Source organism: Flavobacterium taihuense (genome assembly GCF_019351435.1).
Lineage (GTDB): Bacteria > Bacteroidota > Bacteroidia > Flavobacteriales > Flavobacteriaceae > Flavobacterium > Flavobacterium taihuense.
Window position 1 is genome coordinate 1 of record NZ_JAHWYN010000014.1, and the last position, 57671, is coordinate 57671.

52 protein-coding genes (1 of these 52 running past the window's edge) are annotated in these 57671 nt (G+C 34.5%); 19 read left to right on the top strand and 33 right to left on the bottom strand.

Going from position 1 to position 57671, the window contains the following annotated elements:
* Positions 1-199: 199 nt before the first annotated feature.
* The 10 genes from KZH69_RS14585 to pckA all read right to left on the bottom strand — a co-directional run bounded on the left by KZH69_RS14585 (position 200) and on the right by pckA (position 11547).
* Positions 200-1855, bottom strand: a complete 1656-nt coding sequence (locus KZH69_RS14585) for a M1 family metallopeptidase (protein WP_219318213.1) — start codon at positions 1853-1855, stop codon at positions 200-202.
* 247 nt (positions 1856-2102) lie between these two features.
* A complete protein-coding gene (hisIE, locus tag KZH69_RS14590) occupies positions 2103-2702 on the bottom strand; it encodes a bifunctional phosphoribosyl-AMP cyclohydrolase/phosphoribosyl-ATP diphosphatase HisIE (RefSeq protein ID WP_219318214.1) in 600 nt (199 codons plus the stop codon).
* Between the two features lie 35 nt (positions 2703-2737).
* A complete protein-coding gene (gene hisF, locus KZH69_RS14595; RefSeq protein ID WP_219318215.1) occupies positions 2738-3493 on the bottom strand; it encodes an imidazole glycerol phosphate synthase subunit HisF in 756 nt (251 codons plus the stop codon).
* Positions 3494-3569: 76 nt separating this feature from the next.
* Positions 3570-4292: a 1-(5-phosphoribosyl)-5-[(5-phosphoribosylamino)methylideneamino]imidazole-4-carboxamide isomerase gene (gene hisA, locus KZH69_RS14600; RefSeq protein ID WP_219318216.1), complete on the bottom strand. Its 723-nt coding sequence runs from the start codon at positions 4290-4292 to the stop codon at positions 3570-3572.
* A 7-nt stretch (positions 4293-4299) separates the two neighbouring features.
* The gene (gene hisH / locus KZH69_RS14605; RefSeq protein WP_219318217.1) at positions 4300-4887 is read right to left on the bottom strand and encodes an imidazole glycerol phosphate synthase subunit HisH; all 588 of its coding nucleotides are present in this window, start codon (positions 4885-4887) and stop codon (positions 4300-4302) included.
* Positions 4888-4955: 68 nt separating this feature from the next.
* A complete protein-coding gene (gene hisB / locus KZH69_RS14610) occupies positions 4956-6092 on the bottom strand; it encodes a bifunctional histidinol-phosphatase/imidazoleglycerol-phosphate dehydratase HisB (RefSeq protein ID WP_219318218.1) in 1137 nt (378 codons plus the stop codon).
* Between the two features lie 4 nt (positions 6093-6096).
* Positions 6097-7143 (bottom strand): histidinol-phosphate transaminase, encoded by a 1047-nt coding sequence (gene hisC / locus KZH69_RS14615; protein ID WP_219318219.1) that lies wholly within the window; start codon positions 7141-7143, stop codon positions 6097-6099.
* Between the two features lie 106 nt (positions 7144-7249).
* The gene (hisD, locus tag KZH69_RS14620) at positions 7250-8533 is read right to left on the bottom strand and encodes a histidinol dehydrogenase (protein ID WP_219318220.1); all 1284 of its coding nucleotides are present in this window, start codon (positions 8531-8533) and stop codon (positions 7250-7252) included.
* Positions 8534-8634: 101 nt separating this feature from the next.
* Positions 8635-9492, bottom strand: a complete 858-nt coding sequence (gene hisG / locus KZH69_RS14625) for an ATP phosphoribosyltransferase (RefSeq protein WP_219318221.1) — start codon at positions 9490-9492, stop codon at positions 8635-8637.
* A gap of 435 nt (positions 9493-9927) precedes the next feature.
* Entirely contained in the window at positions 9928-11547 is a 1620-nt protein-coding gene (gene pckA, locus KZH69_RS14630; RefSeq protein ID WP_219318222.1) for a phosphoenolpyruvate carboxykinase (ATP), read from the bottom strand.
* A 288-nt stretch (positions 11548-11835) separates the two neighbouring features.
* Here pckA and KZH69_RS14635 point away from each other — a divergent pair, with 288 nt between their 5' ends.
* Entirely contained in the window at positions 11836-13536 is a 1701-nt protein-coding gene (locus KZH69_RS14635; protein ID WP_219318223.1) for a putative transporter, read from the top strand.
* 79 nt (positions 13537-13615) lie between these two features.
* Here the strand turns inward: KZH69_RS14635 and KZH69_RS14640 are convergent, their stop codons facing one another.
* Positions 13616-15592 (bottom strand): alpha-ketoacid dehydrogenase subunit alpha/beta, encoded by a 1977-nt coding sequence (locus KZH69_RS14640; protein ID WP_219318224.1) that lies wholly within the window; start codon positions 15590-15592, stop codon positions 13616-13618.
* A gap of 171 nt (positions 15593-15763) precedes the next feature.
* Between KZH69_RS14640 and KZH69_RS14645 the strand changes: the two genes are divergently transcribed.
* The 4 genes from KZH69_RS14645 (at position 15764) to KZH69_RS14660 (ending at position 18721) form a co-directional block, all read left to right on the top strand.
* Positions 15764-16714 (top strand): isopenicillin N synthase family dioxygenase, encoded by a 951-nt coding sequence (locus KZH69_RS14645; protein ID WP_219318225.1) that lies wholly within the window; start codon positions 15764-15766, stop codon positions 16712-16714.
* 77 nt (positions 16715-16791) lie between these two features.
* Positions 16792-17121: a translation initiation factor gene (locus KZH69_RS14650; RefSeq protein ID WP_219318226.1), complete on the top strand. Its 330-nt coding sequence runs from the start codon at positions 16792-16794 to the stop codon at positions 17119-17121.
* A 132-nt stretch (positions 17122-17253) separates the two neighbouring features.
* Positions 17254-18126 carry a nucleoside phosphorylase gene (locus tag KZH69_RS14655; RefSeq protein ID WP_219318227.1) on the top strand — a complete coding sequence of 291 codons (873 nt, stop codon included), beginning with the start codon at positions 17254-17256 and terminating at the stop codon, positions 18124-18126.
* A gap of 28 nt (positions 18127-18154) precedes the next feature.
* A complete protein-coding gene (locus tag KZH69_RS14660; protein ID WP_255558123.1) occupies positions 18155-18721 on the top strand; it encodes a hypothetical protein in 567 nt (188 codons plus the stop codon).
* 41 nt (positions 18722-18762) lie between these two features.
* On the opposite strand, the gene KZH69_RS14665 is transcribed toward KZH69_RS14660, so the two are convergent.
* The 5 genes from KZH69_RS14665 to KZH69_RS14685 form a co-directional block, all read right to left on the bottom strand.
* Positions 18763-19728, bottom strand: coding sequence for a sodium-dependent bicarbonate transport family permease (locus KZH69_RS14665; RefSeq protein WP_219318228.1), 966 nt, complete (start codon positions 19726-19728; stop codon positions 18763-18765).
* Positions 19729-19784: 56 nt separating this feature from the next.
* On the bottom strand, positions 19785-20531 hold the full coding sequence (locus KZH69_RS14670) for a carbonic anhydrase family protein (protein WP_219318229.1): 747 nt from the start codon (positions 20529-20531) through the stop codon (positions 19785-19787).
* 479 nt (positions 20532-21010) lie between these two features.
* A complete protein-coding gene (locus KZH69_RS14675; RefSeq protein WP_219318230.1) occupies positions 21011-21964 on the bottom strand; it encodes an L-threonylcarbamoyladenylate synthase in 954 nt (317 codons plus the stop codon).
* A 10-nt stretch (positions 21965-21974) separates the two neighbouring features.
* A complete protein-coding gene (locus KZH69_RS14680; RefSeq protein ID WP_219318231.1) occupies positions 21975-22811 on the bottom strand; it encodes a DUF6671 family protein in 837 nt (278 codons plus the stop codon).
* 1 nt (position 22812) lies between these two features.
* On the bottom strand, positions 22813-23100 hold the full coding sequence (locus KZH69_RS14685) for a hypothetical protein (RefSeq protein WP_219318232.1): 288 nt from the start codon (positions 23098-23100) through the stop codon (positions 22813-22815).
* A gap of 384 nt (positions 23101-23484) precedes the next feature.
* Between KZH69_RS14685 and KZH69_RS14690 the strand changes: the two genes are divergently transcribed.
* The 3 genes from KZH69_RS14690 to KZH69_RS14700 all read left to right on the top strand — a co-directional run bounded on the left by KZH69_RS14690 (position 23485) and on the right by KZH69_RS14700 (position 26712).
* Positions 23485-24408 carry a LysR family transcriptional regulator gene (locus tag KZH69_RS14690; RefSeq protein WP_219318233.1) on the top strand — a complete coding sequence of 308 codons (924 nt, stop codon included), beginning with the start codon at positions 23485-23487 and terminating at the stop codon, positions 24406-24408.
* Between the two features lie 92 nt (positions 24409-24500).
* The gene (locus KZH69_RS14695; protein ID WP_219318234.1) at positions 24501-25625 is read left to right on the top strand and encodes an SDR family oxidoreductase; all 1125 of its coding nucleotides are present in this window, start codon (positions 24501-24503) and stop codon (positions 25623-25625) included.
* A gap of 154 nt (positions 25626-25779) precedes the next feature.
* Positions 25780-26712, top strand: a complete 933-nt coding sequence (locus tag KZH69_RS14700) for a transglutaminase-like domain-containing protein (RefSeq protein WP_219318235.1) — start codon at positions 25780-25782, stop codon at positions 26710-26712.
* Between the two features lie 187 nt (positions 26713-26899).
* Here the strand turns inward: KZH69_RS14700 and ung are convergent, their stop codons facing one another.
* A complete protein-coding gene (gene ung / locus KZH69_RS14705) occupies positions 26900-27571 on the bottom strand; it encodes a uracil-DNA glycosylase (RefSeq protein ID WP_219318236.1) in 672 nt (223 codons plus the stop codon).
* Between the two features lie 179 nt (positions 27572-27750).
* Here ung and KZH69_RS14710 point away from each other — a divergent pair, with 179 nt between their 5' ends.
* The 3 genes from KZH69_RS14710 (at position 27751) to KZH69_RS20550 (ending at position 30589) form a co-directional block, all read left to right on the top strand.
* Positions 27751-29916: an endonuclease MutS2 gene (locus KZH69_RS14710; RefSeq protein ID WP_219318237.1), complete on the top strand. Its 2166-nt coding sequence runs from the start codon at positions 27751-27753 to the stop codon at positions 29914-29916.
* Positions 29917-29970: 54 nt separating this feature from the next.
* Positions 29971-30387 (top strand): thiol-disulfide oxidoreductase DCC family protein, encoded by a 417-nt coding sequence (locus KZH69_RS14715; RefSeq protein WP_219318238.1) that lies wholly within the window; start codon positions 29971-29973, stop codon positions 30385-30387.
* A gap of 76 nt (positions 30388-30463) precedes the next feature.
* A complete protein-coding gene (locus KZH69_RS20550; RefSeq protein WP_255558129.1) occupies positions 30464-30589 on the top strand; it encodes a hypothetical protein in 126 nt (41 codons plus the stop codon).
* Between the two features lie 75 nt (positions 30590-30664).
* On the opposite strand, the gene ettA is transcribed toward KZH69_RS20550, so the two are convergent.
* The 4 genes from ettA to holA form a co-directional block, all read right to left on the bottom strand.
* Complete coding sequence (ettA, locus tag KZH69_RS14720) at positions 30665-32356, bottom strand: energy-dependent translational throttle protein EttA (protein WP_219318239.1); 1692 nt, start codon at positions 32354-32356, stop codon at positions 30665-30667.
* Between the two features lie 50 nt (positions 32357-32406).
* Entirely contained in the window at positions 32407-32589 is a 183-nt protein-coding gene (locus KZH69_RS14725) for a CAL67264 family membrane protein (protein WP_077378911.1), read from the bottom strand.
* Between the two features lie 71 nt (positions 32590-32660).
* Positions 32661-34679, bottom strand: coding sequence for a type I pullulanase (gene pulA / locus KZH69_RS14730; protein WP_219318240.1), 2019 nt, complete (start codon positions 34677-34679; stop codon positions 32661-32663).
* An 11-nt stretch (positions 34680-34690) separates the two neighbouring features.
* The gene (gene holA / locus KZH69_RS14735; protein WP_219318241.1) at positions 34691-35695 is read right to left on the bottom strand and encodes a DNA polymerase III subunit delta; all 1005 of its coding nucleotides are present in this window, start codon (positions 35693-35695) and stop codon (positions 34691-34693) included.
* Positions 35696-35782: 87 nt separating this feature from the next.
* Between holA and KZH69_RS14740 the strand changes: the two genes are divergently transcribed.
* From KZH69_RS14740 to KZH69_RS14750, 3 genes are all read left to right on the top strand, one after another.
* Complete coding sequence (locus KZH69_RS14740) at positions 35783-36238, top strand: type I restriction enzyme HsdR N-terminal domain-containing protein (protein ID WP_219318242.1); 456 nt, start codon at positions 35783-35785, stop codon at positions 36236-36238.
* A gap of 55 nt (positions 36239-36293) precedes the next feature.
* A complete protein-coding gene (locus tag KZH69_RS14745; protein WP_219318243.1) occupies positions 36294-37286 on the top strand; it encodes a glycosyltransferase family 2 protein in 993 nt (330 codons plus the stop codon).
* A 74-nt stretch (positions 37287-37360) separates the two neighbouring features.
* Positions 37361-38221: an OmpA/MotB family protein gene (locus tag KZH69_RS14750; RefSeq protein WP_219318244.1), complete on the top strand. Its 861-nt coding sequence runs from the start codon at positions 37361-37363 to the stop codon at positions 38219-38221.
* A gap of 96 nt (positions 38222-38317) precedes the next feature.
* On the opposite strand, the gene KZH69_RS14755 is transcribed toward KZH69_RS14750, so the two are convergent.
* From KZH69_RS14755 to KZH69_RS14780, 6 genes are all read right to left on the bottom strand, one after another.
* Positions 38318-38938, bottom strand: a complete 621-nt coding sequence (locus KZH69_RS14755; protein WP_219318245.1) for an L-threonylcarbamoyladenylate synthase — start codon at positions 38936-38938, stop codon at positions 38318-38320.
* A gap of 79 nt (positions 38939-39017) precedes the next feature.
* Entirely contained in the window at positions 39018-41348 is a 2331-nt protein-coding gene (locus KZH69_RS14760; protein ID WP_219318246.1) for an ATP-dependent helicase, read from the bottom strand.
* A gap of 420 nt (positions 41349-41768) precedes the next feature.
* Positions 41769-42902, bottom strand: a complete 1134-nt coding sequence (locus KZH69_RS14765) for an acyltransferase family protein (RefSeq protein ID WP_219318247.1) — start codon at positions 42900-42902, stop codon at positions 41769-41771.
* A 60-nt stretch (positions 42903-42962) separates the two neighbouring features.
* A complete protein-coding gene (locus KZH69_RS14770) occupies positions 42963-43781 on the bottom strand; it encodes a glycoside hydrolase family 16 protein (RefSeq protein ID WP_219318248.1) in 819 nt (272 codons plus the stop codon).
* 92 nt (positions 43782-43873) lie between these two features.
* Complete coding sequence (locus tag KZH69_RS14775; protein WP_219318249.1) at positions 43874-44041, bottom strand: hypothetical protein; 168 nt, start codon at positions 44039-44041, stop codon at positions 43874-43876.
* 384 nt (positions 44042-44425) lie between these two features.
* Positions 44426-44965: a lipid-binding SYLF domain-containing protein gene (locus KZH69_RS14780; RefSeq protein WP_219318250.1), complete on the bottom strand. Its 540-nt coding sequence runs from the start codon at positions 44963-44965 to the stop codon at positions 44426-44428.
* Positions 44966-45687: 722 nt separating this feature from the next.
* On the opposite strand from KZH69_RS14780, the gene KZH69_RS14785 reads away from it, so the two are divergent.
* Positions 45688-46170, top strand: a complete 483-nt coding sequence (locus KZH69_RS14785) for a hypothetical protein (RefSeq protein ID WP_219318251.1) — start codon at positions 45688-45690, stop codon at positions 46168-46170.
* Between the two features lie 277 nt (positions 46171-46447).
* Here KZH69_RS14785 and KZH69_RS14790 read toward each other — a convergent pair whose 3' ends face one another.
* Together KZH69_RS14790 and KZH69_RS14795 are read right to left on the bottom strand one after the other, a co-directional pair.
* A complete protein-coding gene (locus KZH69_RS14790) occupies positions 46448-48730 on the bottom strand; it encodes a T9SS type A sorting domain-containing protein (protein WP_219318252.1) in 2283 nt (760 codons plus the stop codon).
* Between the two features lie 423 nt (positions 48731-49153).
* Entirely contained in the window at positions 49154-49921 is a 768-nt protein-coding gene (locus tag KZH69_RS14795) for a sulfite exporter TauE/SafE family protein (RefSeq protein WP_219318253.1), read from the bottom strand.
* Between the two features lie 187 nt (positions 49922-50108).
* On the opposite strand from KZH69_RS14795, the gene KZH69_RS14800 reads away from it, so the two are divergent.
* Positions 50109-50630, top strand: a complete 522-nt coding sequence (locus KZH69_RS14800; RefSeq protein ID WP_219318254.1) for a DUF7935 family protein — start codon at positions 50109-50111, stop codon at positions 50628-50630.
* A gap of 100 nt (positions 50631-50730) precedes the next feature.
* Here the strand turns inward: KZH69_RS14800 and KZH69_RS14805 are convergent, their stop codons facing one another.
* Together KZH69_RS14805 and KZH69_RS14810 are read right to left on the bottom strand one after the other, a co-directional pair.
* Entirely contained in the window at positions 50731-51630 is a 900-nt protein-coding gene (locus tag KZH69_RS14805; protein ID WP_219318255.1) for a patatin-like phospholipase family protein, read from the bottom strand.
* A 92-nt stretch (positions 51631-51722) separates the two neighbouring features.
* Positions 51723-53786 (bottom strand): M1 family metallopeptidase, encoded by a 2064-nt coding sequence (locus tag KZH69_RS14810; protein WP_219318256.1) that lies wholly within the window; start codon positions 53784-53786, stop codon positions 51723-51725.
* A gap of 104 nt (positions 53787-53890) precedes the next feature.
* Between KZH69_RS14810 and KZH69_RS14815 the strand changes: the two genes are divergently transcribed.
* From KZH69_RS14815 to KZH69_RS14825, 3 genes are read left to right on the top strand one after another with little or no spacing between them, the layout of a single operon-like run.
* Complete coding sequence (locus KZH69_RS14815) at positions 53891-54628, top strand: Dph6-related ATP pyrophosphatase (RefSeq protein WP_219318257.1); 738 nt, start codon at positions 53891-53893, stop codon at positions 54626-54628.
* 24 nt (positions 54629-54652) lie between these two features.
* Positions 54653-55162, top strand: a complete 510-nt coding sequence (locus KZH69_RS14820) for a hypothetical protein (protein ID WP_219318258.1) — start codon at positions 54653-54655, stop codon at positions 55160-55162.
* A 3-nt stretch (positions 55163-55165) separates the two neighbouring features.
* The gene (locus tag KZH69_RS14825) at positions 55166-55855 is read left to right on the top strand and encodes an aspartyl/asparaginyl beta-hydroxylase domain-containing protein (protein ID WP_219318259.1); all 690 of its coding nucleotides are present in this window, start codon (positions 55166-55168) and stop codon (positions 55853-55855) included.
* Positions 55856-55862: 7 nt separating this feature from the next.
* Here the strand turns inward: KZH69_RS14825 and KZH69_RS14830 are convergent, their stop codons facing one another.
* Positions 55863-57575 (bottom strand): carbamoyltransferase family protein, encoded by a 1713-nt coding sequence (locus KZH69_RS14830; protein ID WP_219318260.1) that lies wholly within the window; start codon positions 57573-57575, stop codon positions 55863-55865.
* Positions 57576-57632: 57 nt separating this feature from the next.
* Positions 57633-57671, bottom strand: the end of a protein-coding gene (locus KZH69_RS14835; RefSeq protein ID WP_219318261.1) for an aminopeptidase P N-terminal domain-containing protein. It continues 1452 nt past the right edge of the window; the window shows 39 of its 1491 coding nt (coding positions 1453-1491); the start codon falls outside the window, past its right edge — the gene reads right to left on this strand; the stop codon is at positions 57633-57635.

Consider the following 57671-nt stretch of genomic DNA (forward strand, 5'->3'; position numbering starts at 1 on the left):
AATGGACGATGCCTATTCAAAATTGGGGAATTGTTTTAAACCAATTTACCCTTATATTTGATAAAAGGCTCCGATTATAAAACCGAAGCCTTGACTTTTCAACTTACACACTTTATGGGACAGTGTCTATTTTTTTAACCATATAAGTCATATAAGTTAATAGAATCTAACTTATATGACTTATATGTTTTAATTTTTTTTATTTTGCAACTTCTTTGCTCAAAACATAAAAATCTTTGTTTACTTCTACTTTTTCAATTTTTGAAGCAGTGGTAAATTCAGTCCATTCTGCTTTTGAATTCAAAATAACTTCAGTTCCGTTTAAGGATACTTTTACAGGCATATCAAAACCTGCAACAATATTCGTCCAACGGTATTTTAAAATGTTGTCCTGAAAAGTATATTCAAATGTTGGAATTCTAATGTCTCTCAAATATTGATTAAAGAATGGGTTTAAATCCATTCCTACTTGTTGACTCAAATAATCTTCAATTTGCTTTGTTGTAACGGTTTGATGGTAAAAAGTACTATTTAAGCCTCTTAAGATAGTTCTCCATTTTTCGTCATTATTTATTAACTGGCGCAATGTATTAAGCATATTGGCACCTTTGTAATACATATCTCCTGAGCCTTCGTTGTTTACATCATAATGTCCAATAATAGGCTTGTCGTTTTCAATATTTTTCCGAATACCTCTTACATATTCACCAGCAGCTTCTTTTCCATAATAATACTCAAGAAAAAGACTTTCTGAATAGCAAGTAAAGCTTTCGTGAATCCACATATCGGCGATGTCTTTGTACGTAATGTTGTTCGCAAACCATTCGTGTCCCGATTCATGGATGATGATAAAATCAAATTTTAATCCCCAACCTGTTCCGCTCAAATCGCGCCCTAAATATCCATTTTTAAAACCATTGCCATAAGTTACACAACTTTGGTGTTCCATTCCTAAGTAAGGAGCTTCCACTAGCTTGTAGCTATCTTCATAGAACGGATAAGGACCAAACCAATGTTCAAAAGCTTTCAACATCCTAGGAACATCTTTGAATTGTTCTTTAGCTTTTGCCAAATTATCTTTCAAAACATAGTAAGTACAATCCAAATTGCCTTTTTCTCCTTTGTATTTCTCTGAAAAAGTAACATAATCTCCAATATTGATATTTACCCCATAATTATTGATTGGATTTTTCACTACCCAAGTATAGGTTTTGGTACCGTCTTTTAGTGTTTTTACATTTTGCAAACGACCATTCGAAACATCGATTAATTTCCCAGGAACATTCACACTAATTTTCATTCCTTCTACTTCATCATACATATGATCCTTGTTTGGCCACCAAACACTGGCTCCCAATCCTTGGCAGGACGATGCTATAAAATTGTTTCCGTTTTTATCTTTTTTCCAAGTTAACCCGCCATCCCATGGTGGTCTAACGGCTACTTTTGGTTTACCATGATAAAAGATTTTTACTTCTTTTATGGCTCCTACATTTTGTTTTGAAACTAATGTTATAAAGAAAGCATTACCTTCTCTTTTGTATTTTAATGCTACACCATCTTGAGTAACTTTGCTAATTTCCATCGGATTTTGCAAATCAATTTGCATTATGCTATAAGTTTGTAACACTTTATATTGAATGGTATTAGATCCTGTAATTGTGCTATCTGAAGGATTTACTTTTACATCCAAATCATAGTGTTTTACATCCCACCATGCTCTTTCCTTGGTGATGCTACCTCTTAAAGAATCTTGTCTTGTGAAGACAACTTCAGATTTACCAAGAAGTGCTTGGGCTTGTATTCCATTAGTGATTAAAAATGCAATCAATAATAGTTTTAGATACTTTTTCATGTGTTGATAATTATTGTTTTTAGTAGGTCACACGTAATTCGCATATCGGCATTAGCGTTTGGTACCCCAATGATAGTAATGCTCATTTCATGTATTTGATAATTTTCTACCAAAACTACACACTTTTTTTATTTTTAGAACCAAAAAAAAGCCCAAAAGCAATTAATTTTGCAATCGGGCTTTAGCGTATCATAGTTATTTTAAAATTTAAAGTTTCAGTTCTTTGTTTGAAACTTCAAACTGATTTTTATTTCTGACGGCTTTTCAAAACTTCAATCACGTCATTCAATTGAAAACCTTTGGCTTGCAGTAATATTAAATAGTGAAATAGCAAATCGGCACTTTCGCTCAAGAATAAATCATCGTTGTCATCTTTGGCCTCAATCACCACTTCTACTGCTTCTTCTCCCACTTTTTGTGCAATTTTGTTGATTCCCAATTTGAATAAAGAAGCCACGTAACTTTTCTCGGAATCGGCATTTTCCCTTCTCGTTTTGATGGTGTTTTCCAGATTCGAAATAAAACCATATTCTTGCTTATTTTCGGTTGCCCAGCAAGTATCTGTACCTTTGTGACAAGTTGGTCCCACAGGTTGTACTTGAATCAACAATGTATCATTATCACAGTCATTTTTGATGTCAACCAAATTCAAAAAATTGCCACTCTCTTCCCCTTTTGTCCAAAGCCTTTGTTTGGAACGGCTGTAGAAAGTTACTTTTTTAGTATCTAAAGTTTTTTGGTAGGCCTCGGCATTCATATAACCAAGCATTAAAACATTTTTAGTTTCACTGTCTTGGATGATAGCAGGAATTAACCCGTGTGCGCTTTTTGAAAAATCTATGTCCATATTCAATTTTGGATTTTAGATTTAGGATTTTAGATTTATATCCTAACTTCTATATTGTTATTTTTAAGTTCTTTTTTCAATGCTTTGATTTCTATTTCTTTAAAATGAAATACGCTTGCCGCCAATGCTGCATCAGCTTTTCCATAAATAAAAGTATCTACAAAATGTTGCATATTTCCCGCTCCACCAGAAGCAATTATTGGAATATTGACTAATTCTGAAAGTTTAGCCAAAGCCTCATTTGCAAAACCATTTTTGGTTCCGTCGTGATTCATTGAGGTAAAAAGTATTTCTCCCGCTCCTCTATGTTCTACTTCTTGTGCCCAATCAAATAATCGAATTTCTGTAGGAACCTTTCCTCCTACCAAATGTACGATCCATTCTCCGTCGATTTGCTTGGCATCTATGGCTACCACTATACATTGGCTTCCGAATTTTTGTGCCAAATCATTAATCAACCTTGGATTTTTTACGGCAGAAGAATTGATAGAAACTTTATCTGCACCATTTTGCAATAAAACTTCAACGTCTTCTACTGTCGAGATTCCTCCACCTACCGTAAACGGAATATTGATCGTTGCCGCTACTTTTCGAACCAAATCAACCAAAGTTTTTCTGCGTTCTTCGGTTGCCGAGATATCCAGAAAAACCAATTCGTCAGCACCTTCATCTGAATAAATTTTGGCCAATTCGACAGGATCTCCTGCATCACGCAAATCTACGAAATTAACACCTTTAACAGTTCTTCCGTTTTTAATATCGAGACAGGGTATTATTCTTTTTGTTAGCATTTTTATTTTAGTTGTTGGTTGTTGGTTGTTGGTTATTGGTCAATGAAATAAACTATCAACCGACAACCGACAACTATCAACCTATTATATAATTTTCCAATTGTTTCAACGAAATTCGTCCTTCGTAAATGGCTTTCCCGATAATGGTGCCTTCACAACCTAATTCGGCTAATTTAGGCAATTCATCAAAAGTAGAAATTCCACCAGAGGCGATTAATTTTATTCCTTTGGCTTCCGTCAAAATCTTGGCATACAAATCAAAACTAGGTCCTTCTAACATTCCGTCTTTGGCAATATCGGTACAAATTACATACTCAATTCCTTTGTTTTGGTAATCCTGAATAAATGGTACCAAATCTTCATCAGAATCTTCCAACCAACCCGAAACTGCCACTTTTTCGTTATTGGCGTCAGCTCCTAAAATAATTTTATCTGAACCGTATTCAGCAATCCATTTCTCAAAAATTGCTCTGTTTTTTACTGCAATACTTCCACCAGTGATTTGGTTGGCGCCACTTTCAAAAGCTATTTTCAAATCAGAATCCGCTTTTAAACCACCACCAAAATCAATTTTCAGTTTGGTTTGTGTAGCAATTTGTTCCAATATTTTATAATTGACAATCTTACTTGATTTTGCACCATCTAAATCCACTAAATGTAAATATTCTATTCCGTGGGCTTCAAATGATTTAGCCACTTCCAACGGGTTTTCGTTGTATATGATTTTGGTGTTGTAATCGCCTTTGGATAAGCGAACACATTTTCCTTCTATAATATCTATTGCAGGGATTATTCGCATAATTTGTTTAAAGTTTAAGGTTTAAAAAGTTGTTTAAAATTTGCTCTCCAATATCACCGCTTTTCTCGGGGTGAAATTGTGTTCCGTAGAAATTATCATTCTCTAAAGCCGAAGAATACTCCAATTCATATTCAGTAGTTGCAATGGTTTCTTTGCAAATAGGGGCATAAAAACTATGGACCAAATACATATATTCATTCTCGGCAATTCCTTTGAACAAATCTGATTTAAGATTGTAAATATTGTTCCAACCCATTTGGGGCACTTTCACTTTTGGAGAAAATTTCACAACATCTACATCAAAAATTCCTAATCCTTCCGTATTTCCTTCCTCAGAAGAATTACACATCAATTGCATACCCAAACAAATTCCGAATACAGGTTGTTTCAGCGTTGGGATCAAGGAATCCAAACCGCTCTTTTTTAGCATTTTCATGGCATAACTCGCCTCACCTACGCCAGGAAAGATTACTTTGTCAGCAGACTTTATTTCTTCCGGATTATTGCTCAAAACGGCTTTGTATCCCAATCTTTCGATAGCGAACATAATGCTTTGAATATTTCCTGCTCCGTAATTTATGATTACTATTTTCATTTTATAAACTTTGGGCTTTGAGCTTTGAGCTTTGGGCTGATTGCCGATAGCTGAAGTCTTGAAGCATTTTACAACATCCCTTTCGTACTCGGTAAAATCATTTTTTCTGTATCGCGTTTTACGGCTACTTTTATCGCTTTCGCAAAAGCTTTAAAGATGGCTTCAATTTTGTGATGCTCGTTGGTTCCTTCCGCTTTGATGTTTATATTGGCTTTTGCCCCATCTGAGAAGGATTTGAAGAAATGATAAAACATCTCTGTTGGCATTTTACCTACCATTTCACGCTTAAATTCGGTTTCCCAAACCAGCCAGTTTCTGCCTCCAAAATCAATGGCTACTTGGGATAAACAGTCGTCCATCGGTAAACAAAAACCATAACGTTCGATTCCTAGTTTATTTCCTAATGCTTTGGCAAAAACTTCTCCAAGCGCGATGGCAGTGTCTTCAATTGTGTGGTGTTCATCAACTTCTAAATCTCCTTTTACCAAAATTTCCAAGTCCATTTGTCCGTGGCGTGCAATTTGGTCTAACATGTGGTCAAAAAAAGCAATACCGGTTTCGATTTTACTTTTTCCGGTTCCATCCAAGTTCAGGTTGATGTAGATATCGGTTTCATTGGTTTTTCTTGAAATGCTTGCAGAACGCGCTTCGAGTTTCAAAAACTCATAAATGGCTTTCCAATCAGTTGACTGCAATACGATTATCTCGTCTAGTTCTTCTTTTTTACTTGAAACTTCAGCTACTCCCAATTCTTCTTCCAATTTCATAAAAATAGCTTTGGCTCCCAAGTTTTTAGCCAATTCTACATCGGTCAAACGATCACCTAAAACAAATGAGTTGGCTAAATCATATTCTGGGTTGTCAATATATTTGGTTAACATTCCTGTTCTTGGCTTGCGGGTTGGAGCATTGTCTTCCGGAAAAGAACGATCCACGAAAATGTCGTCAAAAAGAACGCCTTCGTTTTCAAAAGCTCTCAAAATAAAGTTTTGCGTTGGCCAAAAAGTATCTTCCGGAAAACTGTCGGTTCCCAATCCGTCCTGATTGGTTACCATCACCAATTCGTAATCCATTTCTTTTGCAATTTTTGCCAAATACTGAAACGCTTTTGGATAAAATTCCAATTTTTCCAGGCTGTCTAGTTGATAGTTTTCAGGTTCTAAAACAATGGTTCCATCACGATCTATAAAAAGTACTTTCTTCATTTTCTTAAGCTATTAATGCCTCAATTAATTTTTTATTTTCTTCTTCTGTTCCAATAGTCAAACGCAAACAATTATCACATAAAGGCTGAGTTGTTCTGTTGCGGATTACGATTCCTTTAGCAATCAATTCATCATATCTTTTATTGGCATCATCTACTTTAATCAATATAAAATTGGCTTCCGTTGGATAAATTTTTTCAACGTATTTTACATCAAGTAATACTTTAAGTAATGCTGACCTTTGCTTTATAATTGCAGTGATTTCAGATTGTATGGCATCGGTATCATCCAATCTTTCCACAGCTCTTTTCTGAGTTAATTCGTTTACATTGTAAGGTGGTTTTATTTTGTTCAAAACCGCGATTATTTCTGCTGAAGCATAACAAATTCCCAAACGAATCCCTGCCAAACCATAGGCTTTTGAAAGAGTCTGAGTAATAATCAAATTAGGATATTGATCAATTTTCTTCAACCAACTCTCTTTTTCTGAAAAGTCAATATACGCTTCGTCTATCACGATCAAGCCATTGAAATGTTCCAACAAAGTCGTAACGCTTTCTTCCGAAAAAGAATTTCCTGTTGGGTTATTCGGCGAACACAAAAAAATCATTTTCGTATTATCATCAATTGCCTTGAAGATTTTTTCAATTTGAGGTTGAAAATCGGTCGAAAGTAATACTTCTCTATTTTCTACGGCATTGATATTGGCTAATACACCATACATTCCGTAAGTAGGTGGCAAAGTAATTACATTATTAACTTTTGGCTCACAAAACGCTCTAAAAATCAAATCCAGTACCTCATCACTACCGTTTCCTAATAACATTTGGTTCGGATTTACTTTGTGCTGCTTTGCAAGGATACTTTTTACCGAAGCTTGTTGCGGATCAGGATAACGGTTTACTCCATTAGCGTAAGGATTTTCATTGGCATCCAAAAAAACCATATCAACGGTGTCAAAATCCTCAAATTCATCTCTTGCAGACGAATATGGTTTTAAGACCTTAACGTTGTCACGAACTAAACTATCTAAATTAAAACTATTTATCATTTTTTTTATTTTTTTAGACGAAAGAAGTAAAGATGCTAGATTAAAGACTCGATCTTCAATTGCTCAATTTTATTCTTCTTATAGTCTTGCTTCTTGTCTCTATTCTCTATTCTAAACTCTTCAGTCGTAAAGTAACAGCATTTTTGTGCGCTTGTAATCCCTCGGCTTCAGCCATAATTTCAATCGCTGAACCAATGTTTTGAATTCCAATTGGGCTTATTTTCTGAAAAGTCATTGATTTGGTAAAACTATCCAGATTTACTCCGCTATAATTTTTCGCATATCCATTTGTTGGTAAGGTGTGATTGGTTCCTGAGGCATAATCACCCGCGCTTTCAGGAGTGTAATTTCCAATAAATACAGAGCCGGCATTGGTAATGTTATCAACGTAAAAAGCTTCGTCTTTGGTGCAAATAATAAAATGTTCAGGGCCGTATTCATTGATAAGTTCTAAAGCGATTGCATCATTTTCGACGAAAATCAATTTTGAATTCACAATGGCTTTTTCTGCAATGGCTTTTCGGGGAAGAACCTCCATTTGTGAATGAATTTCCAGTTCGACAGCGTCAATCAATGTTTTTGAAGTCGAAACTAAAATTACCTGGCTGTCAGTTCCGTGTTCGGCCTGGGACAATAAATCGGATGCTACGAAAGCAGGAACGGCAGTGTCATCAGCCACAATCAACAACTCGGATGGACCTGCTGGCATATCGATAGCGACTCCAAATTGAGTAGCCAATTGTTTGGCAACCGTTACGAATTGGTTTCCAGGTCCGAATATTTTATAGACTTTCGGAATTAATTCTGTTCCAAAAGTCATTCCTGCGATGGCCTGAATACCTCCCACTTTTAGAATTTTGGTGACACCACACAAATAAGCTGCATATAGAATCGCTGGATTGATATTTCCTTTTTTATCTGGAGGCGAACACAATACAATTTCGTTACACCCTGCAAGATTAGCGGGTACCGCTAGCATCAATACTGTTGAAAATAACGGGGCAGTTCCGCCTGGAATGTATAAACCAATTTTTTGAATTGGTCTTTTTTCCTGCCAGCAGTTTACCCCTTCAATAGTCTCAACGATAACCCGATTTGTTTTTTGGGCAGCGTGAAATTTTTCAATATTTGATTTTGCTAACTGAATAGCTTCTTTTAACTCTATAGAAATAGTTGCAATTGCAGTTGCAATTTCGGTTTGGGAAACTTCCAAATCTGGAACTGAAACACCATCAAAAAGAGACGTATATTTTGCAACAGCAAAATCTCCTTTTGACTGTACTTCCTTGAAAATTCCTTTTACAGTTGCTTCGATATCATCAACTGTTTTAGTTGGTCTTTCTAAAATAGCTGACCAAGTTTCTGGTTTTGGGTTGTATATTTTATTCATTTTTTTATGCTTTATGCTATAAGCTGTAAGCTTTAAGCGATTTAAATAACTTCTAGCCTTAGTAAGAAAGCTTGCGGCTTATTGTCTAAAGCTTATAGCTTCTAAAGTACCATTTTTTCGATTGGACAAACTAAAATTCCTTCGGCACCAACTTCTTTCAAGCGGTCGATTACTTCCCAAAAAGTGTCTTTGTCAATTACCGAGTGTACACTACTCCATCCCTCTTGCGCCAATGGCAAAACGGTTAAACTTCGCAATACAGGAAGGATCTTTCCAACGGCATCGATTTTGTCATTTGGAATATTCATCAAAATGTATTTTGATTTTCTAGCTCTTAAAACCGATTCAATTCTGAATTTTAAGGTGTCAATTATTTTTTGAGATTCAGGGCTTACTTTTGGGGAAACTGCTAATACCGCTTCACTTTTGAAAATAACCTCAACTTCTTTCAAATTATTCTTGAACAAAGTACTTCCGCTAGATACGATATCTACAATAGCATCAGCCAAACCTATATTTGGAGCAATTTCTACCGAACCTGATATTTGGTGAATGTCAACAGTAACGCCTTTAGAATTAAAAAAATTAAGAACTGTGTTGGGATAAGAAGTCGCAATACGCATACCATCTAAATCTTTAACTGATTTGTAGTCAAATGTTTTAGGAACGGCTACAGATACTTTACATTTTGAAAAGCCTAATTTTTGAATTACTTCAATGTTTTTACCTTTTTCAACTAATAAATTATCTCCAACAATAGCAATATCAACTACTCCATCGATTAAATACTGAGGAATATCCGAATTTCGTAGATATAAAACCTCTAAAGGAAAATTGGAAGCTTCTGCTTTTAATTGATCTATTCCATTATCGATTGAGATACCCGCGTCTTTTAGGATTTGGATGCTTTCTTCGTTTAAACGTCCTGATTTTTGAATTGCAATTTTAAGTGTACTCATTTTTAGTTTTTTAGTTTGTTGTTTAAATTAATGCCTGAGTACAAAGAATAGGTAATAAAAAACCCGTTTGATGTACTCAAACGGGTTTAGATTATTGTGATTTACACGCATATCATTAACACATCGCTTGAGAGCAATTATGAGAATGATGATGATGTAATTGAATTGATAACATAACTTTATAAAATTAGATAACTCTTTTTTTCTTTTGCAAATATAGAGGATAAATCAATTACAATCCAATTTTTATTTTAACGTTTCAATAATTATTTGTTAAATTATAAAAAACCAAAATGAATAGATTTATTAAATTAATATACGAAGAATTGATTTTCTAAAAGGTATTTGTTGAAAAAAAACAAAACACCCATTAATATTGCTTTTACGCATTACTAACAGGTGTTTAACCAACCCTAAATAATTATTAGTAACTTACTAATTTAAAACAGCTTCCAAAGAAGGTCCAGCAGCGACTAAACGTTTTCCTTCTTCAGTATCTGTATATTGCTCGAAATTTTTAATGTAACGCTCTGATAAATCTTTTGCTTTACTTTCCCATTCCGCTCCATCTTTATAAGTATCTCTTGGGTCAAGAATTCCTTCACTAACATTTGTTAAAGCAGTTGGGATAGTCAAATTCAAGAATGGAATTGTTTTTGTTTCTGCAGAATCAATTTCACTGTTGATGATCGCATCAATAATGGCTCTTGTGTTTTTAAGAGAAATTCTTTTTCCAGTTCCGTTCCAGCCAGTATTGACTAAGTATGCTTTAGCTCCGTGTTCTTTCATTTTTCCAATTAATGTTTTAGAATACATTGTTGGGTGTAACGTTAAGAAAGCTTCCCCGAATGCTGGAGAGAAAGAAGGTTCTGGAGAAGTAATTCCTCTTTCAGTTCCTGCTAATTTAGAAGTATATCCGCATAAGAAGTGGTATTGAGCTTGATCTTCATCTAAGATTGATACTGGAGGCAATACTCCAAATGCATCTGCTGATAGATAAATGATTTTGCTAGCATGTCCCGCTTTAGAAGGCAATACAATTTTGTTGATGTGATAAATTGGGTAAGAAACTCTAGAATTTTCAGTGATTGAGTGATCATAATAATCAATTTCTCCGTACTCATCAACGATAACATTTTCTAACAATGCATCTCTTTTAATAGCTCTCCAGATATCTGGTTCATTATCTTCAGATAAATCAATTACTTTAGCATAACAACCTCCTTCGTAGTTGAATACTCCATTGTTATCCCAACCGTGTTCATCATCACCAATTAAATATCTTTTTGGATCTGCAGAAAGAGTTGTTTTCCCTGTTCCAGAAAGTCCAAAGAATACTGCAACATCTCCTTTTTCACCTACGTTAGCAGAACAGTGCATTGAAGCCATTCCTTTTAATGGTAAATAGTAGTTCATCATGGAGAACATACCCTTTTTCATTTCACCACCGTACCAAGTTCCTCCAATAATTTGAATTTTTTCAGTAAGATTGAATACAACGAAATTTTCTGAGTTTAATCCTTGTTCTCTCCAATTTGGATTTATTGTTTTTGAACCGTTCATTACAATGAAATCAGGTTGTCCAAAGTTTTCCAATTCATAAACAGAAGGTCTGATAAACATATTCGTTACAAAGTGCGCTTGCCAAGCTACTTCCATTACGAAACGAACTTTAAGTCTTGTATCAGCATTTGTTCCGCAAAATGCATCCACTACATATAATTTTGGAGATGTAGAAAGTTGTTTTAAAACTAATCCTTTTAATTCATCATAAATTCCTTGAGTTGTTGGAAAATTTACTTTATCATCCCAATATATAGTATCTTTTGAAACTGAGTCTTTAACAATATATCTATCTTTGGGAGAACGTCCAGTAAAAACTCCTGTTTTTACTGCAACAGCACCTGTATCAGTTAATGCTCCTTTTTCGTATCCTTTTCTTTTATTAGAAACTTCAGCTTTGAATAATTCTTCGTAAGAAGGGTTATAAACAACTTCATGGTAACCTGTGATTCCTAAATTGTGTAATTCCTGAATAATTTTGATGTTTTTCATGATTTTCTATTTATTATAATTTGATGTGTTATTTTCTTTCTCAAAGGTACTTTAGCAAATAAGGAAAAAAACTGATTTTTATCATGTTTGCAAAAAAAATATACGCAAACGTTTGCGCTTTTATGGTGTTTTACAGGGGTTTACGAAGTTTTTTTTAAGTCTTTGAGTATTAAGTTAACAATTTGATTCTTAGAAAACAAAATAAAATAAAACTGATTTTTATCATATAAAAATACCAAATTATTCAATTCATTTACATTATTATTTACAACTAAATATTATAAAATTATGTTCGAATGGTTTAAAATATTGTTTACTCCGACCGAAACACCGGAGATGACGCAGTCATTAATTGTATTATTTATGACTATTAGTGTAGGCTTTTTCGCCGGTAAACTCAGAATAGGAAGTGTTTCCCTCGGTGTTTCTGCAGTTATGTTTGTTGGCCTTTTTTTAGGTCATTTAGGTTTTAGCATGGAAGCAGAATTAATTCAATTCGTACGGGAATTTGGATTAATCCTTTTTGTTTACGGTATTGGTATTCAAGTAGGACCAACTTTCTTTTCTTCTTTCAAAAAAGAGGGTTTGATTTTTAATGCTTTAGGCGTTGGAACTGTGTTTTTGGGTGGAATTATTGCTTATTGCATTCATTTATTAGCCAATGTAAAAATTGAAAATGCAGTTGGACTAATGTCGGGTTCAGTTACCAATACTCCCGGACTAGGAGCAGCAAAATCAACTCTTATTGAAATTCAAAAACAATTGAATCTTCCCGCCGATCATTTTTCGGATCCTGCTATTGCTTATGCAATTACATATCCTATAGGAGTTTTCGGGATTATACTTATTATAATTTTAGCCAAAAGCTTTTTAAAAATTGATTTAAAAAAAGAAGTGGTATTACTTAAAGAGAAAAACAAAGACTCTGAAAATAAAATTATTCGCCAAAAATGCAGAATTACTCAACCTGAAGTTATTGGAAAAACTATTCGTCAAATATTCAAAGAATTCCACGTAGAAGACGTGATTATTTCGAGACAAAAACAAAGCGGAACCAAGGTAGTTTTTTCGCCTTCATTAGATTCTACAATAAAAGAAAAAGACGTTTTAATGGTTGTGGCCAAACAAAAAGACATCAATAAGTTTATTGACATTGTTGGGAAAGTATCAACAGATTTATTTATTGAATCTGAAGATGATGTTACAACCAAAATTCTTAGTGTAACTAAGAAAACCGCTACTCATAAAACTTTGGCACAATTGGATTTGTATAATCAATTTGGTTTGAAAGTAACCCGTGTAGTTCGTTCTGGATTAGAAATTTTGGCACAGCCTACGTTGGAACTTTATTATGGTGATACTTTGTTGGTAGTCGGTAGTAAAGAAGCCATTCAAGAAGCAGAACATATTATAGGAAATTCTAAAAAAATACTTTTAGAACCTGATTTTCTTTCTCTTTTCGGAGGTTTGATTTTTGGGGTTATCATCGGTTCTATTCCAATTATGATTCCATCTTTGCCAGTTCCCCTAAAATTAGGATTGGCCGCAGGGCCGCTTTTGGCCGCTTTATTCATCAGTCGATATGGTGGTGTTGGGGTAATCCATTCGTACATCAATAACGGAGCGATACATTTCATGAAGGATTTCGGGATTTGTTTGTTCTTTGCTGCCGTAGGGATTAAAGCGGGTCATGGATTTTATGATAATTTTATAGCAAATGACGGGTGGATGTGGATATACTATGGCTGTTATATCACTTTTATACCATTGACGATATTGGTATTGATAAGCCGATTTGTATTCAAACTTAATTTTTACCAAATGGTGGGTATCATGAGTGGTTCTTATACGGATCCTGCAGCTTTGGCCTTTAGTACCAAATATCTAGATTCAGACATTCCTAATCAATCTTATGCTACTGTTTATCCGCTGGTAACTATTAGCAGAATTTTGGTCGCACAATTGCTTATTTTACTATTTGCGAGTTGATCTGTACTTTACTTTCAATAAAAAAAAAGGATGTCTAATTGCAGACATCCTTTTTTTATTTCAATTTATAGTTTCTTCATCAATACTCCAAAAGTGCTTTCAACTCCCTTTCAAATCTGCCTTTCGGCAAATATTGATCTTCCAGTGCTTTTGTAAAAGGAATAGGAGAATCCAAACTCGCCACGCGTTTTACAGGCGCATCCAAGAATTCAAAGCAATTTTCCATTATCAATGCTGAAATATCGCTGGCAACACCTCCAAACATGGAATCTTCTTGGTAAATGATGACCCTTCCCGTTTTCTTAACCGATGTATAAATAGCTCCAGTATCCAAAGGTTGAAGTGTTCTTAAATCCAATAAATCAGCTTTTATCTCTGGATTTTTATCTAATGTTTCAATAGCCCAGTGTATTGCTGCACCAAAAGAGATAATAGTTACGTCATTTCCTTCTTTCAACAAAGCTGCTTTTCCTAGAGGGAGGGTGTAATAGTTCGCAGGCACATCTTGTGACAAGCTTCTGTACAATTGTTTGTGTTCAAAGAAAAGTACAGGATTAGGATCGTTGATAGAAGCATTCAGCAAACCTTTTACATCATACGGAAAGGCTGGATAAACTACTTTTAGACCTGGTGTTTTGGTAAACCAAGCTTCATTGGTTTGGGAATGAAAAGGCCCTGCTTGTGTTCCGCCACCGCAAGGCATCCGAACCACAACATCGGCTTTTTCCAACCAGCGGTAATGTGATTTGGCTAATAAATTTACTATCGGGTTGAATCCCGTGGACACAAAATCGGCAAATTGCATTTCTACAATCGCTTTATATCCATTAATAGACAGTCCCATGGCGGTTGACACAACAGCGCTTTCGCAAATGGGCGTATTCCTAACTCTATTTTTACCAAACTGAGTCACAAAACCATCTGTTATTTTGAACGCACCACCATATTCGGCAATATCTTGTCCCATGATAACCGATTTTTCATGTCTCTCCATCGACTGACGTAAACTGCTGGAAATCGCGTCTATAAAACGGATATTTTCTGTTTCTTCATTTGGATGAAATTCTTCATGAATATACGGTTTGTAAACATCATTTAATTCTCCTTCGTAAGTGGGAACTATTTCGGGTTCAGCATTGGCTTTTGCCCAACTTTCATCGATGTCTTTTTTTATTTCGAGCTGTATTTCTTCGTCATGTTCATTGGTAAGAATATTGTTTTGATACAAAAAGCTTCTATAGTTATCAACTGGGTCTTTTGTAGCCCATACATCCATTAACTCCTGGGGAACATATTTGGTGCCACTCGCTTCTTCGTGACCCCGCATTCTGAATGTTTTGAATTCCAACAAAACAGGTCTTGGATTTTCATTCATCGATACTTTTAGTTCCGAAATTAAATTAAAAACTTCCAAAATATTGTTTCCGTCTACAACATGGCTTTCTATTCCGTAACCAATTCCTTTGTCAGCAAGGTTTTCGCAACGGTATTGTTCATTGGTTGGTGTTGACAAACCGTATCCGTTATTTTCAATTATAAACAGAACGGGTAAATCCCATACAGCTGCGATATTTAGCGATTCATGAAAATCTCCTTCACTGGTAGCTCCTTCTCCGGTAAAAACAGCTGTTATTTTTCCGTTTTTCTGTAGTTTATTGGCCAATGCTATTCCATCAGCAACACCCAATTGAGGTCCCAGATGCGAAATCATTCCGATAATTTTATAGTCTTGTGTTCCAAAATGAAAACTTCGGTCTCTTCCTTTGGTAAAACCATTGGCTTTGCCTTGCCATTGTGAAAACAATCGATGCAACGGAATGTCTCTCCCTGTAAATACGCCTAAGTTACGGTGCATCGGCAGTATATACTCATCAGTATCCAAAGCCGCTGTAATACCTACTGATATAGCCTCTTGACCAATGCCTGAAAACCATTTGGATACTTTACCTTGTCGAATAAGGATCAGCATTTTTTCCTCAACCAATCTCGGTTTTAGAATTCTTTTATAGAGATCTAATAAAGTATCGTTGGATAGATTTTTTTTGTCAAAATTCATTTTTGGTTGATTTATTGGTGCTTTTCAAAGATATAAAAATATAACAGTTTTAAGGGTAATTGTTATAATATTTTAAATTATGCTTTATTATTGAAATGAGTTATCTTTTTTATTTTTTATATTTGTCGTTACGAAGTTTAAGACTTCTAAAGTATTAAATACAGACATAATATGCAAAACATTCCTAGTGTTGACTTGCGTGATTTCCTTTCGGACGACCCGAAACGTAAACAAAAATTTGTAAATGAAATCGGAAGTGCATTCGAAGATATTGGCTTCGTAGCGCTCAAAGGGCATTTTTTAAACGATCAATTAGTTGATGAATTGTATGGCGAAATCAGGAATTTCTTTTCCTTGCCATTAGAAACCAAACACAGCTATGAAATTCCTGGAATTGGTGGACAGAGAGGTTATGTTTCTTTTGGAAAAGAACATGCCAAAGGCCGAAAAGAAGGGGATTTAAAAGAGTTTTGGCATTTTGGACAATATGTGGATAAAGATTCCAAATATGCTTCAGAATATCCAGATAATGTTGAGGTAAAAGAATTACCTCGTTTTAATGTTGTAGGTAAAGAAGCCTATCAAATGCTTGAGAAAACGGGTGTTTATGTGTTAAGAGCTTTGGCATTGCATCTTGGATTGGATGAATTTTATTTTGACGAATACGCCAAAGACGGAAATTCAATACTAAGACCAATTCACTACCCTCCTATTACATCCGAACCTGAGAATGCCATTCGTGCAGCAGCTCATGGTGACATCAACTTGATTACTTTGTTGATGGGAGCTCAAGGTAAAGGATTACAAGTTCAAAACCATAATGGTGATTGGATTGATGCTGTTGCAGAACCAGATGAATTAGTGATTAATGTGGGTGATATGTTATCCCGTCATACCAATAACAAACTAAAATCTACAATTCATCAAGTGGTTAATCCGCCAAGAGAACTATGGGGAACATCTCGTTATTCTATTCCGTTTTTTATGCACCCAGTTAGTGACATGAAGTTAAATTGCTTAGAAAACTGTATCGACGCCGAAAATCCTAAAAAATTCGAGGATATTACTGCAGGAGACTATTTGTACGAACGTTTAGTTGACTTAGGTTTAATTAAAAAATAAGTTCCAAATTTTAAAATTCAAATTCCAAAGCTTTGTGTTTGGGATTTGGATTTTTTTTTATATAATTTAAAAAAAAAATGGATTTACAAGACCAATTAAAAAATCTTTTTCCGGATCACCAAATAGCTCCCGAAGAAGAAATTGAAAAAGAAGCGCATGAATTATATGTTCAAAAAGAACCTATGATCTGCAAATTCGAAAAACGAAAAGGAAAAGCAACCACTATAATTGAAGGTTACGAAGGAACCGACGAGGATTTTAAAATCCTAGCCAAAGAAATCAAAACCAAACTGAGTGTTGGAGGGACTTTTAAAGATGATTCCATTATCATTCAAGGGGATTACCGCGATAAAATAATGAACATGTTAAAAGAAAAAGGATTTAAGGTAAAACGTATTGGAGGGTAGGATTTTAGATTTCAGAATGCAGATTTCAGATTTCATTTTGCAGTCCCTGAATTGATATTATTCATTCATTAAAAATCTTTGCGAGTCTCTGCAAATTCTTTTGCGAATCTCTGCGATATAACAACAACAACAATGGCTATACAACAATCCGAATTAATACTCAATCCTGATGGGAGCGTGTATCATCTTAATTTGAAACCAGAACACATTGCCCACGATATTATTTTTGTGGGTGATCAGGATAGAGTAACAAAAATCACCAAGCATTTTGATTCCATTGAATTTTCTACTCAAAAAAGAGAATTCAAAACCCAAACTGGAATTTATAAAGGCAAACGTTTAACGGTGATGTCCACTGGAATTGGCCCTGATAATATTGATATTGTCATCAATGAATTGGATGCTCTTGTTAATATTGACTTAGAAACCAGAAAACCAAAAGAAAAACTAACCTCATTAAACATCATCCGAATAGGAACATCAGGTTCTTTGCATGCTGATATTCCTGTGGATAGTTTTGTGATGGCTCAATTTGGTTTAGGACTTGACAATATGCTCCGCTCCTATTTGATTGATGCTATTTCTAATAATGAAATGGAAAATGCGTTTATTCAACACACCAATTGGGACTTATTAAAAGGAAGGCCAACAGTAATTCCTTGTTCTTCGGTATTGGAAAAAAGAATAGAAAGTAATGAAATATTCAAAGGAATTACGGCAACTGCAGGTGGTTTTTATGGACCTCAAGGTCGAGTTTTACGTTTAAAGATTCAAGATTCAAGTTTAAATTCCAAAATGGATAATTTTCTTTTTGAAGGAACTAGAATTACTAATCTCGAAATGGAAACTTCAGCTATTTATGGACTTTCGGCTCTTTTGGGTCATCAGGCGCTGTCTCTGAATGCCATTATTGCCAATCGTGCCAACGGAACTTTTAGCAGTGATCCCTACAAAGCAGTAGATGAATTGATTGAATATACATTGGGCAAATTGGCAGAGAATTAAAAGAAGGTTTTAATAGTAACACATCCTAATGACTAAAAAAGTGTTTTCGAATTTAGATCCATTAACCCAACAAATTCAAAATTTAGGAATAGATTCTTGGAAAGACTTATTGATTTACGTTAAAAACATGCCCTACGGCCGAAATGCCAATCGAGATGATTTGTCTTTGGTCTTAATAGAAAACAAAGGCACTTGCAGTTCCAAGCATGCTTTTCTAAAAGAAGTGGCCAACCAAAATAAAATTCCAAACGTAAAACTCATTATTGGAATTTATAAAATGAACGAATCCAATACCAAAATCGGAAAGATACTAACCGATAATAACATTGATTTCATACCAGAAGCCCATTGTTATTTGAATATAAGTGGAGAACGATTTGATTTTACTACCAGATCTTCAAATTTCACAAAAATAAAAGATGATTTGCTTAAAGAAATTGAAATTGAACCCTACCAAGTTGGAGAGTTCAAAATCAAATTCCATAAAAATTTTATAAAAAAGTGGTTGTCGGACTCAAATGCTACTATAACTTTTGAACAATTGTGGGCGATTAGAGAGCAATGCATTATTTATTTATCACAAGGGTATTTATAAAATTACTTTTCTTGTTTTTTCTAAAAGTATAAGGCAAATCATTAAAAGTGCTGAACAATTAGAAAGTAAATCGGCATTCCTATGGTGATGTTTACCGGGAACGTGACAGCGAGTGCCATAGGCAAATACAGACCGGGATTTGATTTGGGAACCGAAATTTGCATTGCTGCGGGAACAGCGATATAGGAAGCACTTGCGGCTAGGACAGCAAAAATGAATCGGTTGGTGACATCATCGGTGACAAAGGAACTCAATACTGCGAAGATACAACCGTTGACCAAAGGAATAATCATTGCGAAAAGGAAAGGAAACCATCCGAAGGAGAAAAATGATTTTAGCTTTTTACCACTTGTTACTCCCATATCCAGAAGAAAAATGGCCAAAAATCCTTTGAAAATGTCGTTAGTAAAGGGTTTGATTCCCTCTGCCTGTTTGGTACTGGCCAAAAAACCGATTACCAAACTACCAAGGATTAGCAATACACTGCTATTGGTCAAAGAGTGTTTTAGGACAGAACTGAATTTTATTTTAGTCGTAGACTGATCTTTATTGAATATAGATATTAGGACCAGTCCAATGATAATGGCCGGCGATTCCATCAAAGCCATTATGGCTACCATGTGTCCGTGAAGTCCCAACTGCTGCGATTCAAGATAGGAAACCGCCGTGACAAAGGTTACGGCACTTACAGAGCCGTAGGCCGCCGCGATGGCTCCAGCATCATAAACACTGAGTTTTCTTTTTAGAATGAAAAAGGTGTATAATGGTATTAGCATCGAAATCATGATTCCAAAGAGCATGGACAATGCAATCTCACTCGAGAATTCTTCATGCGACAGTTCTTGTCCTCCCTTAAAACCAATGGCAAACAGCAAGTAAAGTGAAATAAATTTTGACGTATTTGGTGGTATTTCCAAATCACTTTTTAGAAGTACGGCAATCACGCCAAGTACAAAAAAAAGGAGTGCTGGATTGGTTAGGTTCTCGAGTAATAGGTTTAAGTTCATGTTTTTTTTTGTGTTTATTTATTATTTAATTATTTGCTATCGATTAAAAAAAAGTGTTACTCGATAAACTCAAGTTCTCCTGTGCGTAACGTGTAAAAGGCCCCAACAATTTTTATTTTTCCTTTACTTTCCATTGTTCTTAATATTTCGCTTTTTGCCCTAATCTCACTAATGGTATGACGTATATTGTTATAGGCAACTTCTTTGACAAAGGATTCGTTTTTAGATGATTTTTCGCCATGAAAAGCTTCACTCATCGCAACTGCTGGCTTTATGTTTACGAGCATTGATGTAATGTTTCCTAACTTCACATCATCTATTGCGCTTTTTACTGCTCCACAGTGTTGATGTCCCATTACCAATATTAGCTTTGCCCCAGCTACTTTGCAAGCAAATTCCATACTCCCCAAGAGGTCCGTGTTTACAAAATTACCTGCTACCCTGCCCACAAATACGTCTCCAATTCCTTGGTCAAAGACATCTTCCACGGGCACTCTGCTATCCACACAACTTAGAACCATCGCCTTTGGGTATTGGCCTCCCGTTGCAACTTTTCTAATTTCTTCTGAATGCTCGCGCTGCGTTACGTTACCACTTTTAAAGCGCTCGTTGCCTTCTTTAAATTGAAGTAAAACCTGATCCGGTGTTAATTGATCCTGTTCTGCTTTAGTCAGCACATGTTGATGTTTGTAGGTTGCTGTAAAAGATTTATTGTCATCATTTGAAATCTTGCTTGAATTCGATTTACATGATGGAAACAATTGTAATAACAAAACTGCAGTTGCAACTTGTAACATTTTCATATTTTGTTTGATTTAAAATTTAACATTGCAAAAGTGCGAACTAAAACATATAAATTTTCATTTATATTATTAATTAAACACATTAAAATTATTTATGATTTTTATTTAAGTATGATTATTGATTTCCCAACAATTTACAAACATTCGATAGTTTACAATTAGAGCATAGCGAATTAACTCAACTAATAATAATGATGTTCATCAGTTAAAGTGCTAAATGATAATTTAGTAAATTGGCCAATCTGAGTAGATTATATCTTTGTGTGTCAGACCCAGATCACGAAAATGCAATTAATCATAAATGATCCCAGGCAACAAGTAAAAACCTCCTGCATTAATTTCGCTATAATTTGTATTTGACGATAGCACAATTTGAGTGCCTATTTTTTCGATTCTATCTTTATTCAACAAAACATCGGCAATAATTATTCTACCCTCGTTTACTAATGAGGCGTTTCGGATGATTGTTTTTTCATTCTTTACTTTTTTATAGCCCTTTCCAATCGGTCATTTATAGATTTTCCGAGTCCTTTGTTAGGCAAACGCTCGGCAATGATTACGTCCAAGTTACTTTTGTCCAAACGGTGCATTGTTGCATATAAATTCTTTGCAGCTTCGGCTAGATTTCCTTTTTTGGAGAGCACTTCTTGAAGTATATTTTCGGCACTTTTAATTTTATCCTTAAACAACAGCAACCCAATTTTTTTACCAGAAAATGATGGTATTAACTCGCTTACATTGTCGGTAAGATAGGTGTCGGTCTTTGGTGCGTAATGGCGCGAAAGCATTCCCGGAGCATCCGGTGAACAGTCTTCGTTAGTTATAATTAGTACCTTTCCAACGATTCGTTCTATATCTTTTACTGAAATTGAACCGTGCCGGTAAAGAATCGGTTTATCGTTTTCGAAACCTATGATTGTAGATTCTATTCCGTTTTGGCATACTCCACCATCCAATATAACTTGCAAATTCTCTTTGAAATAGTTTGAAACGTGCATGGCAGTTGTAGGACTTATACAACCAAAAGGATTGGCACTTGGTGCTGCCAGCGGAAACTCAAGTTGTTCTAAAAGTGCTAATGCTATGGGGTGATTCGGCACTCTTACAGCAACAGTCGCTTTGCCAGCAGTGATGATGTCTGGAATATGGGGTTGTTTTTTCAAAACCAACGTTAAAGATCCAGGCCAAAACTCCTCGGCAAGCTTCCAGGCCATATCCGGAATATCAGAGGCAACTATGTCTAAAAATGCGGTAGACTTGATATGTACAATTAATGGGTTGTAAAAGGGTCTCTTTTTTAATTCAAAAATTTTTTTCAAGGCATTTTCGCTATAGGCGTTTCCAGCCAGACCATAAACGGTTTCGGTGGGAATAGCTATTATCTCATCTTCTATCAAAGCCTGCGCAGCTTTGGTTATATTAGTTGTTGTCACGGATTTTTTTTTAAGGATTACAATTGTCACAATACATAGGGTCTTCAGATTCTTTATGGTTCGGATGCATTTCTTCTTTTACATAAAAACACTTTTGGCAGGTATAGATATGACTTAAAGTGGAACGGGTTGGAAAACGACACCATTCACAAGGAAGGCCTCGTTTGCCATCCGTAATGCCAAAACCAGGAGTGTTGCAATTAGGACAACAGGAGTTAATTTTATTTACCAATTTTATGGCAGCACTTTCAATAACCTTCATACGGGTAGGATTGTACATTGCCCGCATATCGGTTTCAATATAAACAGAGCCGTATAATTCGATGAAATGATTGTACACCTCAACTAATTTTTCCCAATCGTTGATGCCTTTTTCAATTTCGCCAAAATCATTGATGCCTTTTCTGGCAATCAAGGCGTGTGAAGGGAATTTTGCCCTTTCGGCAAATTCATCCAACTCTTGTTTGCTAATTATTACAGCACCACTAAAATTGGTATCCAGACTTAACTCTCTGGCAACGATCTCTAAATTATTTTTTTTGTCGATAAAGCATAAAAACTCATCATCGGCATCAGCAAAGAAAATAGATGGATGAGAACCAAAAGAACCTTCGCTTGCTATAGCCATATCACAATTAGTCAACTCCATAGCCATAAGGCATTTTTTCTTAGCTGTTGTTATCGGATCTTCTTTCCTTTCAATTTCTCCAGTAAAGGTTCCTAGTTCATCGGTATCAAGATTTGTAACTACAAAACATTTCACACCTAATTCCTTTGCTATAATTGGAGCAATTACTCTTTCTTTTTCATGTTTGGTTGCAATTAGCAATTTTCTTCCTTCAAACATTTTATTCTTCCGTATTAGAAAAATGAATGTTAACCGTTGATGTTATCACGATCTTCTGGTTTTGTGCTGTTGCTTCAGTTATTATTTGGGAGATTGTTTCAACACTCTCTTTTAGTTCGGGTATTCTTCTTGTTGCGGTTTTGTCTTCCTTTCCGTAACGCTCGTGTGAACTGAAGTTCTTCTTTTCATGAAAATTGATTTTGTTGATGAATAAATTCATCAATAGCTCCTTTGCTTCTGTTGGTGAAAAATTACCGTCTATTAGTATAATTTTCTCAGTTGTTTTCATATGCAATACTGTTATGATTAGAAATTTGAAGAAATTTAAGGCCTGATACTATTGATATCGCAAGAAACATTTTTTGAAATATAACGTCTCCTATCATTAAAGCGGTTATAAAAAATAGAACCATCAATATTGCGCTTGCAAAAAATTTAATGTTGACTGTTTTCATTTGATACTTTGTAATTTAAATTATTTTATGTTGAATTTTGCATGATCCATCTTTTGTGTTATTCATTTTCGAAATGAACTTTTTAAAAGAAAGTCCCGCTGTCCTACTTTTGATATTTGTCTCAATAATTTCAGAATTTATATTTAACAGCACAAAAGTCCGAATTCAAATTCATAAATTTTTATTTATATTTGTAATGTAATGTATTAGATTAATTTATGAATTATACTTTAAATCAACTCCAGATATTTCTGAAAATAGTAAAAACACAAAGCGTGACAAAGGCATCGGAAGAGTTGCATCTAACCCAGCCCGCCGTATCTATCCAGTTAAAAAATTTTCAGGAACAGTTTGATATTCCATTAACTGAGGTGGTTGGGAGAAAAATTTACATCACCGATTTTGGACATGAAATTGCCGAGGCTGCCGAGAATATTATAAATCAAGTGCATGCCATCAACTATAAAACTTTAGCCTACAAAGGACAAATGGCCGGAAAATTGAAAATTTCAATCGTTTCGACGGGTAAATATGTCATGCCTTATTTTCTATCCGATTTCATGAAAGAACATACGGGGATCGAGTTGCTGATGGATGTAACAAATAAAAGCAGGGTTGTAGAAAGTTTAGAAAACAACGAAGTCGATTTTGCGCTAGTTTCCATTTTGCCTTCCAAACTTAATGTAGAAAAATTAGACCTGCTTCAAAACAAACTGTATTTAGTTGGTAATACCGACATCATTTTCGAAAAAGTTAATCAAGAAGAAAGTTTCTTCGAAAATTTACCCTTAATTTTCAGGGAAAAAGGTTCTGGAACAAGGCAAACCATGGTAAGTTTCTTTGAAAGAAATACCATTTCGGTATTGAATAAAATGGAACTCACCTCAAATGAAGCCGTAAAGCAAGCATTAATAGCTGGTTTGGGCTATTCGATCATGCCTCTGATTGGTATAAAAAACGAACTACGCAACAATGAACTGCAAATAATTCCAGTTAAAGGATTGCCCATTACAACAAACTGGAGTTTAATATGGCTCAAAGGAAAAAAGCACTCCCCTGTTGCAAAAGCAATTTTAAACTACATCGAAAAAGAAAAATCAAATATTGTCCATGATAGATTCGATTGGTATGAAAAATATTAATGATTACTTTTGAGTTTTGAATATTAAGATTATTTTTAAAATAATGAGATTCTATTTTTTAAAACTACATTTGCATTTTGAAAAACACGTCAATGAAAATAATACTTACGGGAGCTACAGGAGTTTTGGGATCGCATATTATGTATGATATTCTGGAGCTTTATATCAAAGCAAATAAAAACGGAAAGCTTTTTATTATTGCCAGAAACAAAGGAAAAGTTAGTGCTTTAGACCGTATCAATGAACTTTTGACAAGCGATTATACTCCTTTACTTTTACAAAAAAGCGGTTTAGAAAAACTACATGAATATATCGAAATCATTGATTCTGATTTAGCGAATCTTCAAGATACTTTTTCCGAAAGAATAAGAGGGGCTTACTTTATCCACTCAGCCGGTTATGTCAATTTATCTACTGACGAAAACCTAAAAGAAAAGATTTTTGATGAGAATGCCAAAATAACCAAATCGCTTTTCAATACTTTCCATCCTTTCATCAAGAAATTCATCTACATCGGAACTGCATTTTCATCTGGAATCCGAAAAGGACTAATTGATAATGATTTCCATAATCTGGATTTTACTCCAGAACATCGCAATGCTTATGAGAATGCCAAATTTCATTCTGAGAATTTCATAGCCAAAGAATGCAAAAGATTGGGGTTGCCTTTTCAAATCCTGAGACCGAGTGTTATTGGAGGTAAAATGCTAGGAACCGAAAGCCCTTATTTTATCCCGAAATACATGGTTTTTTATCTTTTGGCAAAGTTCTTTCACTTTACATCTCAGCGAAAAGGCGAACAGGAAAACGTTCGTTTCATCATCAACGAAGAAACAGGTTTGAATATTATTCCTGTTGATTATGTGGCCAAAGTGGTTGTAAACACTTTTGAACGTGACGATATCGAACAACTAAACATCGTAAACGACAAAAGTTTCAACATCGTAAAAGGTTTGCAGTTGATTATGAAAGAAGTAGGATACACCAATTTTACTTTAATCAAAAATCCACTGGATTTCAAATACAAAAACACCATCGAAAAGTTGTATTATGAAAGTATTGGTAAGCATTTGAAGCCTTATTTTATAACTAAACCCAATGAATACGACACCACTTTGCTGAATTCAATTCTTGAAATTCCCAAATTGGACAGTGAAGCCTTTACCAATATGATTCGCTATGCAATATCTAATGATTTTAAAGATATCAATGTCTAGATTTTACCAAGTTTTTAAGATGCTACGAATTTAAGTTTCTTAGTATCTTAAAAAAAATGTTAAACAACCTCTTAAAACAAAAATTTGGTTTAGAAATTATAGATAAAAAAGGTACTTTTACAAATAGCAATACAGATCCCTACTTTTGGGTATTATGATACAACTTAACAAAACTAATTTTCATCTAGTAAAAGCCAAGTTTCAGTTGAAAAAACCTTGGGATAGTTTCGTTATCTTTTTTTTAAGTATCCTGATTACAATTCCTTTATTTATAGTACTTCACCAAAATTTAGTCGATCCTCATTGGTATTTTAATTTGGATCGAATAATGCTATTTATTATCGTTCTAATCATAATTCATTACGCATTATACGCATTACGAACTATTATAATTGTTTGTTTGGCGCTTTATTTTTTGGTGCTTATTTACGGAAGTTTATTTGGTAATTTTAGTTTCAATTCGGTTTTTGACGATTACAATTCAATGTTATATACCATGAATAACAATCCTTTTCCACAGGATATTATCATCGCCAAATTGCTGCCATTCCCCAATAAAGATGAGATTTTAAGAGCTATAGAATATGATAATCCGAAAGTGAGAAACTTTGCCATAATGGCCACAACAAAGCATTTTAAAAATACCAGAGGATATTCGGATTATCGAAATTTAATTCAGTGTTTTGCCGTGTTCAAAGAAATAAATAGCCGGTGGAACTATGTAAACGATCCAAAAAATGGAGATTACATTGCCACCGCCCATGAATCATTGTTGTATTTTTCAGGTGATTGTGATGATCATTCCATTTTGATGGCCGCTGCAATCAGGTCTATTGGCGGGACACCAAGATTGATTCATACCAAAGGTCATATCTATCCCGAAATCTTAATCGGTAGCATGAAAGACCTCGAAAAAGCAAATTATCTTATCAAAAACGTATTGTTTGTCGAGGAAAGTCGAAATAAACAAATCAATTACCACATCGACGAGCGCAACCAAGTGTGGTTGAATCTTGATTATACCGCTAAATATCCAGGTGGTCCTTTTTTATCCGAAGAAATTTTGGGAGCTTTGACATTGGAATAAATATAAATCAATTCGTTAGCTCTCTATATATCATTTGGGAGTGCCCCCGATTAGTAAAGGAGGCAACTTTAGAGACCGCTTATTCGCCTCCTTTACTAATCGGGGTCGGGCTATCCCCGCTACTTTGGTAGCTTGCTGCTATCCCTCACTCGTGACCAAGACATAATATGTTGGTGAGAAACTATGATTACAACCAGTCAATTTTTTGTAAATTATTCTTCTCTAAATACAAATTAGCCTGGCTAAAATGTTTATTGCCAAACCATTTTCCTTGATTAGCACTCATGGGTGAAGGATGCCCTGATTCTAAAACAAAGTGCTTCTCCCTATCAATTTTAGCACCTTTTTTTTGTGCAAAACTTCCCCAGAGCATAAAAACCACATTTTCTTTTTCGTCTGATATTTTTTGAATTACAGCATCTGTAAACAAATTCCATTTGAGATGTTTATGACTGTTTGCATTATCTTTCCTAACGGTTAACGAGGCGTTAAGCAATAAAACTCCTTGTTTTGCCCAAGCTTCCAAATTCCCTGAACTGGGCAGAAAAATCGAATCCAGATCAGTTGTTAACTCTCTAAAAATATTACGTAACGAAGGTGGAATTCGAACCGAATCATTTACTGAAAAGGATAAACCATTGGCTTCGCCATCGCCATGATAAGGATCTTGTCCGATAATAACCACTTTTATATTTTCAAAAGAACAATTGTTGAAAGCCGAAAAAATCAGCCCTTTAGGAGGAAAACAAACTGAATTTTGATATTCTAGGTCAACAGTATCCATCAATTCAAGAAAATACGGTTTCTCTATTTCATCTGATAAAATAGTTTGCCAGGAAGGTATTAAGTTGAGGTTCATTTTACAAAGTTATTGCACAAAGATACACGAAGATTTTGAAGAGAATAGCGAAAGAATTAAAACAAAAGGGATAAATCGAATCAATTCGTATTGATTCCGGCACTGTGAATCTCTGCGAAATAACCCTATGTTTCTTTATTAAATAAGCTTATTTTTGTAAAGTAAAATCAATTTAATAAATGATCTCCATTACCGAAAAAACGTTACAAGATTTGCAATTTCCTACGGTTCTCGAAACGATTTCCGAAATTTGCAATACTGATATAGGAAAACAAAAAGCCTTAGAAATAACTCCTTTTAGAGACAAAGACACTTTGATGAGCGCATTATTGCAAACTTCAGAGTATGTTTCCTCTTTTCAAAATAACAATGCGATTCCCAATCATGGTTTTGATGCCATTACATACGAAATAAAATTTCTAGCGATTGAAGACAGTTTTCTGGAAGTGGGAGGTTTTCGAAAAATTGCCACAATATCCGAAACGACGAATGTTCTTTTGGTATTTTTAAATAAATTTAATGATTATTATCCGAATCTTTGTGCCAAAAGTTCCGGAATTCAACTCACCAAAGAAATTATCACACTTATAGATGCGGTTGTTGATAAATATGGAGAAATAAAAGACAACGCCTCTCCCCGATTGTTGGAAATTCGTCGTGAAATGAATTTGGTTCGAGGCAAAGTCAATCAGAGTTTTGGTTCGGCTTTGACACAATACAATAGTTTAGGTTATTTGGACGATATCAAAGAAAGTTTTGTGCAAAACCGTCGTGTTTTGGCTGTATTAGCCATGTACAGACGAAAAGTAAAAGGTTCCATTCTGGGAAGTTCTAAAACAGGAAGTATCGCTTATATTGAACCTGAAAATACGCTCAAATATTCTCGTGAACTCAGTAACTTGGAATATGAGGAAAAAGAGGAAATCACAAGAATTCTAAAGCAGTTATCGGATGCGGTTCGTCCGTTTTTGTCATTATTGATTCAGTATCAGGATTTCCTTAGTGATATCGATGTGGTTGCCGCCAAAGCAAAATACGCCAATAGAATCAATGGAATTCTGCCAACTATTACTGAGGAACGTCGATTGTATTTCAGAGATGCCTATCATCCAATTTTATATTTAAATAACAAACAGAAAAAAGAAGTTACACATCCGCAAACTATCGAATTAAGCCAAGAAAACAGAATAATTGTTATTTCAGGTCCGAATGCAGGAGGAAAAACCATCTCGATGAAAACGGTTGGTTTGTTGCAATTGATGTTGCAATCCGGTATGTTGATACCTGTACACGAACGCAGTGAAACCTTTTTGTTTGACAGAATACTGACAGATATTGGAGACAATCAATCTATTGAAAATCACCTAAGTACTTATAGTTACCGATTAAAGAACATGAACTACTTTTTGAAGAAGTGTAACAAGAAAACCATGTTCCTTATTGATGAATTCGGTACGGGTTCCGATCCTGAATTGGGTGGTGCTTTGGCTGAGATTTTCTTGGAAGAGTTCTATCATCGTGAAGCTTTCGGATTAATTACCACGCATTATTCAAATCTAAAAATTCTGGCTAACGAACTCCCTTGTGCAACCAATGCCAATATGTTATTTGACGAAAAATCATTAGAACCCATGTATAAATTGGCTCTAGGACAGGCAGGAAGTTCTTTTACTTTTGAAGTTGCTTTAAAAAACGGAATCCCTTTTAGTTTAATCAATCGAGCCAAAAAGAAAATTGAGGTTGGAAAAGTTCGTTTCGACAAAACAATTGCCAACTTGCAAAAAGAGCGTTCCAAAATGGAAAAAACCTCCCAAACGCTGAAAGAAGAAGAAACGAAAGCGCGTCAGGAAGGCAAAAAAATGGAAGACATTAATGTCAAAATCAAACAAAAACTGGAAAGCTATCAGGAATTGTATGACAGTAATCAAAAGACGATTTACATTGGTCAAAAAGTTGAAGATATCGCCGAGAAATATTTCAACAACAAAAATAAAAAAGACTTGATCGGTGAGTTTTTGAAAATTATTGAAATAGAAAACTCCAAACGCAAAAAAGCCACTCCTAAAGAGGCTAAGGCGATTATCCAGAAGAAAAAGGAAATTATTGAAGAAGTTACTGTTGTCGTAGAAGAGATTCGCAAGGAAAAGAAAGAAAAGAAATTGAAACCTGTAATTGAAAAACCAAAAGCTATTCTAAAAGTAGGTGATCGTGTTCGAATGCTGGATGGAAAATCGGTAGGAAGTATTGATAAAATCGAAAAAAATAAAGCCGTTGTCAATTATGGCGTGTTTACTTCAAAAGTGAGTCTGGATGAATTGGAATTGGTTGAAGCAGTTAAGAAGTAAAATTGTTAATCGATTTCGACATTCAGTTTTAAGATGTTGCACAAATAAAAAAATATGCTAAGCCTTCCCCCAAACAAAAAAATAATTCTCTTTGATGGTGTTTGCAATCTGTGCAATTCAGCTGTGCAATTCATTATTAAACATGACAAAAAAGATGTATTTCGATTTGTGGCTTTACAATCGGAAAAAGGGCAAGAGATTCTGGCTTGCATTGGGATTGATTCCAAAAAAATTGACAGTATTATTTTGTACGAACCAGGTATAGCTTATTATTACAAATCGGATGCAGTATTACAAATAGCCAAAAGTTTAGATGGAATATTTTCGATTGGTGTTGTTTTTAAAATTATTCCAACTAGATTGAGAAACGAATTATACAACTACATTGCCAAAAACCGATACAAATGGTATGGCAAGAAAGAAAGTTGCATGATACCTACTCCAGAGTTAAAAATTAAATTTTTAAAATAATTCCATTATATGATAAATGTCATCTCTTTAAACGGATTGATATCATAAATTTGATTAATCTTAAAAGTTAATTTTTATGAGAAATATATCACTCTATTCATGGGATAACGGTGCGTTTATAATGATAGTTGTTTTCGGATTGGTAATTATTGGTTTAATTGGATCCGTGTTTATGATGATGAATTCTGGTAAAAAGAAATGATTAGTTTTTTTTGTCTAAAAAAAGAGGATGCCTTTCTGTGGACATCCTCTTTTGCTTTTTACAAGAATTGAATTGCTACCTAATCAATTTTCTGTATTTCAATCGTTTTGGCGTTAAATCACCGCCCAAACGTTTTTTCTTGTTTTCCTCATAATCAGAGAATCCTCCTTCAAAGTAATATACTTCAGAATTCCCTTCAAATGCTAAAATATGCGTACAAATTCTATCTAAGAACCATCTGTCGTGCGAAATCACTACGGCACAACCTGCAAAATTCTCTAAACCTTCTTCAAGTGCACGAAGCGTATTCACGTCCAAATCATTCGTAGGTTCATCCAGTAACAATACGTTTCCTTCTTCCTTCAAAGTCATTGCCAAGTGCAAACGGTTGCGTTCTCCTCCTGAAAGCATGGATACTTTCTTGTTTTGTTCGCCACCTCCAAAGTTGAAGCGCGATAAATAAGCTCTTGAATTCACTTGTTTTCCGCCCATCATAATGAGTTCTTGTCCATCGGCAAAGTTTTCCCAAATTGATTTGTCTGGATTAATGTTGGAATGCGCTTGATCTACATAAGCGATTTTTACGGTGTCACCAATCAAAAACTCACCTGCATCTGGTTTTTCTTCTCCCATGATCATTTTGAAAATAGTCGATTTACCAGCTCCGTTTGGACCAATAATTCCAACAATTCCGGCTTGTGGCAAATTAAAATTCAAATTATCATACAATAGTTTATCTCCAAAAGCTTTGGCTACATTCTTGGCTTCAATAACATTAGTACCCAAACGCGGGCCATTTGGAATATAGATTTCCAAGTTTTCATCCAATTGTTTTTGGTCTTCATTCAAAAGTTTGTCGTAATTCTGCAAACGCGCTTTTTGCTTGGTTTGGCGGCCTTTCGCACCTTGACGAACCCAGTCCAACTCACGTTCTAACGTTTTTCTTCTTTTCGAAGCTACTTTTTCTTCTAATGCCATACGGCTTGATTTTTGATCCAACCAAGAAGAGTAGTTTCCTTTCCATGGAATACCTTCTCCTCTATCCAATTCTAAAATCCAACCCGCAACATTATCCAAGAAGTATCTATCATGTGTTACGGCAATTACAGTTCCTGAATATTGTGCTAAATGTTGTTCTAACCAAAGTACACTCTCCGCATCCAAGTGATTCGTAGGCTCATCCAAAAGTAAGACATCGGGCTGTTGCAATAATAAACGACATAAAGCCACACGACGACGTTCCCCTCCTGAAAGGTTTTTGATAGGAGTGTCTCCTTCTGGCGTGCGCAAGGCATCCATTGCGATTTCTAGTTTGGTATCGATTTCCCAAGCGCCAAGAGCGTCAATTTTGTCTTGTAAAGCGGCTTGGCGATCCATTAACTTGTCCATTTTATCTGCATCTTCGTAGTTTTCTGGAAGACCAAATAAATCGTTGATTTGATTGTATTCTTCAAGAACTGCCATCGTTTCGGCAACACCTTCACGAACAATTTCGATAACGGTTTTTGAATCGTCAAGGATTGGTTCTTGTTCCAAATAACCTACTGTGTATCCCGGTTGAAAAACCACATCTCCTTGGTAATTTTTATCAACTCCAGCAATAATCTTCAAAAGAGAAGACTTACCAGAACCATTTAGACCTAGAATACCTATTTTAGCTCCGTAAAAGAAACTCAAATAGATGTTTTTAAGCACAGGTTTATCTGCTCCTTGATAGGTTTTACTCAATTTTTGCATTGAGAAAATTACTTTCTTATCGTCTGACATATTTAAATTTTTAATTTATAAAGTGATTCATTATTGGTTTTGAATGTAAATTAAACCCTTCCTTTAAGTGAACTAAATACCCAAGCATTGGCTAAAAAACCAAAACCTACAGCAGCAAATCCCCAGCCCGCTACATCGTCATATCGAAAAGCGCCTAATCCTATCAACAACAACCCCATAAGAATCATTATCAAAGTAGCCCATCCTAAAATAGTGTTTTTATTCATTCCCATAATTGTGGTATTTTAATTTTAAAGAAGTGCAAATGTCGTGATTTTTTAGAACAATTTTGAATAAAAAATTGTTATTCTTGATACAAAATCAGAGCACTTCTGCCAGGAATTACTATAGCTTTATTTTGAATTAAGTCTATTCCTTTTTCATCTATACGTTCTCCATTACAAACTAATTTCCAAGAACCATCAATGGCTTGTGTAATAGCTTTGTCATCGCCATTAAAATATACTCTAATATTTTTCCATTTGTCACCATTAGCATGATTTTTCAAAGTATATCCAATTAATAAAGGGGAATCCAAAAGTAAAAAATCCAAATGCTCCTGAATCATTTTTTCGGATGTCATTTTGAATGCTGGATGACTATTTCTTAAAGCAATTAGGTTTTCGTAGTATTGAACTAATTCTTTATTCTTGTGTTTCCAGTTCCAATCTATTTTATTGATACTATCTGGTGATTTATAAGAGTTTTCCACTCCCATTTTGGTGCGTTTCATTTCTACTCCCATGTGCAAAAAAGGAATACTTTGCGAGGTCAAAATAATGGTATTGGCTAGTTTGTCCATTTGCACCAACTCTTTTTCCGTTGCTTTTGGGTTGGCAATTTTTAATTTGTCGTACAAAGTGTTATTATCATGACAGGAAACATATCCAATCACTTTTGTAGGACTATCAGAGTATGGAAATTGAGCATAACTTCGGTTAGCGTCATATTTTATTTGTGGATGATTTGTAGAAGCCACAATACCAAATTGAATTACTTCTTTATAAGTTTGATTTCCACTTGCAAAACCTTTTTCAGCAACATTAGCCCAATGTCCTTTTACTCCATCCCTAATGTCATCAGAGAAAACGGCAATATCATTTAACTTTTTAACATTGTTTTTCAGCGCTCTTTTTTCTATTGGTAAAGGTGAGTTACCTGCTGTCCATCCTTCACCATATAAAAATATTGTTGGGTCAATTTTCTTTAATTCTACCGAAATAGTATTCATCGTTTCAATATCGTGAATTCCCATTAAATCAAATCGGAATCCATCAACATGATATTCTTTTACCCAATATTTAAGGGATTCAAGCATAAATTGTCTTGCCATTATTCTGTCGGAGGCAAATTCATTTCCACAGGCTGAAGCATCCGAACGTTTTCCATCAGGCCAACTTCTGTAGTAATAACCAGGAACCAATTGGTCAAAAATATCTGTAGAACTCGTGTGATTGTAAACCACATCCATTACCAGACGAACTTTAGCTTCATGTAGTGCCAAAACCATTTGTTTGTATTCTTGAATACGCACTAATCCATCAAAAGGGTTCGTTGAATAAGAACCCTCTAAAGAATTATAATTCTGAGGATCATATCCCCAATTGTATTCTTTTTTGTCTAATGCCGATTCATCTACTGATTTGTAATCAAAAACCGGAAGCAAATGCAAATGAGTAATACCTAATTCTTTTAAATGATCTAAACCTGTTGCTTCACCAAAAGTGTTTTTGGTGTTTTTCTCTGTGAGCCCAAGAAATTTTCCTTTGTTTTTTATACCTGATGATGGATCAATTGAAAAATCACGAACATGTGCTTCATAAAGGATAATATCCGAAACAGATTTTAATTCAGGTTGTTTGTCTGTATTCCAATTTGATGGATTAGTTTGCTTTGCATCGAATATTAAGCCTCGATTTCCATTAACTCCCACTCCTTTTGCATAAGGATCTGGCATTTCTTTGGACCAAATCCCTTTATTTTTTACTTGTAAAGTATAATAGGTATTATGATAATTGCCGTCTAAAACAATTTGCCAAACTCCGTTTTTTGGGTCGTAATCTAGACTTTTAGCTGCAAATACCTCTCCACCATTGCCTAGTTTGTATAAATTAATTTTGGTTTCTTCTACATTGGGACTCCATAATTTAACTGTGGTTTTGTTGGCTGTATAAGTTACCCCTAAATCATCTTTCAAATAGACAGGATATGCATCAAATGAGATGTATTGAATGGTGTTTATTTTTGAATTTTGTGACATAGCAAAATGAACTGTAAGAAGTAAAGCAATTACAAAATGGATTTTTTTAGTAGAAATAAACATGGTATAATTGTTTAATTAAATATTTTATAAAGCATTTCCCTTAATAAATCGGCTTGAGACAAACTATTAGCGCCAACACCTTTACTTTTTACATCGGTATCTCTCAAAGAAGCTACTATTTGACTCACTTTTCGCATTGGATAGTTTTTGATAGCCACATCATAATCTTTTAAAAAAAAAGGATTAACCCCCAATACTGAAGCCACATTTTTCGGATTTTTATCTTTTAATCCGTGGTATTTTAATAATTGGATAAAAAAACCAAAAACCAAACCTGTTGTCATTACCAATGGATTGTCTTTTGGATTTTGGGCAAAATTTTCAGCAATTTTGTAGGCCTTCAATTGGTTTCGCTCCCCAATTGCTTTTCGTAATTCGAAGACATTATAATCTTTACTAAATCCGATGTTTTCTTCGATATCTTTTGCAGTAATGGTACTTCCGGCTGGTAAAATGATTTGCAGTTTTTCCAGTTCATTATTGATCTTACTCAAATCTGTTCCTAGAAACTCAACCAACATAGCCGAAGCCTTGGGTTCAATAGTGTATTTTTTTCCAGCCAATACGCGTTTAATCCAATCTCCTACTTGATTTTCATATAATTTCTTGCTTTCGTAAACAACACCGTTCTTGGCTAAAAGTTTGGTGACTTTCTTTCTTTTGTCCAACGTTTTGTATTTGTAACAAAATACCAAAACCGTTGAAGGCATAGGATTTTCGACGTAACTTTCGATTTTGTCAATCGTTCTTGATAATTCCTGAGCTTCTTTTATAATAACTACTTGACGATCGGCCATCATTGGGTAACGCTTGGCTGTTGATACAACATCTTCTATGCTAACATCTCTTCCGTACAGCACGCTTTGATTAAAACCTTTCTCCTCTTCGGATAAAATATTGGTCTCTATATATTCTGATAATTTGTCAATATAATAGGGTTCCTCTCCCATCAAAAAATAAATAGGTTTGATGTTTCCTCCTTTTATATCATTCACAATCTTTACAACTTCGTCCATTTTTTATGTTTGAGGTTTAAAGTTTAAAGTTTCATGTTGAAGAATATGAAACTTTAAACTTTAAACTAAATTAACTAATTTCGCCTCATGCAGAAACTCAATTTTCCTTCTTATACTTTTCGTTTCAAAAATAGCGAAAATAAAGTATCTATTTTTGATGCCATCAGGAAAAAATTCATCATTCTTACTCCCGAAGAATGGGTTCGCCAACATGTAGTGCAGTTTCTATTAGAAGAAAAAAAATACCCCAAATCACTAGTTAACGTTGAAAAAGTTTTAATGGTAAACGGTTTACGAAAACGATATGATGTGGTAGTTTTCAATCCTGATGGAACTATTTTCATATTAATAGAATGCAAAGCACCCGAAGTAAAAATAGCCCAAGCTACATTTGATCAAATTGCGAGATACAATATGACGCTAGAAGCTGATTTTTTGATGGTAACCAATGGTCTAAATCATTATTTTTGTTTAATGGATTTTGAAAACGAAAAATATACCTTCCTAGAAAATCTACCAAACTACAAAGGTTTGGAATTTTAGACTATTAGCATCTAAATATCAAATAATCCCAATATCTAAAAATCGAATAATCTAAATGAAAATAGCCGTAGTCATACTGAATTGGAATGGAGTAAAACTTTTAGAACAGTTTTTGCCTTCAGTAATTCAATATTCTCCCGAAGCAACTGTTTATGTTGCCGATAATGCTTCGACAGATGAGTCAATAGAATTTGTAAAGAACAATTATCCAACGATTAAAATCGTACAAAATAAGAGCAATCAAGGATTTGCTGGCGGATATAACGATGCCTTGCAACATATTGATGCCGAAATTTATGCTCTGGTGAATTCAGATATTGAAGTTACCGAAAACTGGTTGAAACCTATATTAGAAACTTTTGAAGCAGAACCAGAAACGGCAATCATCCAACCTAAGATATTAGACTTTAAACGAAAAGACTATTTTGAGTACGCTGGTGCTGGCGGTGGATTCATTGATCAATTTGGCTATCCTTTTTGCCGTGGGCGCATTTTTGATACCATAGAAAAAGATAACGGGCAATACAATGATAATACAGAAATATTCTGGGCTTCTGGAGCTTGCTTTTTTATTCGATCTGCTGTTTATAAAGAGCTAAAAGGTTTTGATGAAGATTTTTTTGCCCATCAGGAAGAAATTGATTTATGCTGGCGAACCATTAATAAAGGGTATAAAATAAAATACAATTCAGAATCAATCGTTTACCATGTGGGAGGAGCAACTTTACAACAATCCAATCCGCAAAAAACTTTTCTCAACTTTAGAAATTCATTATTAATGTTAACCAAAAATCTACCACAAAAAACTCTTTTTCAAGTACTTATTATCAGAATGTTATTAGATGGTGTTGCAGGTGTTAAATTCATAATAGAAGGTCAATTTGCTCATTGTTGGGCTGTTATAAGAGCTCATTTTTCTTTTTATGCGTCTTTTTTAAAAAATTATAAAAAAAGGCAAAAAAATCAAGTTGAAATATACTTTAAAACGAAAAGCATCGTTTATGGTTATTATGTTAAAAACGGCACAGTTTTTGCTGATGTTATTTAACAATAATTTACATTTAAAATTAACATTTTAAAACTAACTTTGTAAATCACACGTTTAATTAAATTTCGCATTTTATGAAAAAAATAATGATTACGCTATCGGCTTTAGCACTTTTGACTTCTTGTGTATCCAAAAAAGAATATGCTGCTTTGGAAGCTAAAAATAAGGAGACCCAAGATTTGCTAAATACTTGTACAGTCAAATTAAATTCTTGTTTAGAAGAAAAAGCAGGTCTAAAAGCAACAGTAGATGGGTTGAAAGAAACTAATCAACACTTGATTAGTACTTCAAAAGATATGACTATTTTATCTACTAAAGGTGCTGAAAATATTGAGAAAGCGTTAGAGTCTATCAAAGAGAAAGATTTGAAAATTAGCAGAATGCAAGATGCTTTAACAAAAAAAGACAGCGTTACCCTTGCAGTTGTCACCAGTTTGAAATCAGTTGTAGGAATGGATGATAAAGACATCGAAATCAATGTCGACAAAGGAGTAGTTTTTATCTCTATCTCTGATAAAATGTTATTCAAAAGCGGTAGTTACGAAGTAAGCGACAAAGCAAAAGGAGTTTTAACTAAAGTTGCGAAAGTAATTAACGACAAACCAGACTTTGAATGTATGGTTGAAGGTCATACTGATACTGATGTGTTAAAAGGAAATGCTTGTTTAATTGATAATTGGGATTTGAGTGTTAAACGTTCTACAGCTATTATCCGTATTTTATCTAATGATTTAGGTGTAAAACCTGAACAATTAATCGCTGCAGGTCGAAGTTCGTTCGTACCTTTAGTACCAAATGATTCTCCTGAAAACAAATCTAAAAACAGAAGAACTCGTATCTATGTAATGCCAAAAATAGATCAGTTTTATGACATGGTTGAAAAAGAAATGAAAAAGCAACCAGGAGCAGCTACTTCAGCACCGGTTCAAAAATAATTTATTTTTATAAAAGGAACGCCTCGATAGTATTGAGGCGTTTTTTTATGCTTTAACTTTTTTGAAAGCATTCGTATCCCTTATTACGTTCAGAGACTATAATATATCGACACTTCCTTTACCCTCTCTTACCACAATAGGCTCATCTCCAGACAAATCGATGATTGTTGACCCGATATTATCTCCATAACCACCATCAATTACCATGTCAACAAGATTTTGCCATTTTTCGAAAATAAGCTCCGGGTCGGTAGTGTATTCGATTACTTCATCTTCATCTCGAATGGAAGTCGAAACTATGGGATTTCCTAATTGACGAACAATTTCTAATGCAATCGAATTATCGGGAACACGGATACCAACGGTTGTTTTCTTTTTAAACTCTTTAGGTAAATTATTATTTCCTGGAAGAATAAAGGTATATGGTCCTGGTAAGGCTCTTTTAAGTAACTTAAAAGTTGAAGTATCTATTTGTTTGACATAATCAGACAAATTACTCAAATCATGACAAATAAATGAAAAATTGGCTTTCTCTAATTTTACTCCTTTTATTTTGGCGATTTTTTCAAGAGCACGAGAATTGGTAATATCGCAACCCAGACCATAAACGGTATCGGTTGGATAAATAACCAAACCTCCGTCTTTTAAAACCTTAACTACTTTGGCAATTGCCGCTTCATTGGGTTTGTCTTCGTATATTTTTATAATTTGAGCCATAAGATTTTTTGTTAAAAGTTCAAAAAAGTTTAAAAGTTTAAAGTCATTCGTAATGGAACTTTAAACCTGAAATATTTTCTTAACCTATGATATCTAATTTTGCAAAACGTAGTAACAATTTTTTTAAACCACCTACTTCAAACTTGATTTCGGCTTTTTTATCGGCACCAACACCTTCTAAGTTGATGACTTGTCCTTTTCCAAAGCGTTCGTGCATTACCACATTTCCTGCAACTAGCTTGTTATCAAATAAATTAGCACTTCCAGTCGAAGGATTACTTCCTGTCATTGGTTTGAGTTTTCTAATGCTGCTATCGGGTTTCACTGGCTCTTCTGGAGTTGGAGGGCTTCCTCCTATCGGTTTTGCCAAACGCAATTTGGATTTATCCACATCGCCAAAAATATCACTATCAATCATAGGTTTATAGCGGTAATTACTTTCGACTGGCGTAAGGTATTCCAAATATTGTCCGTCTATTTCTTCAATAAAACGAGAAGGCTCACTATCTGTTAATTTTCCCCAACGGTAACGCGATTGTGCATAGGTTAAATAGGCTTGATGTTCCGCACGAGTTAAAGCTACGTAAAATAATCGACGTTCTTCCTCTAATTCGCTTCTCGTACTCATACTCATGGCACTAGGAAACAAATCCTCCTCCATTCCTACCACAAATACGTGAGGAAACTCAAGTCCCTTGGCTAAGTGAATCGTCATTAAAGCCACGCGATCCTCATCACTGGTGTCTTTATCCAAGTCGGTGGCAAGAGCAACATCTTCCATAAATTCTGATAATGCACCACGAGCGCCATCAACTTCTCTTTGACCTTCGATGAAATCCTTGACTCCATTCAATAATTGTTCAATATTTTCAATTCGAGCCATTCCTTCGGGCGTAGCATCTTTTTTTAATTCTTGAATCAAGCCTGTTTTTTTGGCTACATGTTCTACAACATAAAAAGCATCCTGATTCTCATTAATCACTTGGAAACTTTGAATCATAGTAACAAAATCCAATAATTTTTGTTTCGTTCCCGAGTTTAGTTTCAGGTCAATTCGTTCAATGTTTTGCATTACTTCAAAAATCGAACGCTTATAGTGATTGGCTGCAATTGTAAGCTTCTCGATAGTAGTATTTCCAATTCCTCGCGCTGGATAATTGATAACACGTATCAAAGCTTCTTCGTCTTTAGGGTTAATGACCAATCGTAAATAACACAGCGCATCTTTAACTTCTTTTCTTTGATAAAAAGATAAACCTCCATAAATGCGGTATGGAATATCTCTTTTTCGTAAGGCATCTTCCATGGCTTTTGACTGTGCATTGGTACGGTACAAAATGGCAAAAGCACCATTGTGCAACTGATGGTTCATTTTTTGTTCCCAAATAGTAGCTGCCACAAACCGCCCTTCTTCATTATCAGTAATACTACGGTGTACTTTTATTTTTGGACCAAATTCATTGGCTGTCCAAACTACTTTATCCAGTTTTACTTTATTTTTATCAATGATAGTATTGGCTGCTTCAACAATATTTTTGGTTGAACGGTAATTTTGTTCCAATCTAAAGGTTTTTACACCTTCATAATCTTTCTGGAAGTTCAGGATATTATTGATATTTGCTCCTCGGAAAGCATAGATACTTTGTGCATCATCACCTACCACGCAAATGTTTTGAAATTTATCCGACAAAGCGCGAACAATCAAATATTGCGAATGGTTGGTATCCTGGTACTCATCCACCAATAAATAGCGAAAACGGTTCTGGTATTTTGCCAAAACTTCTGGAAAACGAGTTAGTAATTCATTGGTTTTTAATAACAAATCATCAAAATCCATCGCACCCGATTTAAAACAGCGATCCACATAATTCTGATAAATCTCTCCCATTCTAGGCTTTTTGCTCATGGCATCGGCTTCTTGCAAATCAGGATCATTAAAATAGGCTTTTACCGTAATCAAACTATTTTTAAAGTTCGAAATTCGGCTCAAAACCTGTTTCGGTTTGTAAACATCACGATCCAATTGCATTTCCTTTATTATTCCCGAAATGGCGCGCAAAGAATCTTGCGAATCATAAATCGTAAAATTTGAAGGATAACCCAAATGCTCTGCTTCCGAACGTAAAATTCGAGCGAAAACGGAATGAAAAGTTCCCATCCATAGATTCTTAGCCTCACTAGTTCCAACTATATCCGAGATACGTTTTTTCATCTCTCTCGCCGCCTTATTGGTAAAAGTAAGCGACAAAATATTGAATGGATCTACACCTTGATGCATCAAATAAGCAATTCTGATGGTAAGCACACGAGTTTTTCCGGAGCCTGCACCCGCAATAATAATCATAGGACCATCCTTTTGCAATACAGGTTCGCGTTGTGCCTCGTTAAGTTGTTCTATATATTTTTGCATGAAATAACTACTGTTTGATGCAAAAATAAGAATTTAAGAACGAATAAACGAGTCTTAGTGAAATTCAAATAACAGTTTCCAAATGGCAGTTTTGAGATTGCAGTTTTCAGCAGGAAACTCCTGCTTCAAATTCTACAATCCTATACATTATCCCAGAATTTTAAAAAAAATCGTTTTCTGCCATCTCAAAACTGCCATCTGAACTCTATAAGGTAAATTATCCAGGCGTGACCACAATAGCAAAAGGGGCTGTTTTTGCAATATCTTCATTAGCCCCTTTCCCTATTGTGGTCGGGTCATCCGTGCTACTTCGGTAGCTTACTACTACCCCTCACGCGGCATCCCGTAAAAATTAGAAATTTATTTGCTTAAGAATTAACTTTCTAATGATCAATCCTTTCCCCATTAATTCAAAAAAATCTATACAGTAGTTTCCAAGTTACGCTGTTTCGACTTAATTCTTTTCTTCAATATTTTTCTCGATTTGATTTCGATAAAATGATAAGTAAAATGAGCGCTAAGCAATGTTAAACTCATGAACATCGTTACAAAAATCACTTTCATACCAAGCGTTAGCGTTTCAATACCGTAATTCGATCTTAAATACGGCAAACAATACCAAAACACCATAAACCAAACGCCATGCATCATGTAAATGGAATACGAAATATCTCCCAAGTATTTGAAAATGCTTGTTTCCAGCATTATTTTTATTGCTCCATTATTGTACGCTGTTGTCAATAATAAAAGACAAAAAATTGGAAGTATAAACAGGTCATTCCAACTGAAATGAAAAATTAACACTATAAAAGCGAAGGCAAAAAGAAATAAAATACTTTTTGAAAGCCAACTTTTCCACAATCCATTCATATACATCTGATATAAAACAGTTCCCAAACTAAACTCAGCCACACATCTCACCCAGCCATAATCAAAAGTAATATCCAAATTCCCTTTCCAATACACCATAAAACTTAAAATAATTACTGCAACTACCGCAAGAATACCATTCTTAAACCAGCTTTTATTAAAAACAAACGGGATAATAAAACAAGCGGCAAAATACGTCCACCACTCCGCACCTATTGACCAAGACACTAGATTCCAAGACAAATAAACATGTTGATTCATAGAATTAAGCAGCAATAGATGGCTGGGTAAAGCAGACCAAGCCATGAATGTTTTCCAACTCCCATCAACGACAGCAGCAGAAATCACAGGAAATACTAGTGCGAAAGGAATTAACAATAGCAATGTAAAAAAATGCAATGGATAAATACGGCAAAATCTCGCCCACAAATAAGTCTTGATTATTTTCCATTTTCCAAAATGATGGGTCAACGTCTCACCATACACATGACTAATGATAAAACCACTCAACAAAAAGAAAAAATCAACCCATAAATACCCTTTAGCAAGGATTCCTGATGTTTCATGAGGAATAAGAGTGCCAAATTCACGGTAAAAAATAATAACATCCATGTGAAAAAACATAACCCAAATGGCTGCAATACCACGCATTGGTGTCAGTGAGTTAATATAATTTGTTTGCATATTCAATAAGTTGGTTTATAAAATTAATTTTGATTTATGGTAAATATAGATAGTGTATAACTAGATATGTTTATACCCTCGAACATAATCGATAACAAAGTTTTTAGGATAGATTTTATCTTTTTTATCATCAATTTCTGTTGGAATTTCATAAACACCCAGCATAAATTGCATCGGATAATTGGGAGACTGTCTAATCTCTCTAATTTCCTGGTTGTCAATATAAAAAATCACTCTCTCGGGAGTCCATTCGGCTGCATAAATATGAAATTGGGTAACATCAATGTCAAAATCCTCTTCATAAAAATCCTCTTTCAATTTTGGATCATTGAACTTATGAATTCCATAGCCAATTTTTGCTTTGTTTTTCATCACGTTACATCCTTTGACTTCAAAAATGCAAATCTCCGCTGATTTTTCTGGACTGTCTTCAAATCCGATCATCCATAAGGCCACTACATTCGACCGTGTATCTAATGATTTGGCTCTAATTTCAAAAAATCCATATTGGGGTAAATAAGTCTTGACGGTGGTTTGCTTTTCTCTTACCACACAATTTGGATTAAATTTGTGTTGTCCAATGCCACTTCCAACCTCTCCGGAAAAAACACCCGTTTGAATTGAAGAGCATTTGATGTCACCATTAAATTCAGGACACCAAGGTTTTTGCTCGTCGGTAATTTGCAAAACTAAATTCCTATTATTGATTTCGTAGTTTGGTTTCGACATTTCCTTGGAACTCCACTGCGGCAAATAGAACGGCAACCAATTCTCAGTATCGATTACATCTTTTACAAATTCATCATTGAATTCCAAAACAAAATTTTCTTTTATTTTAGAATTGGCTGGAAAATCATATTTAGAAAACTGTAGTTTCATATTGCATTAAATGCTGTTTAAAATAAAAAATAAAGTTGCTAAAATAGACAAAAACATCAATCCAGATGCAATTTCTTAATACATCCAATTGATTATTGCATTAATTCTCCCAATATTGCAATATCAATATCTTCTAATTTTTGGATCGAACAGGAAGCTTTGCTCGTTTTATGTTTTCCTAATTGAGTAAGCAAAGATTGTTTCTCTTCAAAAGTGGAAGCGCTATACACGGTAATGCCATTTTCCCTTGAAGAAAGCAAAGTAAGAGTAGAATTTACCCCATGTCCGCTATCATTGTTGCAATTATAAATACCAAAACCAACAATGCTGCTTCCCCTCCTTTTGGTTTAAAAACCGGATATTTTGCATAGTAAATTAATTATTAGCACACAGTCTTCACGCTTTTTATAACGGGTATCGAAGTTAAAAAGACGATAAAACTATTTTCGGTTTCTTTTTTTTATTTTTTGCCATACAATCTTTAACAATTTGTATTTGAATATTTTTTTGAACTATCAAAATTTAAAGATAAAAAAAACTATGACTTTTTAAGATCATAGCTTTTAGTTTTTATGTGTTCTAGATTTTCTTTACCAATGCACAATTTAGTCATGAATTGTTCTCGATTGACAGCAAAAAGTGCGCTAAATTTTATTAAACTTAAACTTCTGGCCGCCAACAGAGGCCTCATACATAAGCCCACCTTTTTGCATGGTAAAAACCATAACACCATCTGTGTACTTAGCATTTCCAGAAGCACCGGCCTTTGCAGCTACTGCCGAAACCTGAGCTGCAAACTCGAATTTACTATCTTTAAACCGATCCATAGCTTTTTTGGACTCAAAAAAGATTATCTCGCGATACGCTTGCCCCCCTGCCTGTAACCCTATACTCAATTGTGATAGCTTTGCCATACCAATCAATTTGTTGTTTTCATACACGGCGCCATTACCAGCTGCACCGCCTACACCAACTCCTCCTTTACCTACATTTGGAAAAATAACATAGCCATATGCTTTTTCAAAAATGCCACTCATAAGATGATCCGTTTTAATAAACTCAGCCTTTGCTGTATTACAATCCGCAACAATTTTATTCTTTTTAGAATCAGATTGTCCAAAAGTAGAAGTAATGTTTATAACACAAACCATCATCATTACCCAAATAACATTTAATTTTTTCATAGTACAAGTATATTAAATTGTTGTAAATCTTTTTTATCAAAGTTAGCAAAAACTACTCAAAAAAAAGCAAAATAACTTGATTATCAACAATATAAAAAACACTATATTCACTATATAATTTTTTTTCAACTGTTTTTAAGAATATTGTATTTTCTCAATTCAAAAATATTACATAAATAAAAAAAGAGACCAAATAGTAAGAATATTACTTAATGTTTTTTTTTAATGTCGTTATGCTTTATTTTTTCCATATCTCCATTTAGCTGTAGCAAGCAGTTGATGTAGTCACAACAATTTGATTTTTTTAGACAACAATTCTAAAAAATATAAATAAAGCTATAATTAGTAAAAAAAAGAAAAATGAATTTAAAAAAAGCAGCATTCTTTCTTAAATTATATTTAATTCTGATTCATCTTCTATATTCACTATCAATGAGTTTTGGTTCATATTATTACTTACTTTTCCTTATAATTACAATAAATGGATATTTTCTATTTTGCTTTGCAATGGAATAGCGATTTTCTTCATCTTTTGATGCTGGTTCTTTTATATTAAAATTTACACCTGCTATTTTTAATATTATATTGTTGATTTGTATATTTTGATTAAATTACATCGTATTTATCTGCTAATATTAAATACTGAATCTATTATTACCCATTATTTATTCGTAAATTAGCAATGGCTATTGCTATAATTATTAACTAAATAATTTACTATTATGAAAAAATTAGGCCTATTTTTTTTGTTATTGGCTTGCATTGGACTCCAAAGCTGTAAAAAAAATGAAACCCCAAAAGAGGTAGCGGCTCCCCCAGTTCAGGATGAAAAGCCTATGAGTGTAACATGCTACAAAGCGTTGTATGAAAATGATACTATTGATTTGAAAATAAATATTTTAAAAAATAAAAAAGTAACTGGGGACATGGTGATGAAAATTATTGATATGCCTTATAAAACCGGAAAAATTTCTGGTGAATTCCATGGCGATACATTATTTGTAGACTACACCTTTATTCAGGGAACCAATGATAAAAAAATATTCAAAAATCCAATGGCTATGCTAAAAAAAGGTGACGAACTCATTTTAGGTAGTGGAAAAATTGAAACTTATTTAGGAAGATCTTATTTTGCCAAAGACACACCAATAGATTTTGAAAAAGTGAAATATAAATTTACAACCGTAGATTGCGTTAATAAATGATATGTGGATAACAAGGAGGAAAAACTGTTCTTTGTGAATTTAATTTGTTCCTAATTATTCCGAAACCTATAAAAAATAATCAGTCCTTGTGAGTTCCAAATAATTATGGGAACCCACAAGGACTTTCAGTTTGGTGTTGTTTGTTTTTCTTTCTGGACATTGATAGCAAATCCGAGTGATAGGTCAAAATGATTTTATGTTTTTGAAAGTTTATTAAATGAATACAGAAGAGGCTGACTTTTTTTTAGACAGCCTCAAGAATATGACTTTTTTAAAATTATTTTTTGATTATTTTTAAGGTATTAAAGAGATTTCCTTGTCTAACCTGAACCAAGAAAATACCAGGTTTTAAGTCTTTGCCAAATGATGTGGTTTCTTTTGTGCTGCCATTTAGGTTTGAAATTACATTTCCGTTGAAATCGAATATTGAAAAGGAAACATTTTCATTTGAAGCAGATTGAACATCAAGGTTAAAACTATTGGTACTTGGATTAGGCCATATCTTTGTTAGTAGTTCATTTCCAGAAGTGTCAGCTGCAATATCAGAACCATTTATTGGATTGGAAATAGTTGTTGTATTGCCTTTATCATGCGGCACTTGCACTGTTACAACTTTGGAGGAATAATTATAAGCATTATCGTAACTTACGATATTGATATAGTAGATTCTTCCAGTTCCTGTTCCAGAACGTTCTGCTCTAAGGAGTATATTATGAGGATCTTTTATTTCCCAATCTGTGGCTAAATCTCCATCACCAAGTCCATTATCAGGCTCATTGCTATAAACGTAGACATAGGATGTAATAGTTCCTCCACAATTATTGGATGTAGAGTAATCCAGATGAATGGGAACCATTTTGTGATTAGGAGGCCAAAGAGGTGGAAGTTCATCAGCTATACCAGATATTATTGGTGGATCAGGATCCCCGTATACAAATACGAAAAAGCTACAAGTGGATGTCTTTCCTTCAGCATTTGTAATTTGATAGGTATTTAAAGTATTCCCTATTGGAAAAAAGGAACCACTGGGCAATCCTTCCGTTTGTTTTATGGTTACTCCTTCACCTCCACAATTGGGGGCAGCTACAACTGGGTCATAATAGACATTTGCTCCACACGCTCCAGGCTGACTGTAGGCGAAAGCGCCCCATGGACATTGTATTGTAGGTTCAGGACATGTTGTTGCTGTAAAGCTGTATTCTCCTGAAATTCTGTTAAATGCAACTTTATAAGTTCCAGACTGAACATAAATATCAGGTCCATTTATTACGGCAAATCCTTTTGGAAAATTATAACCTCCCCAGTTCACTTCCCAACTATTATCCGCTCTGAATTTTATATAGCCATCCATAAAATAATGATCATTCAAAATATAGTTTACTCCGTCTGTAGTTTCCATATCAACATCTGTATCCCAACCGTTTAAGGCAGAACCAAGTATTCCGATGCTCGGAGTCGTAAAGCTATAATCTCCAGTAGTACTATTAAATTCAACATTGTATGTACCTGAAGTAATAGGAATGTTTGGGCCATTTAAAGTCGCAGTTCCAGTTGGAAAAGTCGTATTTCCCCAATTTAAACTCCAACTGTCATTTTGCCTAAATTTAGCCTCTCCATTTACAAAGGTGTAGTTTTTTAGTGTATAAATTTTACCATCTTGGGAATACATATTAATATCAGGCTCAATACCATAATTGGGAGGAACTGCAGTACCAATGATGCCGATACTAGCAATACAATTATTTGTACACGTAAATATGTATTCTCCTGTTGTTCTATTAAATGTAATATCGTAATTGCCCGAAATTGCAGGAATATTTGGACCGTCTTGATATCCAACACCTGACGGGAAATCTGCACTTCCCCAATTTAAAGACCAATTATGATCTTGTCTGAATTTTAAGTCACCGGTCGGTAAAGGATAGTTGATGAGTTTATAGAGTATTCCATCGGTAGTTTGCATATCGATATCATTATCCCAATTATTAAATGTACCAACAATGCCAATGGTAGGTATATAAGGCCCCAAGTCTTCCAGAACAATATTATCAAAAGAAGTTGTGGCATTTATTGTACCTAATTCAAAACTAACTTTGTGGTTTGGAAAAACGGATGTAGCGACAAAATCGAGTGTTATGGTTTTCCAAGTTGTTGTTGCGTATTGCAGGTATCTGTCATACCCGATTAAATCCGTCCATAAGCCACCGTCTTCACCTAAAAAAACACCAAAGGAATGTTCTACATCCGATTTAACATCAAAAGAAAGTCGGTACGAATGCCCTAATGCTAAAGGAAATCCTTTTTGGATAAGCTGTACATCTGAAGTATTGTACCCAAGATTTGTCACCTCAAAGTTACATATACCATCTTCAATTGTTATACTGTTGTTTATTTGATAGTTTTGCCAGGCAAACCAAGCTTTATCTGGGCCTGCTGAATCATAGTATGAATCAATAACAGTGGTTGAAGTGAAACTACCATCATTCAGAATGTTTTGGGCATGCGATTGTGATAAAAAGAGCACTGCCAAAACTGTTAAAGTAAAGATTTTTGCTTTCATATTGTTTGAATTAAAAGATATCCTACTCTTTTAAAGGATTTTCAGATTCCTCCCAAAACAATAATTTTTAATGTTAAGATTAATGCAGGTATGGTAAATTTGAAAGCTAAATCTATTCAAGAAATAATCAGATTTAAGTTCACTAAAAGTAGTGAAAAAATTCCATAAAACACTGAATTTTAACTAATTATAAGTAATATTAGCATTACTTTTGCAGTTTTTTTTAAAAAATTGATTGTTTGATATTAAAAAAAAGCTAAATAAACTTTTAGTAGTTTATTCGAAAGATAGCTGCCTTTTATGATTGATTTTATACTTCGGTTTTTTTTTTAATTAAGCCTGCTTATTTAATAATTTCTCAAATATAGGCTAGTCCATAATTCCCCTAATAGAGTAAACCGATGAAATAAAAAATATAGTAGATTATTTAAAAAAAACATCGTAGGCAAAACGAAGCAGTGTACCAATCACGACAACCAAAAAGAAGATTCTTATGATTTTGTTTCCTCTGTTTATGGCTAGTTTAGCACCTATCCATCCTCCTGTTGCGTTGCTGGCAGCCATTGGTAATGCAATAGCCCAAATGATTTTGCCTTTGAGCATGAATAGACAAATGGAACCAAAATTGGTGGCGAGATTGACCATCTTGGCATTCGCGGAGGCATGCAAAAAATCAAATCCCATTATGGCGATGAAGGCAACGACAAGGAAGCTTCCTGTGCCTGGGCCTATGAATCCGTCGTAAAAACCCACTACAAAACTGATTCCCACGGCATTCAAAATTTGGGTTCTTGGGGATAAGTTTCTGGCTTGGTGTTGTCCAAAATTTTTCTTCGCATAGGTGTAAATCAATAAGAGCGAGAGCACCACCAATAATAAAGGCTTCATAAAATCATTACTAACATAGGTCAATAATGTTGATCCCAAAAAAGCCGCAGGAAAAGCCAATAGCATCATTGTGCCAAGGATTTTCCAATTGACGTCTACTTTTTTCATATATTGATAGGCGGCAAAAGAAGTGCCACTAAAAGCAGGGATTTTTAAAGATCCTATCACTGTAGAAACGGGAAGATTAGGAAGTAATATCAGTCCTACCGGTGTTTGTATGAGCCCACCACCACCAACAATAGCATCTATAAATCCCGCAAAAAATGCCGCTAAACAAAGTAATACTATGATGTAGGTTTCCATGTGTTTGAATTTCGTTTTTTTTTTACCTCAAAGTTAGTAAGACGTAAAAAGACAGTTTTAAACTTTGTGAAAATGCGTCTTTTCAAGCGATTGCAAAAATACTATTCCACTTTAAATTATTGCGATAAATTAGCCCTTGATTTAGTTTCAAAAAGATTATTTTTGCTTTTTTTAAAACGAAAACAAAATGGATTTATCAAAAATGTTAGAATTACTAAGTTATACTTTACCTGCAATTATTACTGGGATGGTTGCCTATTCCTTTTTTAATTTACACACCAAAAATGAAGAAGGAAGACGTCGCTATTTATTGATGAAAGAGGGACAAAAAAACTCAATGCCTTTGCGTTTACAGGCCTATGAACGTATGACTTTGTTTTTGGAACGCATTAGTCTTTCTAATTTATTGACTAGAATTTCTCCTATTTCGACCGATAAAAATGATTACGCTAATTTTGTCATTGCTCAAATTGATCAAGAATTTGAACACAATTTGGCACAACAAATATACATGACCGACGAGTGTTGGACGATTATCACCACTGCCAAAAATGCTACGATTCAGATGATTCGTAAAGCAGCGATGAGTCCTGTAGTTAATAATGCAGATCAATTGAGAGAAGCATTATTGAATGATTTGATGGATAGACAAACACCTAGTAATGCAGCTTTGGGCTATATTAAGAAAGAAGTTAGCCAGCTGTGGTAGATTCTTTTTAAAGTTGCTAAGAACCTGAGAGGCTAAGTTTCTGAGTTTTTTTTTATGCTCTTGATTAAAGTATTAGTTACTTAGATTCTTAGAAACTTTTTTACCTTATTTCACTCATCACTTCACTTTTGTTTTGGGCATATAGAAATCCAAGTTGCCACCATTTTTTCATTTTCTTTTGATTAAAAATGAGAGCGTTATTAGTAAGTTTGGTTGGTGTATAGTATAAATTGAGTTTTACATTATGGTTTGTAGCCGATAATTTTCCTATGGACACATCATGTTTCCCTAGCTGATCTAAAGAAAACAAAAACAAGTCAATCATTAGTGAAAATGGATTCTTTCCCAAAGTGGTTTTGGTCAATGTAATTTCGGTTTCCAAGATAATAACATCAATTTCTGTAGCACCGCGATGAATAGCTTCTCGTATCGGAACCAAACTTGAAAATCCTCCATCACCATATTCGCACCCTGATTTTTTGACCAAACTCATGAAAGGAATGTAGTTACTCGATATCCAAATCCAGTCGCAAAATTCATTATAGGTACAGTTTTTTATGGATTTGTACTCTGCCTCATTTTTGGAAATATTGGTGACGGTTACAATCACATCTGTTGGCAACGATTGTAAGTATTCGAATTCGGAGACCGAGAGGTTGGCTTTAATAAATTTTTGCAGGTTTCTGCTTTCGCCAAAAGTTCGCTTTCCTCTCAAAAATTGTCGAATGACGTTGAAATGGTTGATTGTTACATAATTTATTCCCTTTTTCTTTTTGACAACAAAAGGATTGATGTCAAAAATCTTATCCATATTGACGCTCGTGTAAATGGAATGGAGTTTCTCAATATTTCCTAATGCCAAATGCGGAATCAATAAGCTTCCGGTAGATGTCCCCAAAAATAAATCATAAGTACGGCCTTTATTTTGCAATAAATACTGGGCGACACCACCTGCAAATGCGCCTTTACTGCCTCCTCCTGAAATTACTAATGCTCGCATATTGAAAAAGTTGCTGAAATACTAAGTTACGGAGTATTTTTAAAGTTTTTAGATAAAATTCTTATAGTCTTAACCTCTCAGAAACTTTGAATCTACTCTTTGAGTAATCTATCCAATTGAAATTGTTCTTTTTCATTTAAAGAGGGTAATATCGTTTGGAAATCAGTTCTTATTTCAGGTTTTTTTAATAAAGAACGAATATTTTCTCTTCCAAATTTAGAAAATTGCCACATATGATGCGTGGTGGCATTGACTAAATTCCTCAATACCAACTCATTGATGACATAGAAATCGATCAAGTATTCCAAAGCATTTTGACGAGTTGTTGCTTCATAATTAGGCGAAGAATAATTGACTAATTCTTGAATATAGGTTTCTTTATTGTTGGCATATTCAGGTGTTGCTATGGCTAAAGAAAGCCAAAGAATTCGAAGATTATGATCATTAAATCCCACCCAATCTTTCGATTTTTCCAAATACACTGTTCTTTTATTTTCAAAGCTATTCCACAAATAATACAGTGCAATTTCTTGCGTTTGATAGGATTTGTCATCGAGTAACGTTTCGTATTCGGATCTGAATTCTTCAGGGATTTTTTGTACAGTATTAGCGACAGCTTGACGAACTTGGATGTTTTGAGTTTGCAAAGCCAATAGCAATAATTGTTTTTTGTCTTCAAATTTCTCTTTCAGGAGTTGGCCAACAATAGCTTCTTTTACGGTGAAATACACATTAGACTGTAATGTTTTTTCGAAAAAAGTATATTTTTCAGCCAACGGTTTGTTTCTGAGTTTAGCGATTTCCAGTTGGACTTGCATTGCTTTGTTTTTGGCTAATAAAGGATTGGCAATATCACTGTTAAAACCGGGTGTTTCCAGCCATATTTTGCTAAAACTATCTAAATCATAATCGGATACTTTTTTAATTTCATCGAAGAAATTTTGAGTAGTTACGTTTTGAAAAGCATATTTCGTGAGGTAATTCTTCACCGCTTTTTTGAAGGCTTTCTCCCCTATTCCTTCTCGTAAAACGTGCAACGCCCATGCACCTTTTTGATAAAAGGATAAAGAACTGGCTTTTGCATTCAGTACTGGAATAGTATCGGTTTTGGAAGCTTGTTTGATTTGCATTGACGATTCATATAATTTGGAATAAAAATAATCCTCACCATAAATTGCCTTTTCAGCCAATAATGCATAATAAGTTGCAAAACCTTCCTGAAGCCAATGGTCTTTCCCGCTTTGGGCGGTAATCAAATCACCAAACCATTGATGAGCCAGTTCGTGAGCATTGACATTGGTGTAACTTCGATCTTCAAAACCTAAGGCATCAACTACATATCGTGTTGTAAATAGTGTTGTACTGGTGTTTTCCATGCCAGCATACAGAAATTCAGAAACAGGAATTTGTCTGTAAATTTTCCAAGGGTACTTCATTCCTATTTCTTTTTCCAAATAATCAAATAGTTGTTTGGAATAGCGATAGGTTGGCTCTTGTTTGCTGACATCTTTTGGATCAATATACATTTCTAACGGAACTCCTGATTTGGATTTTGCTAAACTTTTTTTAAATTTTCCAATGGCAACCATTAATAAATAAGAACTCATTGGTTTTTTCATTTGGTAACTCCAATAGGTAATTCCATTATTTTCAACTTTATTTTTTAATAGTCCATTTGATACTACTTGATATTTAGAATCAAAAACGATATCCATATTGAAAATCACTTTCTCATTGACATCGTCAAAACTAGGGAACCAATGACTGGTATATTTACCTTGTCCCTGAGTCCAAATCTGTAAATTGTTTGTCGCCTCAGAACCTATAAAATACATCGTTTGCTTGGGTTTCGCTTCGTATGAAAACTGGATGTGATTTTTTCCTTTTCGGAACGGGTAAATCAACAATAACTCTTTTCCATTGGTTGCAAATGGAATCTTTTTTTCATTCAGTTCCACTTCTGAAAAGGTCATGTTTTGTGCATCAATTTTTAGAGTGTCAATGGATTGAAGTACTTCAAATATATAGTCGACGGTACCAGTCACACTTTTTGTATTTGGATTGATATTGATTTGACCATTAACCGTTTTAAAATCAACCGATTTGGTTTGTTGTGCGAATGCAAATGCGGATAGAAATAAGAAAAGGTATTTCATTAAAACTGTATTTGAAGCTTAAGTTATTCAAAGTTACAAAGGTTTGACCAACAAATCGAACATAATTTGTAAGTTTACTTCCGAAATAAATTAATAGAAAACAATTGAAAAAGAAAGCCCTATTTAATTGGAGCAGTGGCAAAGATTCTGCTTTAGCATTATACAAAATTTTACGAGAAGAAGAATATGAAATTTGCTGTTTGCTAACTAGTGTAAATCAGCAGTTTCAACGTATTTCTATGCACGGGGTTCGGGTCGAATTATTGAAACAGCAAGCTCAAAGCATTGGATTACCACTGGAGATCATGCAAATTCCCGAAATGCCAACGATGGAAGTATACGAAGCCGTAATGCAAGCGACACTTGCTAAATTAAAGAAACAAGGTGTTACGCATTCTATTTTTGGTGATATTTTTTTGGAAGATTTAAGAAAATACAGAGAAGATAAATTGGCTGAAATTGGTTTTAAGGGCGTTTTTCCTCTTTGGAAAGTTCCAACAGCAGATTTGATTCATGAATTTATAGACTTAGGATTCAAAACTATTGTGGTTTGTGTTAATGAACGCTTTTTGGACAAAAGTTTCGTGGGGAGGATAATCGATCAGGATTTTATTAATGATTTACCCGAAAATGTAGATGTTTGTGGAGAGAATGGTGAATTTCATACCTTTACTTTTGATGGACCAATTTTCCGTAACCCAATTGAATTTGAAGTTGGTGAAGTAGTTTACCGCAAATATGAAAAGCCAAAAGAGGAAGATTCTTCAAACACGGCCTGTGATACGTCGGCTTCGGATGCCTTTGACTATGGCTTTTGGTATTGTGATTTGTTGGAGAAATGATGGCTTAATTTTTAATGAATTCATATGTTAGCCAATAAATATAGTAGAGAATTAGAAAAGGTTTTGTTTTTTTTGAACGAAATTGGGATAGCTATTATCGAAAAAGAATTGGATGAAACCACTTTTTTACCAGGCCTATGTTTGGGTCCCAATTGTATTTATGTTGATTTTGGAAAGCTATTGTATGCTGGTGATATTTTGCACGAAGCAGGACATTTGGCTGTTACCACTGCATCCGAACGGGAATTGGTTGGAACAAATCACATCTCTAAAGACTGGCCTACTCAAGGGGATGAAATAGGTGCTATATTATGGTCCTATGCTGCTATTTATCATTTGGAATTGCCTTTGGAATTTGTATTTCATCCTAACGGATATAAAAATAACTCAGATTGGTTCATTTCAAATTTCAGTAATGGAAACTATATTGGTTTGCCTTTTTTAGAATGGACAGGACTTACTTTAAGTGAAAATCGAGCAGTATTGGAAGGAAAAAAAGCTTTTCCGGTGATGCAAAAATGGTTAAGAGATTAAGCTATGGAAGAATTAGTACGCACGATAAAATTCCCTATTCTTTTTGATGCAGAACGTTTGAAAACGGATGTTGAAAAAGTATTGAAACAAAATTGGATTGATCATTACAATACCAATGATTATTCGGGTAAATGGACTTCTATCGCCTTGATGGCACAAGGAGGAAAATCAGACGCAATATATGCGTTCCCAAATGGTAATGAACCAATCAAAAATACTGAGGTTTTGGAGTCCTGTGATTATTTTAAATCTATTTTGAATGATTTTTTATTCAAAAAAACTGCTGTTCGTTTATTGCAATTAGCTGTTGGTGCAGAAGTGAAACCACATAGTGATCATTGTCTGGGATATGAAGATGGTTCTTTTCGATTGCATATCCCAATTATTACGAATACTGAAGTTGAGTTTCTTTTGGATGGTAATCGCATTATAATGAATGAAGGTGAATGCTGGTATATTGATGCAAATTTTGTGCATTCGGTGGCAAATCGGGGAACAAGTAATCGCATTCATTTAGTTATAGACGGTGTTCGAAACGAGTGGACTGACCAACTTTTTTTTAAGGAAGCCAATCCTAATCAATTTATAAAGTCCAAACCTGTTATGAGTAATGAACAAAAAATGCTCATGATAGCCGAGTTGCAACGCATGAATTCCACTGTAGCCAATGATCTGATTAAGGAGATTAAGTAAATCGTTCTTAATTTGTGAGATTATCTTTTTCTACCACTGTATTTTCAAGTATCAAAATATCTAAAGCCGAAATCTCAAATAAATAAAGTGCTTCCTTTGGCGTTTCAACAATTGGCATTCCTTTTTTGTTTAAACTGGTATTAAGCAATACGCCAATACCGCTCTGTTTTTCAAATTCATTTAACAATTTAACAAACCGAGGATTCCATGTTTCTTCAACGGTTTGTACCCGAGCTGATCCATCACAATGCGTTACATTACACAATTCCTTGAGGTATTCAGGACGGGTTTTATCAACCAATATCATATAAGGGCTGTTTCTGCCGCTTTCAAAATAATCACTGACTTTTTCTTTTAAAACAGCTGGAGCAAAAGGACGAAAGTCTTCCCTGAACTTAATATTTTTATTAATGTGTGCTTTCATTCCTTCGATTCCTGGGTGAGCTAAAATACTTCTTCTGCCCAAAGAACGCGGACCAAACTCAGAACCCGATTGGAACCAAGCGATTGTTTTGCCTTCATTTAGTTTTTGGGCACAGTATAAAATTAAAGGCTCATCTGTTTCAAATTTCTTTTTATTGTAGTTTTTATTCGATTTCTCTTGGAGTGCTTCATTTATTTGTTTTTCACTGTATTGCTTTCCAAAACAAGTACTTCCGTCATGACTTACTTTTGGCATTTTTAAATAGTCAAGCCATCCATAATAAGCACAACCCAATGCCAACCCATTATCACCAGCTGCAGGTTCAAAATAAATATTTTTGGCTATTTTGGCATCTTCCAGTTTAGCATTGGCGACTGCATTAAGGGCAACACCTCCCGTATAACATAGATTTTTGTGCGGAAATTGTTCCAGTCGATTTGCAATACAAGTAATGACTGCTTTTTCTACCTGCTCCTGAGCCCACTTTGCTACATTGGCATAATAAGAAAAATGTTTTTTAAAATACTCATATCCTTTTGAAGGATTTGTGAAATGTTTTTTCCAATTATTTGTTACCAATAGCGACCCCGATTGGAACTCAAAGGCATTAAAATTAAAACCCTTAGCATTGCCAAATGGAGCAAGCCCCATTAATTTTCCCACATCATCCATGTCTCCAAATACATACAAACTAACAGCTGCATAAAAGCCACCTATGGAATGTTCTGTGGTTGGAAGCTTTAATTCGGTTGTTGTTGCACCTGACATTTTGCTAAAATCTTTGATTAATGGAGTCAATTTTTGACCGTCAAAATGATAAAAACTATCTTTTTCACAGATCATCTCTGTTTCATTCAAAAAAGAAGAGTCAATATTCTTTTTCTGTTCCGGATGCATACTCAAAAACTGATTCAGCGGACTGCCACAACCATCAATAACCATCACTGCACATTCAGAAAAAGGAGAAGTTCCCACAGCACTATAGGCATGTGCCAAATGATGCGATATATTTATAATCTCAGGTTTATTTACCGTAGCAAAAATTCTTTCTCCCCTAAATTGATTTCTGTCCGGAATATCAAAATTAGCGCATTGAACTACTAAAGAGACATCACTTAGCGAAATACCCTCGGCATCCAAGCAGTATTGGATTGCTAAAGTATCGTTACCTCCATCGTGCTTTTTTCTGCTGATTCGTTCTTTTTCGATACCCACACAAACTTGGCCATTTTTTAATAATACTGCCGAACCGTTATGTGAAAGTCCTGTTCCAAGTACATAAATAGGTGGAGCCAATTGAATATGTTTTTTGAGGTTAAATAGAAAGTATAATGATAAACCAAAATGATTATGCTAATCCAATTTGGGTAAATTAAAAGCATCCAAAACACT

What these genes read in the sequence shown, in the direction of transcription:
- KZH69_RS14585 (WP_219318213.1), bottom strand. Translation starts at nt 1,855, where the DNA reads ATGAAAAAGTATCTAAAACTATTATTGATTGCATTTTTAATCACTAAT.
- hisIE (WP_219318214.1), bottom strand. Translation starts at nt 2,702, where the DNA reads ATGGACATAGATTTTTCAAAAAGCGCACACGGGTTAATTCCTGCTATC.
- hisF (WP_219318215.1), bottom strand. Translation starts at nt 3,493, where the DNA reads ATGCTAACAAAAAGAATAATACCCTGTCTCGATATTAAAAACGGAAGA.
- hisA (WP_219318216.1), bottom strand. Translation starts at nt 4,292, where the DNA reads ATGCGAATAATCCCTGCAATAGATATTATAGAAGGAAAATGTGTTCGC.
- hisH (WP_219318217.1), bottom strand. Translation starts at nt 4,887, where the DNA reads ATGAAAATAGTAATCATAAATTACGGAGCAGGAAATATTCAAAGCATT.
- hisB (WP_219318218.1), bottom strand. Translation starts at nt 6,092, where the DNA reads ATGAAGAAAGTACTTTTTATAGATCGTGATGGAACCATTGTTTTAGAA.
- hisC (WP_219318219.1), bottom strand. Translation starts at nt 7,143, where the DNA reads ATGATAAATAGTTTTAATTTAGATAGTTTAGTTCGTGACAACGTTAAG.
- hisD (WP_219318220.1), bottom strand. Translation starts at nt 8,533, where the DNA reads ATGAATAAAATATACAACCCAAAACCAGAAACTTGGTCAGCTATTTTA.
- hisG (WP_219318221.1), bottom strand. Translation starts at nt 9,492, where the DNA reads ATGAGTACACTTAAAATTGCAATTCAAAAATCAGGACGTTTAAACGAA.
- pckA (WP_219318222.1), bottom strand. Translation starts at nt 11,547, where the DNA reads ATGAAAAACATCAAAATTATTCAGGAATTACACAATTTAGGAATCACA.
- KZH69_RS14635 (WP_219318223.1), top strand. Translation starts at nt 11,836, where the DNA reads ATGTTCGAATGGTTTAAAATATTGTTTACTCCGACCGAAACACCGGAG.
- KZH69_RS14640 (WP_219318224.1), bottom strand. Translation starts at nt 15,592, where the DNA reads ATGAATTTTGACAAAAAAAATCTATCCAACGATACTTTATTAGATCTC.
- KZH69_RS14645 (WP_219318225.1), top strand. Translation starts at nt 15,764, where the DNA reads ATGCAAAACATTCCTAGTGTTGACTTGCGTGATTTCCTTTCGGACGAC.
- KZH69_RS14650 (WP_219318226.1), top strand. Translation starts at nt 16,792, where the DNA reads ATGGATTTACAAGACCAATTAAAAAATCTTTTTCCGGATCACCAAATA.
- KZH69_RS14655 (WP_219318227.1), top strand. Translation starts at nt 17,254, where the DNA reads ATGGCTATACAACAATCCGAATTAATACTCAATCCTGATGGGAGCGTG.
- KZH69_RS14660 (WP_255558123.1), top strand. Translation starts at nt 18,155, where the DNA reads ATGACTAAAAAAGTGTTTTCGAATTTAGATCCATTAACCCAACAAATT.
- KZH69_RS14665 (WP_219318228.1), bottom strand. Translation starts at nt 19,728, where the DNA reads ATGAACTTAAACCTATTACTCGAGAACCTAACCAATCCAGCACTCCTT.
- KZH69_RS14670 (WP_219318229.1), bottom strand. Translation starts at nt 20,531, where the DNA reads ATGAAAATGTTACAAGTTGCAACTGCAGTTTTGTTATTACAATTGTTT.
- KZH69_RS14680 (WP_219318231.1), bottom strand. Translation starts at nt 22,811, where the DNA reads ATGTTTGAAGGAAGAAAATTGCTAATTGCAACCAAACATGAAAAAGAA.
- KZH69_RS14685 (WP_219318232.1), bottom strand. Translation starts at nt 23,100, where the DNA reads ATGAAAACAACTGAGAAAATTATACTAATAGACGGTAATTTTTCACCA.
- KZH69_RS14690 (WP_219318233.1), top strand. Translation starts at nt 23,485, where the DNA reads ATGAATTATACTTTAAATCAACTCCAGATATTTCTGAAAATAGTAAAA.
- KZH69_RS14695 (WP_219318234.1), top strand. Translation starts at nt 24,501, where the DNA reads ATGAAAATAATACTTACGGGAGCTACAGGAGTTTTGGGATCGCATATT.
- KZH69_RS14700 (WP_219318235.1), top strand. Translation starts at nt 25,780, where the DNA reads ATGATACAACTTAACAAAACTAATTTTCATCTAGTAAAAGCCAAGTTT.
- ung (WP_219318236.1), bottom strand. Translation starts at nt 27,571, where the DNA reads ATGAACCTCAACTTAATACCTTCCTGGCAAACTATTTTATCAGATGAA.
- KZH69_RS14710 (WP_219318237.1), top strand. Translation starts at nt 27,751, where the DNA reads ATGATCTCCATTACCGAAAAAACGTTACAAGATTTGCAATTTCCTACG.
- KZH69_RS14715 (WP_219318238.1), top strand. Translation starts at nt 29,971, where the DNA reads ATGCTAAGCCTTCCCCCAAACAAAAAAATAATTCTCTTTGATGGTGTT.
- KZH69_RS20550 (WP_255558129.1), top strand. Translation starts at nt 30,464, where the DNA reads ATGAGAAATATATCACTCTATTCATGGGATAACGGTGCGTTTATAATG.
- ettA (WP_219318239.1), bottom strand. Translation starts at nt 32,356, where the DNA reads ATGTCAGACGATAAGAAAGTAATTTTCTCAATGCAAAAATTGAGTAAA.
- KZH69_RS14725 (WP_077378911.1), bottom strand. Translation starts at nt 32,589, where the DNA reads ATGGGAATGAATAAAAACACTATTTTAGGATGGGCTACTTTGATAATG.
- pulA (WP_219318240.1), bottom strand. Translation starts at nt 34,679, where the DNA reads ATGTTTATTTCTACTAAAAAAATCCATTTTGTAATTGCTTTACTTCTT.
- holA (WP_219318241.1), bottom strand. Translation starts at nt 35,695, where the DNA reads ATGGACGAAGTTGTAAAGATTGTGAATGATATAAAAGGAGGAAACATC.
- KZH69_RS14740 (WP_219318242.1), top strand. Translation starts at nt 35,783, where the DNA reads ATGCAGAAACTCAATTTTCCTTCTTATACTTTTCGTTTCAAAAATAGC.
- KZH69_RS14745 (WP_219318243.1), top strand. Translation starts at nt 36,294, where the DNA reads ATGAAAATAGCCGTAGTCATACTGAATTGGAATGGAGTAAAACTTTTA.
- KZH69_RS14750 (WP_219318244.1), top strand. Translation starts at nt 37,361, where the DNA reads ATGAAAAAAATAATGATTACGCTATCGGCTTTAGCACTTTTGACTTCT.
- KZH69_RS14755 (WP_219318245.1), bottom strand. Translation starts at nt 38,938, where the DNA reads ATGGCTCAAATTATAAAAATATACGAAGACAAACCCAATGAAGCGGCA.
- KZH69_RS14760 (WP_219318246.1), bottom strand. Translation starts at nt 41,348, where the DNA reads ATGCAAAAATATATAGAACAACTTAACGAGGCACAACGCGAACCTGTA.
- KZH69_RS14765 (WP_219318247.1), bottom strand. Translation starts at nt 42,902, where the DNA reads ATGCAAACAAATTATATTAACTCACTGACACCAATGCGTGGTATTGCA.
- KZH69_RS14770 (WP_219318248.1), bottom strand. Translation starts at nt 43,781, where the DNA reads ATGAAACTACAGTTTTCTAAATATGATTTTCCAGCCAATTCTAAAATA.
- KZH69_RS14780 (WP_219318250.1), bottom strand. Translation starts at nt 44,965, where the DNA reads ATGAAAAAATTAAATGTTATTTGGGTAATGATGATGGTTTGTGTTATA.
- KZH69_RS14785 (WP_219318251.1), top strand. Translation starts at nt 45,688, where the DNA reads ATGAAAAAATTAGGCCTATTTTTTTTGTTATTGGCTTGCATTGGACTC.
- KZH69_RS14790 (WP_219318252.1), bottom strand. Translation starts at nt 48,730, where the DNA reads ATGAAAGCAAAAATCTTTACTTTAACAGTTTTGGCAGTGCTCTTTTTA.
- KZH69_RS14795 (WP_219318253.1), bottom strand. Translation starts at nt 49,921, where the DNA reads ATGGAAACCTACATCATAGTATTACTTTGTTTAGCGGCATTTTTTGCG.
- KZH69_RS14800 (WP_219318254.1), top strand. Translation starts at nt 50,109, where the DNA reads ATGGATTTATCAAAAATGTTAGAATTACTAAGTTATACTTTACCTGCA.
- KZH69_RS14805 (WP_219318255.1), bottom strand. Translation starts at nt 51,630, where the DNA reads ATGCGAGCATTAGTAATTTCAGGAGGAGGCAGTAAAGGCGCATTTGCA.
- KZH69_RS14810 (WP_219318256.1), bottom strand. Translation starts at nt 53,786, where the DNA reads ATGAAATACCTTTTCTTATTTCTATCCGCATTTGCATTCGCACAACAA.
- KZH69_RS14820 (WP_219318258.1), top strand. Translation starts at nt 54,653, where the DNA reads ATGTTAGCCAATAAATATAGTAGAGAATTAGAAAAGGTTTTGTTTTTT.
- KZH69_RS14825 (WP_219318259.1), top strand. Translation starts at nt 55,166, where the DNA reads ATGGAAGAATTAGTACGCACGATAAAATTCCCTATTCTTTTTGATGCA.